The sequence below is a fragment of the Desulforadius tongensis genome (assembly GCF_016907915.1).
In the GTDB taxonomy this organism is placed as follows: domain Bacteria; phylum Bacillota; class Desulfotomaculia; order Desulfotomaculales; family Desulfohalotomaculaceae; genus Desulforadius; species Desulforadius tongensis.
Genome location: NZ_JAFBCW010000012.1, coordinates 1 through 57457 on the forward strand (window position 1 = coordinate 1; position 57457 = coordinate 57457).

66 protein-coding genes, 1 rRNA gene and 1 riboswitch (1 of these 68 cut by a window edge) are annotated in these 57457 nt (G+C 43.1%); of the genes, 4 read left to right on the plus strand and 63 right to left on the minus strand.

Annotated elements, in window-relative coordinates:
* The 3 genes from JOC37_RS06235 to JOC37_RS06245 form a co-directional block, all read right to left on the minus strand.
* Positions 1–75: ribosomal RNA gene (locus JOC37_RS06235) — 16S ribosomal RNA — on the minus strand; the annotation flags it as partial.
* A gap of 273 nt (positions 76–348) precedes the next feature.
* Positions 349–1716, minus strand: coding sequence for an amidohydrolase (locus JOC37_RS06240; protein WP_204617198.1), 1368 nt, complete (start codon positions 1714–1716; stop codon positions 349–351).
* A gap of 173 nt (positions 1717–1889) precedes the next feature.
* On the minus strand, positions 1890–2342 hold the full coding sequence (locus tag JOC37_RS06245) for a metal-dependent transcriptional regulator (protein ID WP_204617200.1): 453 nt from the start codon (positions 2340–2342) through the stop codon (positions 1890–1892).
* Positions 2343–2494: 152 nt separating this feature from the next.
* Between JOC37_RS06245 and tsaA the strand changes: the two genes are divergently transcribed.
* Complete coding sequence (tsaA, locus tag JOC37_RS06250; protein WP_338017347.1) at positions 2495–2980, plus strand: tRNA (N6-threonylcarbamoyladenosine(37)-N6)-methyltransferase TrmO; 486 nt, start codon at positions 2495–2497, stop codon at positions 2978–2980.
* Between the two features lie 57 nt (positions 2981–3037).
* On the opposite strand, the gene JOC37_RS06255 is transcribed toward tsaA, so the two are convergent.
* From JOC37_RS06255 to cobI, 4 genes are all read right to left on the minus strand, one after another.
* Positions 3038–3772 carry an ABC transporter permease gene (locus tag JOC37_RS06255; RefSeq protein WP_204617202.1) on the minus strand — a complete coding sequence of 245 codons (735 nt, stop codon included), beginning with the start codon at positions 3770–3772 and terminating at the stop codon, positions 3038–3040.
* Positions 3773–3775: 3 nt separating this feature from the next.
* Complete coding sequence (locus tag JOC37_RS06260) at positions 3776–4621, minus strand: ABC transporter ATP-binding protein (RefSeq protein WP_338017348.1); 846 nt, start codon at positions 4619–4621, stop codon at positions 3776–3778.
* Between the two features lie 98 nt (positions 4622–4719).
* Positions 4720–5631 (minus strand): sirohydrochlorin cobaltochelatase, encoded by a 912-nt coding sequence (locus JOC37_RS06265; RefSeq protein WP_238480793.1) that lies wholly within the window; start codon positions 5629–5631, stop codon positions 4720–4722.
* Positions 5632–5754: 123 nt separating this feature from the next.
* A complete protein-coding gene (cobI, locus tag JOC37_RS06270) occupies positions 5755–6468 on the minus strand; it encodes a precorrin-2 C(20)-methyltransferase (protein ID WP_204617206.1) in 714 nt (237 codons plus the stop codon).
* A 222-nt stretch (positions 6469–6690) separates the two neighbouring features.
* Positions 6691–6877, minus strand: a riboswitch (cobalamin riboswitch).
* A 129-nt stretch (positions 6878–7006) separates the two neighbouring features.
* Here cobI and JOC37_RS06275 point away from each other — a divergent pair.
* Positions 7007–8170: an iron-containing alcohol dehydrogenase gene (locus tag JOC37_RS06275; RefSeq protein ID WP_204617208.1), complete on the plus strand. Its 1164-nt coding sequence runs from the start codon at positions 7007–7009 to the stop codon at positions 8168–8170.
* Between the two features lie 45 nt (positions 8171–8215).
* Here the strand turns inward: JOC37_RS06275 and JOC37_RS13585 are convergent, their stop codons facing one another.
* From JOC37_RS13585 to JOC37_RS06320, 9 genes are all read right to left on the minus strand, one after another.
* The gene (locus JOC37_RS13585) at positions 8216–9427 is read right to left on the minus strand and encodes an HD domain-containing phosphohydrolase (RefSeq protein WP_204617210.1); all 1212 of its coding nucleotides are present in this window, start codon (positions 9425–9427) and stop codon (positions 8216–8218) included.
* Positions 9405–10556: a methyl-accepting chemotaxis protein gene (locus JOC37_RS06285; RefSeq protein ID WP_204617212.1), complete on the minus strand. Its 1152-nt coding sequence runs from the start codon at positions 10554–10556 to the stop codon at positions 9405–9407. Before JOC37_RS06285 ends, JOC37_RS13585 begins: the two co-directional genes overlap by 23 nt.
* Before the next feature lie 84 nt (positions 10557–10640).
* Positions 10641–10787, minus strand: coding sequence for a FeoB-associated Cys-rich membrane protein (locus JOC37_RS06290; protein ID WP_204617214.1), 147 nt, complete (start codon positions 10785–10787; stop codon positions 10641–10643).
* 16 nt (positions 10788–10803) lie between these two features.
* Positions 10804–12855: a ferrous iron transport protein B gene (gene feoB / locus JOC37_RS06295; protein ID WP_204617216.1), complete on the minus strand. Its 2052-nt coding sequence runs from the start codon at positions 12853–12855 to the stop codon at positions 10804–10806.
* Between the two features lie 27 nt (positions 12856–12882).
* Positions 12883–13110 carry a FeoA family protein gene (locus JOC37_RS06300; protein ID WP_204617218.1) on the minus strand — a complete coding sequence of 76 codons (228 nt, stop codon included), beginning with the start codon at positions 13108–13110 and terminating at the stop codon, positions 12883–12885.
* Between the two features lies 1 nt (position 13111).
* Entirely contained in the window at positions 13112–13354 is a 243-nt protein-coding gene (locus JOC37_RS06305) for a FeoA family protein (RefSeq protein WP_204617219.1), read from the minus strand.
* A gap of 249 nt (positions 13355–13603) precedes the next feature.
* The gene (locus JOC37_RS06310) at positions 13604–14998 is read right to left on the minus strand and encodes a nucleoside recognition domain-containing protein (RefSeq protein WP_204617221.1); all 1395 of its coding nucleotides are present in this window, start codon (positions 14996–14998) and stop codon (positions 13604–13606) included.
* Entirely contained in the window at positions 14995–15771 is a 777-nt protein-coding gene (locus JOC37_RS06315; protein ID WP_204617223.1) for a FeoB small GTPase domain-containing protein, read from the minus strand. The genes JOC37_RS06310 and JOC37_RS06315 overlap by 4 nt, the downstream gene beginning before the upstream one ends.
* Before the next feature lie 23 nt (positions 15772–15794).
* Positions 15795–16034, minus strand: coding sequence for a FeoA family protein (locus tag JOC37_RS06320; RefSeq protein WP_204617225.1), 240 nt, complete (start codon positions 16032–16034; stop codon positions 15795–15797).
* Between the two features lie 91 nt (positions 16035–16125).
* On the opposite strand from JOC37_RS06320, the gene JOC37_RS13590 reads away from it, so the two are divergent.
* Positions 16126–16452, plus strand: a complete 327-nt coding sequence (locus JOC37_RS13590; RefSeq protein ID WP_204617227.1) for a hypothetical protein — start codon at positions 16126–16128, stop codon at positions 16450–16452.
* Here the strand turns inward: JOC37_RS13590 and JOC37_RS06330 are convergent.
* The 23 genes from JOC37_RS06330 to JOC37_RS06440 all read right to left on the minus strand — a co-directional run bounded on the left by JOC37_RS06330 (position 16445) and on the right by JOC37_RS06440 (position 35702).
* Complete coding sequence (locus tag JOC37_RS06330; protein ID WP_204617228.1) at positions 16445–16828, minus strand: hypothetical protein; 384 nt, start codon at positions 16826–16828, stop codon at positions 16445–16447. The two genes, JOC37_RS13590 and JOC37_RS06330, sit on opposite strands and share 8 nt — an antisense overlap.
* Positions 16829–17083: 255 nt before the next feature.
* Positions 17084–18178 (minus strand): hypothetical protein, encoded by a 1095-nt coding sequence (locus tag JOC37_RS06335; RefSeq protein WP_204617230.1) that lies wholly within the window; start codon positions 18176–18178, stop codon positions 17084–17086.
* Positions 18179–18734: 556 nt separating this feature from the next.
* Entirely contained in the window at positions 18735–18917 is a 183-nt protein-coding gene (locus JOC37_RS06340) for a hypothetical protein (RefSeq protein ID WP_204617232.1), read from the minus strand.
* Between the two features lie 173 nt (positions 18918–19090).
* On the minus strand, positions 19091–20050 hold the full coding sequence (locus JOC37_RS06345) for a DUF3854 domain-containing protein (protein ID WP_338017349.1): 960 nt from the start codon (positions 20048–20050) through the stop codon (positions 19091–19093).
* A 213-nt stretch (positions 20051–20263) separates the two neighbouring features.
* Positions 20264–20953: a RadC family protein gene (gene radC, locus JOC37_RS06350; RefSeq protein WP_420797281.1), complete on the minus strand. Its 690-nt coding sequence runs from the start codon at positions 20951–20953 to the stop codon at positions 20264–20266.
* A 220-nt stretch (positions 20954–21173) separates the two neighbouring features.
* Positions 21174–21623: a hypothetical protein gene (locus JOC37_RS06355; RefSeq protein WP_204617234.1), complete on the minus strand. Its 450-nt coding sequence runs from the start codon at positions 21621–21623 to the stop codon at positions 21174–21176.
* 18 nt (positions 21624–21641) lie between these two features.
* On the minus strand, positions 21642–22031 hold the full coding sequence (locus JOC37_RS06360) for a single-stranded DNA-binding protein (protein ID WP_204617236.1): 390 nt from the start codon (positions 22029–22031) through the stop codon (positions 21642–21644).
* A 105-nt stretch (positions 22032–22136) separates the two neighbouring features.
* Positions 22137–22409 carry a hypothetical protein gene (locus tag JOC37_RS06365; RefSeq protein WP_204617238.1) on the minus strand — a complete coding sequence of 91 codons (273 nt, stop codon included), beginning with the start codon at positions 22407–22409 and terminating at the stop codon, positions 22137–22139.
* 135 nt (positions 22410–22544) lie between these two features.
* Positions 22545–22760, minus strand: a complete 216-nt coding sequence (locus JOC37_RS06370) for a hypothetical protein (protein WP_204617240.1) — start codon at positions 22758–22760, stop codon at positions 22545–22547.
* Positions 22761–23009: 249 nt separating this feature from the next.
* Complete coding sequence (locus tag JOC37_RS06375; RefSeq protein ID WP_204617242.1) at positions 23010–23393, minus strand: type II toxin-antitoxin system PemK/MazF family toxin; 384 nt, start codon at positions 23391–23393, stop codon at positions 23010–23012.
* Complete coding sequence (locus JOC37_RS06380; protein ID WP_204617244.1) at positions 23353–23571, minus strand: hypothetical protein; 219 nt, start codon at positions 23569–23571, stop codon at positions 23353–23355. Before JOC37_RS06380 ends, JOC37_RS06375 begins: the two co-directional genes overlap by 41 nt.
* Positions 23572–24348: 777 nt before the next feature.
* On the minus strand, positions 24349–25056 hold the full coding sequence (locus JOC37_RS06385; RefSeq protein ID WP_204617245.1) for a hypothetical protein: 708 nt from the start codon (positions 25054–25056) through the stop codon (positions 24349–24351).
* An 88-nt stretch (positions 25057–25144) separates the two neighbouring features.
* Complete coding sequence (locus JOC37_RS06390) at positions 25145–25714, minus strand: Uma2 family endonuclease (RefSeq protein WP_338017351.1); 570 nt, start codon at positions 25712–25714, stop codon at positions 25145–25147.
* A 45-nt stretch (positions 25715–25759) separates the two neighbouring features.
* Complete coding sequence (locus JOC37_RS06395) at positions 25760–26626, minus strand: hypothetical protein (RefSeq protein ID WP_204617249.1); 867 nt, start codon at positions 26624–26626, stop codon at positions 25760–25762.
* A 135-nt stretch (positions 26627–26761) separates the two neighbouring features.
* On the minus strand, positions 26762–28792 hold the full coding sequence (locus tag JOC37_RS06400; RefSeq protein WP_204617251.1) for a VirD4-like conjugal transfer protein, CD1115 family: 2031 nt from the start codon (positions 28790–28792) through the stop codon (positions 26762–26764).
* Positions 28779–29159 (minus strand): hypothetical protein, encoded by a 381-nt coding sequence (locus JOC37_RS06405; RefSeq protein WP_204617253.1) that lies wholly within the window; start codon positions 29157–29159, stop codon positions 28779–28781. Before JOC37_RS06405 ends, JOC37_RS06400 begins: the two co-directional genes overlap by 14 nt.
* Before the next feature lie 5 nt (positions 29160–29164).
* The gene (locus JOC37_RS06410; protein ID WP_338017352.1) at positions 29165–31540 is read right to left on the minus strand and encodes a DNA topoisomerase 3; all 2376 of its coding nucleotides are present in this window, start codon (positions 31538–31540) and stop codon (positions 29165–29167) included.
* A gap of 22 nt (positions 31541–31562) precedes the next feature.
* The gene (locus tag JOC37_RS06415) at positions 31563–32579 is read right to left on the minus strand and encodes a hypothetical protein (RefSeq protein WP_204617255.1); all 1017 of its coding nucleotides are present in this window, start codon (positions 32577–32579) and stop codon (positions 31563–31565) included.
* Positions 32569–33096: a 5' nucleotidase, NT5C type gene (locus JOC37_RS06420; protein ID WP_204617257.1), complete on the minus strand. Its 528-nt coding sequence runs from the start codon at positions 33094–33096 to the stop codon at positions 32569–32571. The genes JOC37_RS06415 and JOC37_RS06420 overlap by 11 nt, the downstream gene beginning before the upstream one ends.
* Before the next feature lie 25 nt (positions 33097–33121).
* On the minus strand, positions 33122–33391 hold the full coding sequence (locus JOC37_RS06425; protein ID WP_204617259.1) for a hypothetical protein: 270 nt from the start codon (positions 33389–33391) through the stop codon (positions 33122–33124).
* A 127-nt stretch (positions 33392–33518) separates the two neighbouring features.
* Complete coding sequence (locus JOC37_RS06430; RefSeq protein WP_204617260.1) at positions 33519–34496, minus strand: ParM/StbA family protein; 978 nt, start codon at positions 34494–34496, stop codon at positions 33519–33521.
* 201 nt (positions 34497–34697) lie between these two features.
* On the minus strand, positions 34698–34946 hold the full coding sequence (locus tag JOC37_RS06435) for a hypothetical protein (RefSeq protein WP_204617262.1): 249 nt from the start codon (positions 34944–34946) through the stop codon (positions 34698–34700).
* Positions 34947–35027: 81 nt separating this feature from the next.
* Positions 35028–35702: a hypothetical protein gene (locus JOC37_RS06440; RefSeq protein ID WP_204617264.1), complete on the minus strand. Its 675-nt coding sequence runs from the start codon at positions 35700–35702 to the stop codon at positions 35028–35030.
* A 28-nt stretch (positions 35703–35730) separates the two neighbouring features.
* Here JOC37_RS06440 and JOC37_RS06445 point away from each other — a divergent pair, with 28 nt between their 5' ends.
* Positions 35731–36573 carry a hypothetical protein gene (locus JOC37_RS06445; RefSeq protein ID WP_204617266.1) on the plus strand — a complete coding sequence of 281 codons (843 nt, stop codon included), beginning with the start codon at positions 35731–35733 and terminating at the stop codon, positions 36571–36573.
* Positions 36574–36650: 77 nt separating this feature from the next.
* On the opposite strand, the gene JOC37_RS06450 is transcribed toward JOC37_RS06445, so the two are convergent.
* The 24 genes from JOC37_RS06450 to JOC37_RS06565 form a co-directional block, all read right to left on the minus strand.
* The gene (locus tag JOC37_RS06450) at positions 36651–37280 is read right to left on the minus strand and encodes an HD-GYP domain-containing protein (protein ID WP_238480794.1); all 630 of its coding nucleotides are present in this window, start codon (positions 37278–37280) and stop codon (positions 36651–36653) included.
* A gap of 269 nt (positions 37281–37549) precedes the next feature.
* The gene (locus tag JOC37_RS13595; RefSeq protein ID WP_204617268.1) at positions 37550–40129 is read right to left on the minus strand and encodes an Ig-like domain-containing protein; all 2580 of its coding nucleotides are present in this window, start codon (positions 40127–40129) and stop codon (positions 37550–37552) included.
* 66 nt (positions 40130–40195) lie between these two features.
* A complete protein-coding gene (locus tag JOC37_RS06460; RefSeq protein ID WP_204617270.1) occupies positions 40196–40453 on the minus strand; it encodes a hypothetical protein in 258 nt (85 codons plus the stop codon).
* Positions 40454–40760: 307 nt separating this feature from the next.
* On the minus strand, positions 40761–41078 hold the full coding sequence (locus JOC37_RS06465; protein WP_204617272.1) for a hypothetical protein: 318 nt from the start codon (positions 41076–41078) through the stop codon (positions 40761–40763).
* A 16-nt stretch (positions 41079–41094) separates the two neighbouring features.
* Positions 41095–41667, minus strand: a complete 573-nt coding sequence (locus JOC37_RS06470; RefSeq protein WP_204617273.1) for a hypothetical protein — start codon at positions 41665–41667, stop codon at positions 41095–41097.
* Positions 41639–41962 carry a hypothetical protein gene (locus tag JOC37_RS06475; RefSeq protein WP_204617275.1) on the minus strand — a complete coding sequence of 108 codons (324 nt, stop codon included), beginning with the start codon at positions 41960–41962 and terminating at the stop codon, positions 41639–41641. The genes JOC37_RS06470 and JOC37_RS06475 overlap by 29 nt, the downstream gene beginning before the upstream one ends.
* A 95-nt stretch (positions 41963–42057) precedes the next feature.
* Positions 42058–42234 (minus strand): hypothetical protein, encoded by a 177-nt coding sequence (locus tag JOC37_RS06480; protein WP_204617277.1) that lies wholly within the window; start codon positions 42232–42234, stop codon positions 42058–42060.
* Positions 42231–42773: a prepilin peptidase gene (locus JOC37_RS06485; RefSeq protein ID WP_204617279.1), complete on the minus strand. Its 543-nt coding sequence runs from the start codon at positions 42771–42773 to the stop codon at positions 42231–42233. Before JOC37_RS06485 ends, JOC37_RS06480 begins: the two co-directional genes overlap by 4 nt.
* Positions 42774–42943: 170 nt before the next feature.
* Positions 42944–43738: a hypothetical protein gene (locus tag JOC37_RS06490; protein WP_204617281.1), complete on the minus strand. Its 795-nt coding sequence runs from the start codon at positions 43736–43738 to the stop codon at positions 42944–42946.
* A gap of 58 nt (positions 43739–43796) precedes the next feature.
* The gene (locus JOC37_RS06495) at positions 43797–44747 is read right to left on the minus strand and encodes a type II secretion system F family protein (RefSeq protein WP_204617283.1); all 951 of its coding nucleotides are present in this window, start codon (positions 44745–44747) and stop codon (positions 43797–43799) included.
* 17 nt (positions 44748–44764) lie between these two features.
* A complete protein-coding gene (locus JOC37_RS06500) occupies positions 44765–46183 on the minus strand; it encodes a TadA family conjugal transfer-associated ATPase (protein ID WP_204617285.1) in 1419 nt (472 codons plus the stop codon).
* Positions 46183–46953, minus strand: coding sequence for a Flp pilus assembly protein CpaB (cpaB, locus tag JOC37_RS06505; protein WP_204617287.1), 771 nt, complete (start codon positions 46951–46953; stop codon positions 46183–46185). Before cpaB ends, JOC37_RS06500 begins: the two co-directional genes overlap by 1 nt.
* Before the next feature lie 11 nt (positions 46954–46964).
* Positions 46965–48002, minus strand: coding sequence for a CpaE/TadZ family protein (locus JOC37_RS06510; RefSeq protein ID WP_204617289.1), 1038 nt, complete (start codon positions 48000–48002; stop codon positions 46965–46967).
* A 78-nt stretch (positions 48003–48080) separates the two neighbouring features.
* Positions 48081–49673: a CpaE/TadZ family protein gene (locus JOC37_RS06515; protein WP_204617291.1), complete on the minus strand. Its 1593-nt coding sequence runs from the start codon at positions 49671–49673 to the stop codon at positions 48081–48083.
* Between the two features lie 90 nt (positions 49674–49763).
* Entirely contained in the window at positions 49764–50357 is a 594-nt protein-coding gene (locus JOC37_RS06520) for a GGDEF domain-containing protein (protein WP_204617292.1), read from the minus strand.
* A 14-nt stretch (positions 50358–50371) separates the two neighbouring features.
* The gene (locus tag JOC37_RS06525) at positions 50372–51124 is read right to left on the minus strand and encodes an SAF domain-containing protein (RefSeq protein ID WP_204617294.1); all 753 of its coding nucleotides are present in this window, start codon (positions 51122–51124) and stop codon (positions 50372–50374) included.
* A complete protein-coding gene (locus JOC37_RS06530) occupies positions 51117–51701 on the minus strand; it encodes a hypothetical protein (RefSeq protein WP_204617296.1) in 585 nt (194 codons plus the stop codon). Before JOC37_RS06530 ends, JOC37_RS06525 begins: the two co-directional genes overlap by 8 nt.
* Before the next feature lie 21 nt (positions 51702–51722).
* Positions 51723–52145, minus strand: a complete 423-nt coding sequence (locus JOC37_RS06535) for a hypothetical protein (protein ID WP_204617298.1) — start codon at positions 52143–52145, stop codon at positions 51723–51725.
* Positions 52146–52167: 22 nt separating this feature from the next.
* On the minus strand, positions 52168–52374 hold the full coding sequence (locus JOC37_RS06540; protein WP_204617300.1) for a hypothetical protein: 207 nt from the start codon (positions 52372–52374) through the stop codon (positions 52168–52170).
* Between the two features lie 28 nt (positions 52375–52402).
* Positions 52403–53008 carry a hypothetical protein gene (locus JOC37_RS06545; RefSeq protein WP_204617302.1) on the minus strand — a complete coding sequence of 202 codons (606 nt, stop codon included), beginning with the start codon at positions 53006–53008 and terminating at the stop codon, positions 52403–52405.
* The gene (locus JOC37_RS06550) at positions 53005–53841 is read right to left on the minus strand and encodes a hypothetical protein (RefSeq protein WP_204617304.1); all 837 of its coding nucleotides are present in this window, start codon (positions 53839–53841) and stop codon (positions 53005–53007) included. Before JOC37_RS06550 ends, JOC37_RS06545 begins: the two co-directional genes overlap by 4 nt.
* 3 nt (positions 53842–53844) lie before the next feature.
* Positions 53845–54627, minus strand: a complete 783-nt coding sequence (locus JOC37_RS06555) for a type II secretion system F family protein (protein WP_204617306.1) — start codon at positions 54625–54627, stop codon at positions 53845–53847.
* Entirely contained in the window at positions 54620–55987 is a 1368-nt protein-coding gene (locus JOC37_RS06560; RefSeq protein WP_204617308.1) for an ATPase, T2SS/T4P/T4SS family, read from the minus strand. The genes JOC37_RS06555 and JOC37_RS06560 overlap by 8 nt, the downstream gene beginning before the upstream one ends.
* A 103-nt stretch (positions 55988–56090) precedes the next feature.
* Positions 56091–57457, minus strand: the 3' portion of a protein-coding gene (locus JOC37_RS06565; RefSeq protein WP_204617310.1) for an Athe_2463 domain-containing protein. Its footprint extends 199 nt past the window's final position; 1367 of the gene's 1566 nt are visible here — the last part of the coding sequence; the start codon falls outside the window, past its right edge; its stop codon occupies positions 56091–56093.

Below are 57457 nucleotides of genomic sequence, written 5' to 3' on the forward strand. Positions count from 1 at the left end.
ACACCTCCGTTCGACTTGCATGTGTTAGGCACGCCGCCAGCGTTCGTCCTGAGCCAGGATCAAACTCTCCATAAAATATCTATGGATAAGCTCTTCCAGCTCTCCTGTTCAATATAAAATATCCATTGGCTTTATCGCCCTTGACATCCATCTCTCACTGTTTAGTTTTCAAGGATCGCTGCCAGTTTTTGGGCCGCCTGGTTCAGCGGCAGGATTTAGTTTAACATCTTTGTCCCTTAATGTCAACTGGTATTTTTAATTTTTTTGCCCGCTGCTTTTTGGGATCAGCAGTTTTAAATTGTATTACACCGGGAAAATTACTTCAACAATCAATTTTTGGTAATTTGATTATCTTATCTTTATAACAGGAAAACGATTCGGCAGGCTGATACCAGCCTTTTTCAACAGCACCGCTGCTCTTTGCTGTGCCTGCTGCAGTATTTCTTCTTCATTAACGGTGAGAATTTTTTTATCCCGCATCAACCATTGACCGTCGCACATAGAAGATTCCACGTTACTAGAATGCATGGCATAAACCAGGTTGGCAACGGGGTCATGCAGCGGCAGGGTCCCGGCACTGGCAGGGTTGATGATAATCAAGTCCGCCTTTTTACCCGGTTCCAGCGATCCAATTTGATCTTCCCACAGTACACAGCGGGCACCGTTGACAGTGGCCATTTCCAGTACTTTTTCCGCCGGTAAAACCTCGGGGTTAAGGGTACGTCCCTTATGAATCAGTGTGGTCAGGTACATTTCGCTCATCATATCCATGCGGTTATTACAGGGAGCACCATCTGTACCAATGGAAACACTAATACCCCTGGCCAGCATTTCCGGCACCCGGGCAAAGCCCAGTACCTTCATGGCAGCAGCAGGATTGTGAGATACTTTCACATTATACAGTGCAAAAAGGTCTATTTCTCTATCTGTCAGCCAAACAGTATGTACCGCCAAAAAGTTTTCATCCAGTACACCTAATCTTGCCAAGTGCTCCACCGTGGTAAGACCGCGCTGTTCCCTGCTAAAACGTACTTCTTCATTAATTTCTGCCACATGCATATGAATGCCCACACGGTATTTATCTGCCAGCGTTTTTGTTCTTGTGATTAGTTCATCAGAGTTATTAAATATAGTGCGTAAACTAAACCACACCCTGATGCGGCCATTTGCCCGGCCGTGCCAGCGTTTGATAAGCTCCTCTTGTTTATGCAGGGCAGTGTCAGTGCTTTCCTGCCAGTTGGCCGGCAGTCCTTCACCGCAGTCCATGGTGGAACGGGATAAAATTCCCCGGATACCTATTTTTTCAACGGCTTTACCCATGCCGTCCACTTCCTGCCCCCCGGCTTCGGCAAAGGTGGTAACACCGGAATGTATCATCTCTAAACAGCAGGCCAGGGATGAAATATATGAATCTTCTAAGTCCATGCTGCTTTCATAGGGCCAAATGCGTTTACGCAGCCATGTTAAAAGGTCTACATCATCCCCGATACCGCGACCCAACTGCTGGGATAAATGAACATGGGTGTTAATTAAACCGGGCATAACTATTTTCCCGCTGGCATCAACTATTTCGGCACTGCTGTTGATTTGCTCCGCCTGTACCCGGCCCACCGCCGCTATTTTATCGTTTTCTACCAGGACATCACCGTTTTCAAACACTTGTCTTTCGGAATTCATAGATATGACATAGCCGTTTTTTATCAGTATCTGCCTCATAATCTATCTCCTTATAATTATTTTTTCGATTAAATTCTACATAAAGCAAATATTCCCTTTTTACCGGGATTTTTAAAGACGGAAAACAATGGGATGAAAAAAGACAGGTTTGAAATTGTTCACCTGCCATTGTAAACCCGCTGATATGTTTTATAGTACTGCGGTGAATTTTACTATTTTCCTGCATACCCGTTAATCAACCCCAGCCCCTTTTCCTTCCGATAACGACAATGTTCTAAAAATTTTTTCCGGCATTCCTTGTTATTTTCTAAAAAGTCCAACAAGCTTTCTATCGCCCTGATGGTGGGCAGTGATAAATAATGTTCCATGGCTTCCGCTTCCGCTTTAACATCACACTGGGAATTTATTGCTTTTAAAAAATTCTGCAGTATACCGTTTCTTTCTACCAAAAATTTTCCCACCCGGCGCCCTTTTTCCGTTAAAACCAGTTCTCTATACTTTTTATATATTAAGTAATCTTTCTCACTTAACTTGCGAATGGCATTATTAACCGAGGGCATTGTTACATCTAAACAGGAAGCAATATCGCTAACCCGAACCACATCGTTATGTAGTGAAAAGCGATAAATTTCTTCCAAGTAATCCTCCAGGCTGGGTGACAGCATTGAAACTCCCCCCTATTTTATTGCGGATACCCTTGTATAACATTTTACGTTGCAATCTCTATAAAATTACTTCCTCTATAAAAAACATTTGATTGGTATAAAGTTATAATTTAAAATAATTGTATAAAAATTTTTAACTTGGAGGGATATTAGTGGCAGAAATAAAATACAAACCCATTGGGATAATTCATTCACCTTATAAAGATACAAAGGGAATGCCTATACAACCCACCGGAGCTCAAGGTGTAAAAGGAACCATAGAAATAAGCCCGCAGTACGCCGAAGGATTAAAGGATATAGATGGATTCTCCCACGTTTTTTTAATCTATCACTTTCATCTCTCTAAAGGATACTCATTAACCGTTAAACCATTTCTAGACAATGATTTACACGGTGTATTTGCAACCAGAGCACCCAGGCGTCCCAATTCCATCGGGATATCGGTGGTTAAAATTTTAAAAGTTGAGGGAAATATCATACATATTGAAGACGTTGATATTTTAGACGGTACACCTTTACTGGATATTAAACCCTGTGTACCGGAGTTTGATTTCCGGAAAGTAGAAAAGACCGGATGGCTTTCTAAAACAGCCGGCAGAGTTTCTGAGGTTAAGGCAGATGAGCGGTTCTGTAAGTAAACAAAGCAGTGCCAGAGCAGCGAGCACCGCTTATACAGCATTTTCGGTTTATGCTTTTTATTCAACCCTGTTGCACACATATAATCCCCACCCGGTAAACAGCAGCAGGTAAGCAATCTGTACCGCCGGTGCCCAGAGAGGTATTTCACCGCCCAAAGCCACAGCTCTCAACCCTTGACTGGCCGGAGTTAACGGCAGCACATTTATCACATGGCGCATTATTTCCGGTACCCTGTCTAAAGAGAAAAATGTACCGCAAATAAATATCATTGGCGTAATAACAAAATTGTTAAACCTGGCCATGTCGGGGTGGGATTTTATTTTCAAGGCCACCAGAAAACCCAGGCTGGAAAATACCAGGCAGTTTAAAAACATCAGTGCCAAAAACAGGACATTTATTTCCAGCCTGGCACCAAAAATAAAAGAAATGGTGATAATTATCAGCGCTGCATATATTCCCCTCATAGCACCAGCTACAATTTTGCCGGCGGCAAAGGATAAAATAGTAATCGGGGCCACCATATACTCTTCCAGCGTCTTGTCATATAAGCGAGCAATGGAAAGCGGAGTGGCAATGGCATTAAAACTGGTGTTCATGGTACTTAAAGCAACAATACCGGGAACCAAAAAGTTGATATAATCAACACCACTTAAATTTACAGACCTGCCCAACCCCCAGCCAAAGGTTATCAAATATAACAGGGGGGCCACCATAGAACTGGTGGTAATGGTCCAAAAGCGGCGTTTAAAAAACAAGTACTCTCTCCACAACACTGCCAAAAATCCGGACATTGCTCATTCACTCTTTTCCTCAGTTAATTTAACAAAGATGTCTTCTAGTCTGCTTTGTCTTACAGTTATCCCTTCCCCCATTGAAGAAGCCGCTTTCAGTGCTTCTTTTTGATCTTTATAAAAATACAAAACCGTCTTATCGTTGTAAAACTGTTCTACTACAACAGGCCCCACCATATTCTTGAGTTCATCCAGGGAACCGCTCATTAACAGCCTTCCCTTTTTTAACAAACCTATTTTAGTGCATAAAGCCTCGGCTTCTTCTAAATAATGGGTGGTTAAAACAATGGTAATACCCCTTTTGTGCAGACCCTTAATTAAATCCCAAACCTTCCGCCGGGAAGAAACATCCAAACCCACCGTGGGCTCATCCAACAACAAAATTGCCGGTTTGTGCATCAGTGCCCTGGCAATGAGCAGTTTGCGCTTCATTCCACCGGATAGTTTGCCGACTTGGGTATCGGCTTTATCTGTAAGCCTAGTAAAATCCAGCAGTTCTTTTATCCTGCCTGCGGATTCCTTTTTAGGTATTCCGTACAACATACCATGCAGCTGCAAGTTTTCTACAACGGTTAATTCCGGTTCCAGATTATTGTGCTGGGGTACCAATCCTATTTGAGATTTAAATTTGGTATTATTGCGGTTTACAGGCTCACCGGCCACCAGCACCCGGCCGGAGGTAGGTACGGTAAGGGCACTGATAATACGTATCAGTGTTGTTTTACCCGCACCGTTGGGACCCAGCAAGCCGAAGAATTCCCCTTCTTTAATATGTAAGGACAGGCTGTCCAGCGAAACGGTATCGCCATATCTTTTGGTCACCTGATCTAACGCTATCAATTCAGTCACTTCCGTCTTTTTAAGGAAATACTTTTATTTATTATAATCATAGCATTTCCCGAAAATGAATTATATACGGGTTCGATAAAATCGAACCCGTATGCAAATTAGTTATCCAGCTGAGCAATGGCATCTTTAACATGTTGTACATAAATATCCTGAATGGCGGGATTCTCTCCTAAGCCGTGGAGGTAAGTTTCCACTGTATACTCATCTTTAAGCTGCATTTTCCAAGATTCTTTTTCATCTCCCGCCAGGTCGTTTTGGGCGTGATCACCGGCCACCAGCATAAAGGGCATCAGAATAACACTCTTTATATCCTTAGCCGCCAACTGTTCCTTGATATCTTCCAATGTAGGTTCAGCTTCAACTGTGCCCACAAATATATTCAGGTTGGCTTTATTTATTTCCTGCTGGAATTTATCATAGCAGGCATTTGCTTCATGGTGAGTACCGTGACCCATCAACAGCACGGCCTGGTTTTCTGCCAGTTCGGGAATTTGTTCTTTTAATGCCTCTAAAGCAATGGCATAGTCATTGGGATTGCTTTCGCTGCCAAGCAGCGGTCTGCCCAGTACAATTTGTTCAAAGGCTTTTTCTGCAGCAAATTTATCCACAATAATTTTTACTTCATCGTACTCTGCACCGGGTATTATATGCAGCGGTTGTACCACTACCTGCTTGTAACCTTCTTCTTTCAATTTTGTCAGCGCCTGTTCAGGATTGTCAATGGACAGTCCATCTCTTTGAGCCAGTTTTTTAATAATGAACTCGGAGGTAAATGCTCGACGTATTTCGTAATCTTTAAAGGTATTTTTTATTTTGTTTTCAACACTTTCAATGCAGGCTTTTCTGGCTTCCGGGTAACTGGTTCCAAAGCTAACTACTAAAATAGCTTTTTTATCTTTCACCTGTGAACTTGTTTCCTGTGCTTCCCTTTCTGCACCGCAGCCGGCAAGAAGCACTGCCATCATTACTGCAGCCAGTACTAATGCAGCAAATTTTTTAACAGCCTTCATTTTGTAAAACATCTCCCTTCAATTATCTTAAAAATAAAATTTTCAGCACCAGCCGGCGCCATTTGTACCGCTCTTAATGCAAAATTTTTATTACCCGGCAATGCCGCTTGGTTCATTACGGTTTTACTGATTTTTATTCAGGTATCTTCTAACTAAAATTGTAGATAAATAATTGACCTTTTGTTCTCCATCTTTTTCCAGGTCGGTTACAATTTTTTCCCCTTCTAAACCACATTTACTGACCATAACTGCGTTTTTAATCAATCCCAATTGTTTCAACTTATTAACCACTTGTTTATAATTCTTATAAACCTTGAGCAAAACCAAATTATTTGATGTGGACATCACCTCTTCCAGTTTTTTCTCATCTATAGTGGCCGGAACTACACACAGGATGTCATTCCCTTCTGCCAGCGGGTAGTTTAACCTGCCGCCAATGGCAGAAAAGGATGTCACTCCCGGTACTACTTTAATTGAATGACCGCAGCCTTCTAAAAGTCTTTGTATGTATATGAAGGTGCTGTAAAGCATGGGATCACCCAGGGTTAAAAATACAACCTTTTTCCCTTCATCCAGCAGCTGATTGATTATTTTTTTGTTGTTTTCCCAAGCGTCGAGTAATTTTTCCCGGTTATAAACCATGGGAAAAACTAATTCTAATATCTGGGTTGATTCATCGATATAGGGTTTGGCAATGGACAAAGCTGCACTTCCATCTTTTTTTTCTGTTTTAGGAGCCAGAATTACATCCGCTTGTTTTATTACATTTACTGCTTTGACGGTTAATAACTCCGGATCCCCGGGACCCACCCCCACACCGTATAACACTCCTGCCATAATATCCTCCGTTTCTTTTATTGCTGCCTAAAAAATGGTATCTTACTAAGAAAGACATCAACAAAATAAAAAACCCTTGACCTTTGGCCAGGGTAATAATCGCAATGCATAACAATGAAAGCCGCGCTTAAATTAGACATTAATTAGATAGGTGCTTTGGTAAGCAGCATATCTAAAAAACACACGCCAACTTAAGCATCAACCCTATTACCCGGAAGGTCGTGCTGAATACCTGTTTAGGCAGGTTTCCTGACTTACGGCTCATCGCTCACTCTCACCTTCCCAGCATTTAACCAGTGGTATTCAAGAGCTGCTCACCGAATACAGTGGCCGGTCCGCCCGGGATTCTCACCCGCGTTCCCTTTTAACCTTCACCGGTGGTGAAGGCACCTAAACATTTTATGTAATTTAACATTATATTTATACCAATATTTTCTTGGTTTGTCTATACAATTTTTTATAATTATTGTAAATTCCTTGCCTACAATAACAATTATTTCATATAATCAATTTGTACTGAATTAAAGGGGTGAAAGTAATGCAGAATTTTATTTTTAGAAATCCCACTAAACTGGTATTTGGAAAAGATACTGTAAAAAACATCGGTACAGAAATTAATAATTCCGGCATTAAAAAAGTACTGCTGGTATACGGCAAAGGGTCTATTTTTAAAAATAAGGTTTATGAAACAGTAATCAGATCTTTAAAAAATGCCGGCATAGAAGCGGTGGAACTGGGAGGCGTTAAGTCTAACCCCGTTCTGTCAAAAGTATACCAGGGTATTGAACTGGCCAAAAAAGAAAATGTGGAAGGGGTTTTAGCTGTGGGCGGCGGCAGTGTGATAGATACCGCCAAAACCATAGCGGCAGGTTTTTATATAACGGGTGATATATGGGACGTTTTCGAAAAAAAAACCCGGGTCAATAAAGCGCTGCCCATCTTTACTGTGTTAACCATTTCAGCCACTGGATCGGAAATGAACCCCGTCGGCGTAATAACTAAAGAAGAAGAAAATAAAAAATGGGGATTTGGCTCGCCTTACACCTACCCCAAAGTATCAATCATAGACCCCACGGTGCAGTTTTCCCTGCCCCCGCACCAGACCGTCTACGGTGCCATTGATGCCATGTCCCATGTTTTCGAGCTGTACTTTGGCAGCGAGGCGGATACCGGCGTACAGGATGAAATAGCGGAGGGAATAATCAGAACAATAATGAAGCACGTTCCGGTTCTTTTGAAAGAGCCTGATAACTATCAATCCCGGGCTCAATTGGCCTGGTGTGCAACCCTGGCTTTAAACGGAATTAACCAGGCCGGAAGGGTGCCGGGGGATTGGGCCTGCCATGATATTGAACACTCGCTCAGCGCTTACTACGACATAGCTCACGGAGCAGGTCTGGCCATTATCATACCCGCCTGGATGAAATACGTTTATAAGGAAAACATGAATAAATTTGAACAATTTGCTGAAAGGATTTTTAATATCACCGGCGGACAGCAGGAAGATAAAATTATTCAGGCCATCAACTCATTAAAAGCATTTTTCCAAAAGCTCAATGCCCCCACCACCTTAAAAGAAGTGGGAGTAAAATACAGCGACCTGGAAAAACTGGCTGAAAACACCGTTATCTCCGGTCCCAGGGGCAGGATAAAAAAACTATCTAAAAATGATATAGTAGAAATTTTAAAAGCAGCCTATTAACAAACACTCCCCCACCGGATTTGCTGATTGCCCGGTGGGGGGTAATTAGGCGGATTTATTAACCAACCGGATAAACTTTTTTACCATATAAGGATCAAATTGCGTACCAGCCCCCTTTTCCATTTCTAACACTGCTGCATTAAAAGATAAAGCCCGGCGGTAAGCTCTGTGGGATCGCATGGCATCCCAGGCATCAGCAATGCAGGCAATACGCGCCTCAAAGGGAATATCTTCGCCCTTTAATCCTTCAGGATATCCCCCGCCGTCATATCTCTCGTGATGATAGCGAACTACATTCAGTGCCCGGCCGAGAAAATCGATGGGTGACAGTATTTTGCTGCCAATAAGAGGATGAGTTTTTATTAATGCAAATTCTTCGTCGTTCAGCCGTCCTGTTTTGTTTAATATTTTTTCCGGTATGCCGATTTTCCCCACATCATGTAACAGCGCCCCATATCGTATATTAACTATCTCCGCGGGAGAAACTTTAAGTTCCTTGGCCAACGCCACAGACACCCGGGCTACGTTTTCGGAATGATTATGGGTATAGGCATCCTTGGCATCAATGGCAGAAACCAGGGCGCTGATAGTCTTCATGTACACGTCCTTACGCCCGTACTCGATATTTAAACGGGCATTGTTTAATATTAAAGAAGCGTCACGGGCAAACTTAATTACTGTTTTGCACTGGTTTGGCGAATATTCAATTCCATGCTCGTCCTCACCATGGTGGCGGTGCATAAGAACCACCACACCTATAATTTCATCTGCATAACTTAAAGGGACCACCAGCATGGAACGAATAAAGGGATCGACAGAGCGTAAGCTGCTCAATAAATAATCACTTTCTGAACTGAGGTTGAGACAATAATCCAGCGGCAGCACATCGATAATTTTAAAATTATCGCTGACAAAGGATATTACCCTGTCAACCAGTTTTCCCCGGGAAAGCATCAACTCCATATTGTTGTTTTTCCTGTCGTATAGAAAAATACAACCAACTTCACTACCGGTTATTTCCATGGCCATATCTAAAATCGATTTTATGGTTCCCTTAAAATCGCCACTTTTTATCAGCTGGGTAAATATCTCGTAAAGAAAGGTGACATCATTAAGCTTTCTTTTCAAAATTTCATTTTGCTCCAGCAGTTCAGCATTACTTTTTTTTAACTCGTTATATAACTGTTCCCATCCCTTTGTATAATTAATTATTTCATCAGCAATGTTTTTAGTATTACAGCGAAACGTTTTTATCACCTTCTTTCATTACATTTTTACAATTTGCACTTATCTGCCGCAGTTGAGACGTTAAGTCTCTAACCCGGTCAATGGGAAGAGATAACGAACTTTTATCCTTCCTCTCCTCTTCCACCGCTTCTATAATTTCCGTAATATTTTCCGCCACTTGTTCCGCCACCAGACCTATTTCTTGAATTTCAGCAGTTAGTTCCTGCACCACTTCATTGATTTGTACAAAAAATTTTCCTGTCTCTTTGGCCATTATGGTGCCGCTTTCTACATTCTTTGAACCTTCATTAATCACCAGTACAGTCTTTTCTGACTGCTGCTGCATTTCTTTAATTAGTATTTCAATTTCTTTAGCGGAATTGGCCGATTGCTCTGCCAGTTTTCTTACTTCTTCAGCTACCACAGAAAATCCCCGGCCGTGTTCGCCGGCTCTTGCCGCTTCAATGTTGGCATTTAAGGCCAATAAATTGGTAGAATCAGCAATATTAGTAATCATATCAATTATTTGCGTTATCTCTCTAGATTTTTTACTCAAAGCACCTATTACCGCCGCAGTATTATTGAAAGTGGCATTTATGGCTTCCATTTGACCGGTTACTTTCTCCACCTTAGTACTGCCCTTATCTGCATGCTCGGCTGCCTTTTGAGCAGTATCCGCCACATTCCAAACCATATTATTAACTTCATTTATTTTTTGAGAAATTTCCGCCAGCGAACGGGCAATATTTGATATCCTGCCGGCGTTATCAATATTAATTTCTCCCACAGAGCAAAAAATTTCTTGAGCAGTTTCATTAACCTGATCAATTAATTTTTTTACCTTGCCGGCCGCTTGACGGAAGCAGTTGACTAAATCAGAAGCATCCCCGGCAGCATTTTCATCCAGCTCAACAGGCATATGCTGCTGTACTGTTCTTTTAATATCTGCATTTAATTTGCGCAGCGGTTTAATATGTACACGGTTAACTAAAATGGTAATAGTAGTGCATAAAACCGATAAACTGATAATATAAGCTGTTATATATTTATACAAATCTTTCGATATACTCTTATTAATTAGGAAAGAAAGCAAAAAACTAAACGCCAGTGACAGTATAATTACTAACAAAAATTTTGCCCTGATACTTAAACCCTTCATTATTTAGCTTCCCCTTTCAGAACTCCCAAAAACCACACATACAGTTGTGCGGGCAATTTCATGCCCGCACAACCGATGTTGGTACTAACTGCTGCACTTTTCATTATCGATATTGCAAGAGCAGCCCTCACAACCGCCGCCGCAACCGCTGCCCCGGGCTGATTTTCTAATTTGATATATAATCAGTATACCGGCAGATACAGCTGTAACAAGCAATATTATAGTTTCCATATAAAGCAACTCCCCCTTAACTCAAGCCAAACAGGCGACCAACTTGATAAACAAGAACTGCCATCACCCAACCAAGAACCAGCGTATATACCATTGTAAAAACAGTCCATTTCCACGAACCAGTCTCTCTTTTAATAGTACCGATAACAGCAGCGCAGGGAGTATACAGCAGAGTCATTACCATAAATGCATATGCAGAAAGCGGTGTCCATAACTGATGAATGGCAGTAACCACTCCTTCTTCACCCACCCCGTAAATAACACCCAAGGTGCCCACAACAACTTCTTTAGCCAATATACCAAAAATAAGAGCAGTGCTGGCTTCCCATGAACCAAAACCGGCAGGAGCAAACAGCGGAGCAAAGAAACTGCCTATCTGCCCCAGCGCACTTTCTTTACTGCCCGGTTCCACACCCCAAGGCAGTACTGAAAGCGCCCAAATCAGTACAACAACGGAAAAAATAATTGTACCGGCTTTTTTAACAAAGATACCTGCCCTTTCCCACATGTGAATCATAGTAGCTTTTAAAGTAGGAATGCGGTAAGGCGGCAGCTCTAAAACAAAAGGAGAAACTTCTCCCGGAAAAAGAAGTCTTTTAAAAATTACACCCATTATTACCGCCATTACGATACCAAGCAAATACAATGAAAATATTATCAGACCTTCATACTGGCTGAAGAATGCACTGACAAACAGTACATACACCGGCAGCCTGGCAGCACAAGACATCAGCGGGGTGATAAGTATAGTTATTATTCTGTCCTTTTTGTTTTCCAGTGTGCGGGCAGCCATTATACCGGGTACGTTGCAGCCAAAGCCCACCAGCAGGGGAATAAATGATTTACCATGCAGTCCCAGGGTATTCATGAAACGATCCATAACATAAGCCGCCCGGGCCATGTAACCGCTGTTTTCCAGCAGTGCTATGGCAAAAAACAGCAGCACAATATTCGGTATAAATACCATTACCGAACCTACACCGCCGATAATCCCGTCCACTATAAAGGAGGTTATCAAATCGGAAGCACCTGCTGCTGCCAACCAGCCTCCAACTACCCCTCCCAAAATTTCAAAAAATCCTTCAACCCACCCGATCATCGGATCGCCAAGGGCAAAGGTAAACTGAAACACCAACCACATGGCTGCTAGAAAAATAGGTATACCCAACACCCGGTGGGTAACAACTTTGTCTATTTTATCTGAAAAACTCAATCTTTGTTCCGCTGAAATTCGCTTTCGAACTGCCTGCTTGGAAACTCCGCTTATAAATCCATAGCGCCGGTCGGCAATCAGCGACTCTGCATCTTCACCGGTCTCATCCAAAAGAAAAGCAGCACTTTCCTCGCTCTGTTCCAGCAGTTCAGCGGTGCCCGGTATTGCTTTAACCTGCTGGTAAACCTCTTGGTCTTCTTCCAGCAATTTTATAGCCAGGTATCTAGATGGGTATTCCTGGGATAATTGACTGTGAGAAGAAATGATATCTTCCAGCTTTTTAAGTTCTTTTTCCAAGTCGCTTCCGTAGTTAATTTTTAGAGCTTCTCTTTTGGGTTCATTGGCCGCCTGTATCGCCCTTACTACTAATTCTTTCATCCCCTGCTTTTTTGTTGCCACCGTCGGTACCACCGGTACACCCAGCAGCTTGGAAATCTTTGCTACATCAATATGTATAGCCTTTTCTTTGGCTTCGTCCATCATGTTCAGCGCCACTACAACATTGGCACCCATTTCCAGCAGTTGAACGGTTAAATAAAGGTTGCGTTCTATGTTGCTGGCATCAACTACATTGATAATGACATCGGGCTTTTCTTTTAAAATAAAATCCCGGGCCACTCTTTCATCTTCCGAGTATGCACCAAGACTGTATGTACCGGGCAAGTCAACTACCTTGTAAGCCTTTCCCTGGTGTATGAGTTTACCTTCTTTTTTTTCCACCGTTACTCCCGCATAGTTACCCACATGCTGGCGGGCCCCGGTAAGATTGTTAAAAATACTGCTTTTACCCGAGTTAGGATTGCCAGCCATGGCAATTACTGTTTCACCGGTTTGCAATACTCTGGCTGCCTCCATAAATCTCCCTCCTGTTAAACTAATTAATTAACCAACTTCCTCCACCATTATTTTGTTAGCCACACCCTGCCCGAGCACCAGGCGTCCTTCGCCTAGACTCACTATCAACGGGCCATAGTTGTCGTTTTTGATGATGCGCACAGTTACACCTTCGATAAACCCCATCCCGGTTAATCTCTTTCTTACTCCCCTTCCGCCGGCAATTTCTCTGACAACCCCCGTGCGGTTCATGCCCAGAAACCAAAGCGGTTTCATATCACATCACCTCAACATGTATTTCCGCAGCTTCCTGCTTACGCAAGCTTAAACTGTACCCTCTGACCAGTATTTCCATGGGGTCACCCAGCGGGGCCACACCTTTGACATTAATTTCCACCCCGGAAACCAATCCCATATCCAAAATACGCCGGCGTAACGGACCTTTAGCACTGATGCGTACTACTTTACCCCTGCTGCCGGGTTTCATATCACTTAATACCACACTGTCCTTTGCACTCATATTCCAGTCTGCACTCCCTTCATTTTTTTACCTGTAGAATACCGATCTTAATAATGAAAATTATTCTCATTGATAACAATTATCATTATAGATTGGCAGGTTTTTTCTGTCAAGGTATTTAATAAAAATATTCACTCCAAAAAAACAGCAAATTTAAAAACTGCTGCCCCAGTGACCTGCAGCAGCAGTTTTTAACTATAAACATATTTCTGAACGCAAAAATTTCAGTTTAAATTCCCAATCTTTACTTCAAATCAACCCCAGAGCTCTCACCAGATAGTTAACTGTAATGCACACCACTATACCAACAACGGTGGGAATTACGGCAGCCACTGCCATCCAATACCAACTGCGCTGCTCCCGCTGAATGGTAAAAAGTGTGGTACCGCAGGGCCAGTGACAAAGAACAAACAGCATGGTGCAAAGGGCTGTTAACCAGGTCCAACCATGCTGATCAACCAGCAAGCGGCGCAGGGCTTCTAAACTGTCCAGTTCCATCATCACTCCGCCGGAAACATAACTCATAATTAGAATTGGAAATACAATCTCGTTGGCTGGCAGTCCCAGGATAAAGGCCAATAAAATAAAGCCATCCAATCCCAGGTGCCGGGCAAAGGGATCCAACCATCCCGCTAAAGCAGCCAAAATACTGGTGTCACCGATCATAGTGTTGGCCAGAATCCAGACAATACCGCCGGCGGGAGCAGCAATAATCACAGCCCGGGTCAGCACAAATATGATGCGATCCAATACTGAGCGGACTATCACTTGGACGATCTGCGGTTTCCTGTAGGGAGGCAGTTCTAATGTAAAGGATGACGGTATCCCCTTTAACAGCGTTTTAGTCAGCAGCCAAGAAATTAACAGGGTAATTGCTATACCAAACACCACCAGGCCGGCCACTGACAAAGCGGCAGCGGCACTGCTCATGGACGCCGCCGAACTGCCAACAAAAACGGTGGCCAAAGCAATTAAAGTGGGAAAACGACCGTTGCAGGGCACAAAACTGTTGGTTAAAGTAGCAATCAATCTTTCCCTGGGTGAATCAATAATCCGGCAGGCTATTACACCGGCAGCATTACAGCCAAAACCCATGCTCATAGTCAGAGCCTGCTTGCCGTGAGCACCGGCACCTTTAAAAAAGCGGTCCAGGTTAAAGGCCACCCGGGGTAAATATCCCAAATCTTCCAATAATGTAAAGAGCGGGAAGAAAATAGCCATCGGCGGCAGCATAACCGAAACTACCCAGGCCGCTCCCCGGTAAACACCCAGTACCAAAAAGCCGTGCAGCCAGGCCGGTGCGCCGACAGCTATAAACAGTTCTGTCAACCGCTCTTCAATCCAAAACAACCCCTGGGCCAGTATAGCTGACGGTATATTGGCACCGGTAATGGTCATCCAAAGAATCACCGTCAGCATGCCAAACATGATGGGAAATCCCCATACCGGAGAAGTCAGCACCCTATCTATCCTGCGGTCCCAATCCATATTTTTACCGGCTTTGCTGCTCACTGTACCGGCGGCAATACTTTCGGCCGATTGATAAATACTGTTAACAATACTGTGCCGTACCTCATCCTGGCATATACCAATAATTTCCCGGGCTTCCTTCATCAAAACACCCAGGGATGCTCGGCAGCTCATGCCAGCACCTCCCGGGTCGCTTTAATCATTTCTTGACTGTAAAATTTCTCCAAAGATTCAATTAAAGTTTTATCTCCCTCAAGCAGTCGCAGCGCTACCCAGCGGGAATTTAATTCTGCTCCCAAAACTTCCTTTATCTTTGGTTCCAGTTTGGAAATGGCATTTTCTAATTCTGAAGAATAATGTACAAGTTTTGGTTTCGGCTTTAAATCACCGCATACCACTTGACTTATTAAATCCAACAATTGGGGTAAACCTTCACCGGTGCACGCTGCAGTTGCCACAGCCGGTATTCCCAAAAGCTCACTTAATTTCTGGATATCAACATTCAATTTTTTACGCCGGGCTTCGTCTATCAAGTTAACACAAACAATAACCTTTTCGGTGATTTCCATAACCTGCAGTACCAGATTTAAATTTCTTTCTAAACAGGTGGCATCCACCACCACAACGGTGGTATCCGGTTTGGCAAAGCAGATAAAATCCCTGGCCACCTGTTCTTCTACGGAATTGGCCAGTAAAGAATACGTTCCGGGCAGATCCACCACTGTATACTCGCGGCCTTTATAAATAAAGCTGCCTTTGCTTTGCAGTACCGTTTTCCCCGGCCAGTTACCGGTATGCTGTCGCAGCCCAGTCAAAGCATTGAACAAGGTACTTTTGCCGGTATTGGGATTGCCGGCTAAAGCTATCACAGACCGGTTATCTGTAACTTTTACATTAAACATCTCCCTGGTGGCAGGTATTCCCACTGATTGATAAGTTAAACCCATTTTTGGTCCTCCCCAGCTTTCACTCAGCTCTCCAATTCCACCAGCACTAGACTGGATTCTTCTTGACGCAGCGCAATTACTGCCCCGCGAATATTATAAGCAATGGGATCGCCCAGCGGGCTGCGCCCCACCGCTTCCACTCTGGTTCCCGGCACCAATCCCAAATCCAACAGCCGTCTCTGCATTATTCCCCCGGCATTAACCCTTCTCACCACTGCCGCAGATCCCACAGGCAGTTGATTCAATGTTTTGGAACCGGCCATTTTAAGTTCCCCCTTTCTTAGATCAACGATAATTAATGATGTTTAAGAATGTTAACTATATCTAACAACTCTTAACAATAAAGATAATATGTTGCTGCAGCGCCACCTGTTACACCTTAATATTGAAAAAATTTTCCTTAAAACCAGTGGGAGCAAAAAAGAAGATGGTAATGCAGCCATTGGCCGATCACCATCTTCTTCTATTTCCCATAACATAAAAAAAGGCGGCTCACTGGCCCCGCAAATCACCGGAATTGTGCAGTTTAAAGACATTCCCGGTGGAACATGGGTTTGTGTGGATGTCACCGGTATCCCACCGTATCAACCGGCCGCAGATGACAAGCCGCCACCGGTCCCCACGGTTTTCACATCCACCAGTTTAATAACTGCCGGGTGGGTAAGCCATCGTTTTAATTAGTAACATAGTAATAAATAAAATACAGCGTATAAGCACTTGATACGGGCATTAAAAGTTTATCTAATTTTGTAATAACAAATTTCTTATACTTTAATACCTTTATGCAGCGGTAGGTATTTACCGCAGTTGATATAAACAATACTACCGCCAGCATAAAAGGTACTATAACATCATGTTCATAGTAGATGCTGCCGGTGACAGTATAAAATAGCGAGTAAGAAAAAGAAATCAACGATAAAACAAAAGCAAACAGTTTATTAAGGGTTTCTTCACCTAATAACCTTTGGCTTTCATTGACAGCAGCAGTAAATTCCCCTAAAATTTCTTTTTCACCGGTTTTAAAGTATTCTAATGTGGTAAGTATATCTAAAATCAATATCAAAAAACTAAATATCAGTATCGAACTGCTTATTTACCTCACCCCTTTGCAGTGTGTGTAAGAAAATGACACAGTCACACATTACAGTACAATTATACAAAAAAAGAACCCTGAATACTCTTTCAGGGTTCTTTTTTCACAGCTTATTTTACTGGTCGGGATGACAGGATTTGAACCTGCGGCCTTTCGGTCCCGAACCGAACGCTCTAGCATATTAACCTAAAAGGTATCCCTGGCGGGAAAGTTAAAAAACTAACTAAGTGAACTACCTCTGGGAACATACCTATAAGTAACCTCTACCCGGTTATGTCCCAAATCCCTCGTCAATTTTAATCTTGCCACTTTATCTACCGTTTCTTTATAAGGCCTTTTACACATTGATTGGGCTTTTTGATTAGTTATAGAAAATTCCTTAGCTAAAGTTCGCCAATCTTTCTTTTTTATTAAGTTATTTACCCTCTCCGTATATTCCTCATACCGCTTCACTGCAAAAGTTTTCCGCATACCGTGCAGGCCCCGGCCTTCAAATCCTTCCTTTGAACAAATGGTTTTAATTCTTCTATACATAGTGGGCTGCTTCAACCCTGTGAAAATACGCCCACCTTTGCTTTCCCGAACTAATTTTTCCATTAAATCCTGGTACTTCCTATCGTACTTAACAGTACGCCATTTTCCACCTTTCTCGCAAAGCGTTACTGTACCATTTTTTAAGTCTATTCTATCTGCAGTAACTGCTTTAGTGTAATCTCTTGTAACACTAGCCTCTTTAATCACCCTACCGTTAATAACAACTTTTTGCCCTCTTTTGACCTGGCGGCCAAAAATAGATTCTGCCCGGCAGCCGGTAGCCCGAATAAATTTCAGTGCATCTGCAGCACGCGGATCTATTTCAGCCATTCTTTTAATTAACCTGTCAGCCTCTTCCGGAGTATAAGCCGGGCCACGCTGCACTGTTACATCTTCCCGGCTACGTCTAGGCTTTTTAAACTCTTTAATTTTCCAATTGACTTTCCCAAATCTGGCATTGACCATGTGCTCTAATTTTTGTAAAGCCGCAGTATATTGATGAACAGTCTCCGGGCGATGAGTCAAAGCCACCCGTTCGAGAAAGTTCCTAACTTCATCCGGTTTAACATCGCAAATACGAAATTTATTAGTTCCGCGCCTCTCGGCCAAATCTTCTGCCCAGCGCATGCACGCTGCCCGGTAATCATCATATGTCTTAGCACCAACCAAAGCCCCGGCCAACTTCCCCTGATTTTTTATTTTAACCTTCGATTCACCAAACCTCCGGCTCATGGAAAAAAGCTGGTCAACCTGACGGAAAATTGTTTTCCTTTTACCCAAAACCAAACCTCCCTCCGGTCGGTAAAAATGCACGGCTGCCGCCGTGACCTAACCGAATCCTCACCTTACTTTTCTATTACCTTTTTGCTGCCGCAAAAAGACAATAGAAAAGTAAGGGTATGCATGCCAAGCCTCCGGGTCGTTTATTTATACCTTCGGCCTAAATAAACGACCCTCCGGTCGTACCCCTCATCACCTGGCCTGCCGGCCAGGCGCTTCGCTATTTACCGCCGTCACGGCTGCCGCCGTGTCTCCGGCTATGTCCATACATTCGTCATTTCATTCCGAATGTATGACAGCCCCCCTACACGCCCATGCGCTTTTAGCGCTCACGACCGGGCCCTTAGCCGCACTCGCAGGCCGTCTCAGATCCTGGTCATCGCCGTTGAAGCTCCGCACTCACATGAGTGGGAAATATATACCTTCTCTGGGGAAAGAAGGTGAGACGTTTTTTACCGCAGGTAGCGTTCCCCTGCGGGGTAGGCCCGGCATCCCGCCAGGCCTTTATAATACTAATGTGGAGTTTGCTACCCCGGTTGAACCGGGGGAATTCTTTTTACCGTACCGCCATAACAACCAGATGTGCTGCCAGGTAAACTGGCACTGCAACACACATGAAGGGAAACAACCTGCGTTCCATAAACCGGTCTATCGCATCGTAGGTTTCCATAAGCAAGTCACGGTCGTTATGGCTGCTTTCCGTACTTTCCGTAATCACTAAACTTTTTGTTTGCTCCATTTATTTTTGCCGGGGTACCCCTTGCCGGGGAGTAATAATCCCCGGCGGGCACCTCCTTTATTTATCTTTCTATGTCGTAGTCTCCGTTCTCAATATCTTTTATAAGAGCATTAATACTGCCCAATAATGCACCTGCCTTGGCTGCATAAGAATTACCTGTATCTTTATATGTTTCAAATGCTTCTTCTCCGTTTTCTTTTATCCGTTTTAGACGGGTAATTATTAATTGCTTTTCGATACCTTTCACTTTTTTGATACCGGCGGTAGCCGGTATCCTTCCCCCTTTCATTTATTATCACTATCTTTTTTTGGGCTAACTTTTTTTTGGCTAAAAGCGCATCATCCACACCCTTGGCCCCAGCCCAAACAGCTTTCATAACTTTACAACCACGGCTTACCAGTTCGTTGATTAGTTCTCTTACCGCCCTTGCAATCCAAACATTCTGGGTCTGATCCATGTCAAAGGCGATAACTATTTCCGCTTTCCTGTATTTTTCAATCACCTCTAATACCGGCTTCCACGTTGTAGCCCCTATAAGCCCCAGCACCACAGCACCCAGGTACTGGCTTGCTATGGTCGCTTTTAGAGGGCCTTCTGTTATCCAAATTCTTCGGTCAGTTAGTTTATTGGGCTTTGCCACATGCACCGGTACTCCGGAACATGAGCCAGCTTTTTTCTTTGAGCTGCTGAACAGCCGGTATTTTCCACGGCTATCCGGAATATCCAGCCTGGTTTGTAGAGCTTGTATTCTGCCGTCCGTATCAAGTATGGGAATAATAAACCCCGGTTTCATGCTGAATGTCCAGTAGCAGCCACCTCTCCTGTTTTCAGCCCGGTAGAACCCGGGAATACCCTCAAGGCTGTGTCCCCTGTCAATAAGTCTTTTACATATCGACCAGGGGCGTTCAGCCCTGGGAACTGACCGAAAATACTTTATAACATTTTCCGGCAGCCCTCTATTAACCGATAATTCATTACGGTGTTCCGAAGACAGGCTGAGAAGACTTAAAAAGTCCCTATACACCCTGTCCCGAACTTCCATCGGTGCTGCTGGTACCGGTTTCTCACGGGTTACTCCCTGTATATATACTGGTGCGCTTTCCAGCTTATGCAGCCAACCACCGTTTCGCACAGGGTAGTTGCTCGGCACTCTCATGCAGATTGCAATTTTTGAGTTGAACCCGCACCAGTCAGGCTTGCCGCATATAGGACATGGATACCGGTAACTAACCCTCTGCAACGGCTCAAGATTTCTGGCTGTTTTCATTTTCATAATCTAAGCGGCAGCAGTGCCGCCCTTCACCTCCTTCGGGTTTTGGGCGGCATGAGCCGCCTACCTAACTAATTACATAAGCCCTTCTGATTTTAGACTTGTGAATCTTCCGTCACCGATAATTAGATGATCTAAAATGTTAATACCGATGATTTTTCCCACTTCTATTAGTCTTTTAGTGATATTTATATCTTCTTTACTTGGTGTTGGGTCACCACTTGGATGGTTGTGCACTAACACAATTCTTGCTGCACTGCGTTTAATTGCACTTTTAAACACTTCTCTTGGGTGTACCAATGATGAATCCAATATTCCAATAGTAATAGTTTCTATGGTTATTACCTGATTCTTGGTATCTAAGAGAACAGCTCTAAACTGTTCTCTGTCCAAGTAACGTATTTCATCCATAAGTGTTGCAATGTCGTTAGGAGTTTGGATAGTAACTTTATTCTCTTGTTTTTCTTTCTGTATCATTCTGTGGATCTCAAAAACAGCAATCAATCTTGATGCTAATTTGGGTGTAATTCCCTTTAACTGCAGTAACTCTTCTCTAGTCATCTCCATAATTTCCGACAGTTTTTTAGATAATAAGTACATCATTGTCTCATCGGGAATATTTCCCAATATAGACGTGAGTAAAACCGCCATGCCGGAAGTATCGTTCTTATTAATTTTATAAATTGCTTTTGATTCCATTAGCCTTTTGGCTAATGTTGTAGCCGGTTTTTTATTTCTATCTTCCCATAATGCTATTTGCATAATTACGGTACCGGCCCCTCCAGCCGGTACCTACCCTCCTTTCGTTGGATAGATTTCCGGCCGGAACGGCCTTTTAACTTTCTAAACTCCTCCTTCCCGGCGGGAAAGTTAAAAAAACAAAAAGAGAACGCCCAAAGTTCAACAGTAAAACTTTGGTAATCGTTCTCTTTCTTCTATCCTGCCGGTACAGGCTTATTCTTGCTATAGTTTCAAGTTATTTTACTTATTTTGCCAGGCTTTCTAACCGAGCTACCTTTGCCACAAGATAACTGGTGTTTGTTTCAATACTATCTAACTTACTTTCGATACGTTTAAACCGATCATTTTGGACTTCTCTGTCATCATATAAACCCCGGAGCTTTTCAATGACCTGATTTTCTATGCGAGATTCTAATTGGAGTTGATTGTTTTCTACTGCTTCCATGCGACCTTCCATCGATTCCATACGACCTTCCATCGATTCCATGCGGCCTTCCATCGATTCCATGCGGCCTTCCATCGATTCCATGCGGCCTTCCATCGATTCCATGCGGCCTTCCATCGATTCCATACGGCCTTCTAGTTTGTTTAGGTTATTTCGAATTTCTTCTTGGCCTTCGGCCAGAGCTTGCTGACCTTTGGTTAAAGCTTGCAGCTGCTGTAATACCAGTTCTTGAAACTTGGTATTATCCATATATATCCCCCTTCCTTTCTAAAACGGTACATCTTCATCATTGAAATCGGGTTCATTTTCGGCAATACTACCGTTTACATTCTCGTCATCTTTCGGGTAGTCTAAAAACTCAATACTTCTTGCTACTACTTCGGCGGTTTTCCTTCTAACTCCTTCTTTGTCGGTGTAGGAACGCACGGTGAGCATGCCTTCCACAGCTATTTTGCGGCCTTTCTGCAGATTGTTGGCAGTTACTTCTGCTAACCTGTTCCAGGTAACGATGTTGATAAAGTCTGCTTCTCTTTCTCCATGCTGGTTGGTAAACGGCCGGTTTACCGCTAATGGAAACCTTGTTACGGGTACTCCTTTAGGAGTATACCGGGGTTCAGGGTCTTGCGCCAGTCTTCCGATTAATATCACTTTGTTCACTAATTACCATCCTTTCTTTTTTTATTTGCTTTCTAAAAAACAAAAAGAGACCGCTAAGGTTTAATAACCCTTAAATTACGGTCTCTTTCCGTGTTTCTGATTGTCTTACCCCGTCACAAATACCGCAAATAAAGCACCATTACTCATACGGCGGTATTTGGCCTGTTCCTGTTTCTTTTCTTCAGATTTCTGCGAGGGTTGTTCTTTCTCCACTACTGTAGGAGTAGGTATGAATGTTATGCCCTGAGCCAAACCGCAGCAGCCGTTTTGCCAGGCCATACATTTTTCTTTTACACATTCCATAAAGTGTTCTTCCCATTCAATCTCGTCCGCATCAATTGTAACTTTCTTTTTTCTAAACGGACACAATCTTTCCATTCTTCCGGACACGGGCCTCGGCCCGTATCCTCCACCTCCTTTTAGTTAGTGTAGGATTACAGGCCGTTGGCCTAGGTTTTCTCGTGAACTACCCTTCCTTCCGCCCTTACGGACGGGGACTTCCCGGCGGGAGAGTTAATATTCCAGCTTTTTTAACTGTTCGTCGGAAGCTTTTATAATTCTCTTGTAAAATTCCGTGAACTCATCAAAACTAAAATACTTTACAGTAATACTCTCAAAGGGCAACGCATTTCGAATGACCAACCATTCGTCACCGCCGTCAACCTGGTTAATAAAAGCTATATTACCGAGGTAAAATGCTTTCCCCAGGCACCAATTGCCCTTTTGCATCTTAGAATACAGCTCTTTCAACGTTTCGCAGCAATAGAAGGATTTCTCTGAGAATGGCGGGTCATAGGCTTCCCTAATCCAAGGATTACGGTTACCTATTTCAAGCCATTTTTTAAGTAAATCCCGTCTAAATCCCGTCTATTTCCTTTTATTTCCATTCTTCCAGACACGGGCCTTGCGCCCGCATCCATTCACCTCCTTAAAGTGTTTGGATTACGGGCATTAGGCCCCTATTACGTACCTAGATTCTTAGAAACCAAGAAGCAAGCCAATTTTATTTTTAACTTCAGCCAAAGTTTCAGTGTCCATATGACCAATTAATTTTACTGAAGCCTTTGGCACCACCGTTAAATGATCTGTGACCACTTTCGATGGCTTTCTAAGACCTGCTTCCGGCCACTTCTTAATATTTACTTCCCAGCGATTTCTAGCCGTACTGCCTGATATTTTTGCCACAACCAAGTCCAGTCTAATGGTGTTGTGTTCAAGTGAACTCAACACTACTGCGGGTCTGGTTTTGCTTCCCGGTTTATCACTGTACAGCATATCTTTTACAGTTATCACATCTCCCGGTGCAAATACACCTTTTCTACTAACCTTTTGCTTCTTCCCATTTTCTTTTAAAATACTCATCGTCTTCTTCGGTGTAGCCGTCATCGTCTTCATAGAATCCAGTGGCCTCATGAAAGACCACCTTCTTTCCTGCCAGTTCCGGCCACAGCCGACACATAATCCGGTTGAACAGCCAGTTCTGGTCTTCCCATGTCATTTCTGCAATTTGACGATCTAATTCTTCCCTTGTCATTCTCACTTACTCCTCTCATTCCCGGCACGCTCCTTTCTAACATAAAATAAGCGTCCGGGGCTTTCTCCCACGGACGCTTGATTTAACGCCCGTGGGGCCAAAAAACACAAAAAGACACCTAGCAGAGCAAGCTGAAAATTTTTTGCTCGCCAAATCTGCCAAAGTGTCTTTCATCTTTCGAAAAGAATTCACAAATCTTTCTTAATTTCTTGTCCGGCCTTCTATCCAGTGCATGGGCATACCCGGACTTCAACCCTTGCACTTTCACCCTGCGTTGCCGCCGCCTCAGCACCGGGTGTGCGGGCTACACATTTACCGGTGGTTAGGTTTCTGCTTACCTCTCAGCCCCGTGGCGGTGAAAACCCCAAAAACCCTGCACGGGGGTTGGTGCCGTTTCTTCCTGCAACCTAGCATCCCCCCTCGACGGAGCACACCCGCCGGATGCCGCATTACTGCACGGTTACAGATTTTCTACTTGGATTTACCAGTGTTGGGTTCTGATTCCCCACTGAGCCAAGCTCCTCCTAGACTGTTATAATGGGGGTAGCTAACAGCTAGGGATTTTTTTGTGCCTTATTCCCGGCGCGGCCACTCACCGGTGTAGTGTGAATGCCTGCATTTGCCATGATAAACGCTGTTTATCATGCTGCCGGCATGGAAGACTGTAGTAACTCGATTACTACAATGGCCGGTCTTCCTGGTACAGCCAAAATTTCACTCTGTGATTGACTGCACCTTAGCTTTAAGTACACACTTTAAAATTATCAGATTTTTTTAAAAAAATCAACCCATAATATTTAAAAATTGTTTCTGGTTTACGTCAAAAAATTTATTCTCATTGCCATTCAGTTGTTTAGCTAGATTTTTTGCGTATTTGTTTATATTCAGTGCATCCAGTGTTTTTCGGTTTACCAAGAAAATTGTAGATCTGTAATTAGGTATTTTAGAAACTTTAACGTCTTCTAAAAGCTCAATGTTATATACCTGACCGTTCCGATCTTTTACTTTGTAGTGGCCTATCATGGTGAAATACCCTGATACAGTGAATACAAAATTTGCTTTAAGATATAGTTTGTATTTCTGTTCCAAAGATAAGGTAAACGGCAATGAATTATATTTTTCACCCATGTCATCCAGGGCATATACGCCTCCTGTATCGACCATATACCAAAAGTATTCTCTATCTTCAGTTTTTATATGGTTTTCAAATATTAGACCCGTTATAATACAAAATTCTTTTATTTTTTTAAACCTGTTAAATTTTAGGCCTGTACCTGAAATTATCATATCGGTATCAGCAATCTGAAACTGGTTTATAATTTTAAGTACTGACTTGTGTTCCTCTGCAAGAGCAAATATCCTAAAAAATCCAGCCACATCGTCTTTTGATATATTTCTATTAACTAAAGGTTTCTTAATATTTGAATACCTTCGTCCTTCAATTGACTCTATTGACTCTAAAAAATAATCGGAATCATAATTGCACAGCATTTTTTATGCCTCCATTTGACACTCCCCACGGCTAAAGCCGGGGAGTGTCAAGTGAATTACCGCAGGCACAAGACCGTGCGGTTTCCCATTATTCTCCGTTGATAAAAATATCTTTTAATTGTATGGATAAATCAGTGAATATGCTTGATTTTACTGTATCATCTTTTGAATACACTACCGGTTCTAAGTAAATCCCGTTTTCTAAGGTAAAAATTTCTACTGATTTGTTTTTTGGTGATACTATCCAGTATTCTTTTACTCCAAACCTCATGTATAAATCCATTTTAATAACATAATCTTTTGAAGTCGTAGAAGGAGATAATACTTCAACTGCAATTGTTGGTACTCCTGTATAGTTATTTTCGTTAAAACCGCTCTTATCACAAATAACAGTTATGTCTGGTTGAACTCTATGCTTTTCTGTTTCATTTTGAAAAACAACATCAAAAGGTGCAACAAAATGTTTGCATTCTTTATTTTTAAAATAGATGCCAAATTCCGTAGATAGATTAGTTACCACTCTTTGATGTTCAACAGATGGTGCTGATTGTAAATGCACCTCTCCGTTAATATACTCTAATCTATCTTCACTACTGTTATCCATTTCCAGAAATTCCTCATATGTTACTTTTGTGAGTTTCGGTAACAGCTTAATCACCTCCAATTTCCTAAATATTGGAATATAATTATAATACCACAATAATTATTCTTTAGCTATAGTCTTTGTTTTCTTTTGCTGCCAATAAGCACGGTTTTTCTTCCTTCCTCTAATGAGTTCTGGATCAAACAGTGCTAAACTTATCGTTTTTTCTTTTGGGTTAAAGTTATTTACTTTGCATACCAACCTATCTCCTAATTTAGGTCTTTTTTGGTTTACCGGGTAGGGAGCAATCCCCACAACCCCCGGACATAGGGCTAAAAATATATTGTTTATACCGAGGCGAACCACTGTACCGGTGACAACATCTCCCCTCATATAGCGGACGTGATCCCACGGGTCGACCAGCGAAACCGCTATTTCTCCAGTGGTTTTATCTACCTTATCTACAACTGCTTTTATATATTGACCTTCGCTGTACAGTTCGTCCAGCTGCATAGATTTTGAAACCCTGGCTTCTCTGGGGTTAAAACTGACGATAACTCCACCGCCAATGTCTACGCCCAGCCATGTATCGGTGACGAATACTACCTGAGCTTCAAATTCCAACCCTTCTTCTGCTATGTTAATTAAATATGTCTTGCTTTCTTCTATTATCTCCCGGCGGGTGCAGGCTACAAGGTTGCTTTTCTTATCTATAGCTTTGATTCTGATGTTAATTTCTTTTCCCACAAAGAAGTTCATCATTCTTTCGGTCGGCAGGCCGGTTTCACTAGCCGGTACTAGTCCTCGAATGTTCGGAATGTCATTAAACTCCAGTTCCCATACTAAGCCTTCCAATGTTTCATGTCTTCTAGTGGCAATTACCGCGGCCGTTAAAATGGTATTTCTATCTTTAGCATCGTAAAGCATATTCCAATAATCAATTAATTGATCGTTTAGATTTCTTTCAGGCGGTAAAAGTGTTTTCATGTGTCAATAATCCTCCTTATTTTTTATTTTCCCGCCGGCATCCCCTGCCTGAACCTTTCTTGCTTGTGTAGAAGGCAGGGGATGAAAGGCGGGCCATGTTTTGTTGATGAAGCAATCTCCTTCCTGAGCAGTGAACTACCACTCATTACTTTTTAGTTCCATTAGACCTTTTTTAGTTTTATAACTAATAACCGTACGACTTTTAGTTAGGGTGGTAGCAGAATCAATAATCTCCGGCAAATCCACTTCAAAACTTCTCGGCGGCACCAGTTCGCTGACTTCCAATTTCCCGGCTTTCTTTATTTTCTTTGCCTGGGGCAGTTTAACCCAACCAAGTTTTTTAAGGTATAGCGGATAACACCATTGAATCAGGGCTATACAGTCCAGTGGATCCATTCTTGTTATCTCATCAGGCTCCATCAATGATCTTTTTATTGCACTTTGAGTTTTTTCTGCAAACTTGAAATAATGAACCATTGGTATGGTTAAATCTTCTTTTTCAAATCTACCCTCCACTGCTGCCTTACCCAGTATCCGTGAAAACATACTTGCTGTTTCTTGATCACTGGGGGTAACCCCTAAAAGAAGTATTGTCGGGCAGTTGGCAAGTATATTCTTGGCCTCGTTCGGCCCGTACACGTCGTCCAGCTGGCTGCGGCCCTGTAGAATGAACTGGATGTGAATACCGAGGCTGCGGGCGGTGGAAATGATCTCCGAAAACCCGGGAATCTGCCCAATGTTGGCAAACTCATCCAAAAGAAAACGTACCGGCACCGGTAGTTTTCCATTGTGCTGATCAGCTAGGCGGTACAGGCGTTTGAACAGGAACATATAGAAGGTGGACAAAATCGGCCGCAGCACCTTTCCTTCCCCGCTGACCGGTATAACGCAGAACAGGGCTGTCTTTCTGCGGCCCACTGCACCCAGCTTAATCTCGTGTTCCGACAGCAGCGCGGCCAGCGGCTCCGTGGTCAGGATTTTCAGTTTCGCCGACAGGCCCGACACTGCGTGGTCAAAGTTTGCCGAAGCCACGCCGCGCCAGCGTTCGTAAATGGTGGCACTGATTTTTCCCGCTTGATACGCGGCTTTAAATTTCACGTCCAGATCTTCTTTTGTCCACGCAGTCAAGCTCATAGCCGCCCGCAGGTGCTGCTGTTCCGCCGGGAAATCGCCCTTTAAGAGTCCTGTCAAAGCCTCAAGCAGCTGAACTTCCTTTGCAAGAAAGTATGTGCTGTCATCCTTTCCGGCATTGTGAATCAGGCAGGCCGCCATTTCCGCTATCTCCGCGTCATTCCCACACTCGGAAATGGCGTTCCACCGGTGGCTGACGGCGGGATTGGTCAGGTTGAAAATCCGGACCTCATACCCCTTTTTCTTCAGCCACCTGGCGGTGGTAGCGGCCAGCTCTCCTTTCGGGTCGGTACAAATGAATGATTGCCCATCTGCAACAGCTGCCACGATATTAGAAAGAACAAAGGAAAACGATTTTCCGGAACCGGTGCCGCCGAATATGGCAGCATGTCCGGCCAGGCCCGGTTTGCCCTTCGGTGACTTCCCGGGTATCACCCGGACGATTTTCCCGTCCAGCTTCCCCAGGACTATTCCGCCGGAACCTTTATCCTTGCCCCTGATTTTAGGCGGGCCAAACTCGCACAGGTGCTTTACGTCCCGCAGCGCGGCCCACCGCGCTGTACCGAGGGCAGCATTGTCGGCAAGTTTCAACCCGTGCACCCGGTCCGGGCCGTTTCTTTGCCGGTTCCGCCACCACAGGTAACCGACGGCCGTGCCTGCGCCGAGCAGCACGTTCAGGTACTGCCACAGGCGTTTCACATCCGGGTGCGTCAGCATTTCCGCCGGCCTGCTCAACCAGGCCCAGCCGACACTAAATGGGTGGCGGAAAACATAGGGCAGCATTTTCCCGTGGGCAGCGGCTACCGCCTTCTCTTCCGGGGTTGAAAAGATTGAAACGGCTGACAGATGGTGCTGTAAATCGTGTACCGCGGCAGCCACACTCCCCACTGTCCAAACATCGGCAAAATAAAAAAGCGGCACGGCAACCGGCACGCTTCCCAGTATCAGTGCTGCTTTTTTATGTTCCTGAACCCACCCGCACCCGGGTAATTGTAGTTTAGGTAATTTATCCAGCAACTCTTTAGTTTTCAGCAACAGTTTCACCTCCCAATTCATCTGCCGGCGGTGCTATACGCACCGCTATCCTGTCACGGGCGCCGATGTAATCCAGTATGTTTTTGCTTATGTATATCACCCCCAGTTCACCCTTTTCCCCGATATCCTCGGTGAATCTGATTTTCTTTTCGGTTTCCTTGTCTTTCACGCACGTTGCTGTATAACCGCCCGGTGGAAAGATGTTTTTATCCGGTGCCAGTTGAAGAACCATTTCCTCGCCGATTTTCATCTGCCGGGTAAAAGATATCGGCAGGTATATTCTGCCGATACGATCCACGTTTTCTTTGTAGCACGCCTTGTACTTTGTATTTTTGTACAACCGTAAGACGAATTCTATTGCTCTCAACTTTTCTACCCCCTATCAAACTCAAAACCTACTTTACCGTTTTCCATAACCAGAGCAGCGTCAAACTTTTTCCCAGCCTTGGATTTAAAACCCTTGATTATTCCTGTTTTTCCTTTTTTCAGCAGATCCTTTGCCTGTTTGGCGGTGATTTTTTTTCCGGCTATCTCCTTCCAAATGACGAACTTGCAGCCTTCTTTGTAGCCGCTGCAGCCGTATCCTTTCTTACCCTCGACTACGTTCTTGCCGCATAAAGGACATTTACCAAGAGGTTCAATATTTCTTTGGGGAAAATCAAATTCCACCTTTCCTTCACCGGACAGCTTCAGTACCGCGTCAAACTTTTTCCCAGCCTTGGACTTAAAACCCTTGATTACTCCTGTTTTTCCTTTTTCCAGCAGATCCTTTGCCTGTTTGGCGGTGATCTTTTTCCCGGCTATCTCCTTCCAGATGACAAACTTGCAGCCTTCTCTGTATCCGCTACACCCGTATCCCTTCTTCCCCTCGATTACGTCTTTACCGCACAGCGGGCATTTACCTAATATCTCCCTGTCCTGGCCGACAGCATTGCTGGCTTCCTGTTCCTTTGCTATTTGCACCACCTCCCGTGCAAAGTTTTTTATATTTTCTAACCATGTACCGGCATCATTCTGTCCTTCTTCAATCTGCCGCAGGCCTTCTTCCCACTCTGCTGTCATTTCTACGGATTTCACCTGTTCCGGCACCAGGTCAATGAGTGCTTCCCCTTTCGGAGTAGGCACCAGCGTTTTCTTCTGCCGCTGTATATATCCCACCTTGATCAACCTTTCAATGATCGCCGCCCTGGTAGCCGGTGTGCCGATACCGCCTGCGGCTTTCAATGTATCGGCCATTTCTTTATCTTTAACCATTTTTCCGGCGTTTTCCATTGCCGCCAGCAGTGTGGCCTCGGTGTACCTCTTGGGCGGTTTGGTTTGTTTCTCTGGGGTTTCGACCTTTTGAACGGTCACCGTTTCGTTCTCGGCCAGGTGCGGGATGGCCTGTTCTTCTCGGCCGTCATCCTCTTTCTCCTGCTCCGATTCGTTCCGGTATACCGCCTTCCAACCCCGGTCAAGTTCCACCTTGCCTTTAGACGTAAAACTCTCACCGTTGACGGTAGTAATAACCTTTGTCACCGCGTACCTAGCATCCGGGTAGAATACGGCCAGAAACCGGCGCGCAACCAGGTCATATACAAGCTGTTCGTTTTTACCTAAAGCTGATATATCAGGTTTTTTGTCTGTCGGTATAATGGCATGGTGGTCGGTTACCTTCCCATCGTTTACGTACCTTTTCCCGAGCTGGCACTGCCCTTTGGGAATTAAGTCTTTATACTCCGGCACTTCGCTAAGGGCATTTAACCTGCCCTGAAGCGTACTTACCATTGCCTGCGTAATATACCGGCTGTCAGTACGCGGGTATGTTAACAGCTTGTACTTCTCATAGAGTTCCTGGGCTGCATTTAACGTCTGCTGAGCGGTCAGCCCGTACCGGCGGTTGGCTTCTTTTTGCAGGTCATTTAAGTTAAACAGCGTTGGCGGTTGCTCTACAGATTCCTTTTGATCAACCCCAGTTATCCTACCTGTACCGGTCCCTTTGATTTTTTCCAGTATTGCGTCCAGCTCTTTCCGGGAAAATAACCGGCCGTTATTATCTCCCACCCACTTTCCCGGGTACGTTTCGCCTGTTTCCTTCCTGAATACAGCCCATATTTCCCAGTATTTTGCCGGCTTAAAATCCCGTATCTCTCGCTCTCTTGTCACTACCAGGGCAAGCGTGGGCGTTTGTACCCGTCCCACAGATAGGACGGAGTTGTGTCGGACGGAAAAGGCTCTGGTGGCGTTGATACCTACAAGCCAGTCAGCCTCTGCCCTTGCTTCGGCAGCTGCAGCCAGGTTGTCCATCTCTTTTCCTGCCAGCAGCCGTTGAAAAGCACTTTTTATGGCCGACGGTGTTGCTTCAGAAAGCCACAGCCTTTTAATTGGTTTTTGGCAGCCGCAGTGCCGGTAAATACGCCGGAAAATCAGTTCCCCTTCTCTACCGGCATCGCAAGCGTTGATAACTTCTCCTACTTCTGAAGAATTGAGCAGGTTTCTTAGTACCTGCAGCTGTTTTCTGCCTTCCCTGACGGGTTTTAGCCGGAAGTCCGGTGGTATAATAGGCAGTTGTCCCAGGTTCCACTTTGTCAGACTCTCATCGTATTCATGGGGTTCGGCTAGCTCCAGTAAGTGTCCGAAAGCCCATGAAACAAGGTACTCCTGATTTTCCAGATGGCCTTCCATTTTTTTGAAACTGCCCAGGACTGCAGCAATATCCCTGGCAACTGATGGTTTTTCTGCAATTATTAAAGTTTTTATAGCAAACACAACCTTTCCGTTTTTGTTTAACTCAACTCATTAAAAGTGCGTCGTACAACCCACAACGCTTTTTCGTATCTACGCTGTCTTTTTTATAACTAATCTTGGGTGGGTATTTTTCCGGTTTTTTAAGTGCCTTCTCCATCCACCTAATCACATTGTTAATTTTTTTATCCTGTTCAGCTAGTCGGTCAACCACATACATGACACGTTCCTTCCCGTAAGTTTGCACCCATCGGTAAATATAAGGCAGTATATTTTCATCTTCACCGATTTTTTGAAAATAATGGACTGCTGTTTCTTCGTAGTCATCGTAAAGCTGTTCATCCGTTTTTGTTTTGGTTAGCCGATGTTTTGTCTTTTCGCTTTTCCCGGCCGCATCTTCCTCCTCCTCATCATTCATCTTAATTTCTGTATTGTAATCTCTGTATGTAATCTCTGGTATTGCTTTCACGATTCGTTCGGTTTGATTTTTTGAATTGTTAATTTGATTTTTCGTTTTATGAAATCCATTTTTTATTTCGTGATATGCGTTTTTCGTTTCGTGAATTCCATTTTTCGTTTCGTGAAATGCATTTTCTGTTTCAGAAAATGGAATTTCTGATTCGTTAAAAGGAACAGCAACTTTATAATCCTGTAAAATGTATCCCAATTTTAATAAATCCTGTTGAATTTTTAAAATGTTTACGCGGTACTGCTTTGTCCTGTCCCATTTATACTCCGGGTTGGTTCTTTCGCTTAACCACCCATTTTTAACTAATACGCTAAGATGTTTTCTGATGTTGGCAGGTGCTAAATTAAGCATAGTTTCCTCACTGAGTTCTTCAGCCGTTTTATATATCCATCCGTTGGTTGGCTCAAAATTTTTTTCGACACCGTTTTTTCGGGCTCTGCTAATTTCTTCAGCTATAAATTTATCAAAATCCCTCACCCGCTCACTCCAATATATAAACTGGTTTAAAAGTATTGCTTTTGTAATGTCGCCTGTTAATGCCACAAATTCTTCCTTAATCACAACCCGTTTTAATCGCTTTAAATTATCTTTCATCTCTTTCCGCCCTCCAGTCGCTAATCTTTATTTCCCGCCAGCTTTTAAACCTTTTGAGGTTTTTCCCCTTAACATGCCTGTTGTACGGCCAGTCTTTGAGAAGTACCTGTATGCCGGCATCAAGCATTGCCGTTGCTGTACAAGGCTCATCTTCAAAGAAAAGTACCACTTTTTTCTTTACAGCAAAATCTGCCTTTTCATCCTGGGGTACGAAAAATACCGGTCTTTTTGGAAACCGGTGAATCTCTAACCACCTTCTGGTAATAAATTCGGCCGCCCTGCTTCTACTTGTGACATAAACGATTTGACACCCCTTGCTAGACAGCTCATATAACACACGGGCAGCTCCCGGAAACGGTTCGGCTTTCCGGAGAATGCGTAATCCTTCCCCGGACATGAAAAAATCCCGGGGGACTTCCGGGAACGGGTATTTTTCAAAAGTTATTGTTTCAAAATGCCGTAGTAGTTCCAAGTTCACATTGGCTATGGTGTTGCATATGTCTACTCCTACCCGCATTAACTTCTCACCTCTTAGCTATATTTTATATTTCCAAAAAAGCATCTATATCGAACTGTATATCTTTATCCCGGTTTTCTTTTACGGGACGGGGATTTCCGTTCGCAATCATTTTCTCCAGCCTGTCCAGCCGTGTATTTATGTCCGAAATATAACCTTTTATTTCTGCAAGAATACCCGCCAACTGCATGGCTGCGTCTATGGCTTCCCTTGCTCGCCTGCTTCTTGCCCCTTTCGGGTACTGCCACAGTGGATGTGTGTCCGGCAGTCTAATAACCAGTCTCTTATCGGGCATGTCATACACTCCCTTGCCTTGATATTACTGGGTTTTTGGCTATTTTTTTGTTGTCATGTATGACAAGCGGTAGTTAAACGGTCGCCTGTCATACATAACTACTAAAAAAACACCTTAAAGCCTTATTTCATGCGGTTTCTAGCCGTCTGACAACACTTAAAAAACCCTTTGCGTTAGCCCACTGGGGATCAGGGAGTATTTGGGTGACGGGAAATATATTTTTTAATGCCGGCAGAGCATCAGCACCGCCTCCGGCCAGGTAGGCCCTGCGCACAAATGCTGCCCGGTCACCGAGGCGGGCCATTACCTGGTCAATGATGTTCACGGCTACAGCATCCTTGATTTTTTTAAGTGCGTCTGATAAATCTATTTCATTACCATAGAAAAAGATTTTGCCTTTGTTATTGATTAGTTGGTGAACATCAACCGCTGCCAATGGCGTTCCGGTTCGAGTTTGATATTCCGCTGAAATTGCCTCATGAACCGTGTGAACACCGGTTTCTATGCTGCCGCACAGGCTGGATACCGGCCTCGCTATTCCGCCGGCAATTTCAGCCACCACAAAATCTGTGGTTTTGTATCCCACATCCACCAGCAGCACCAACCCGTCTGAGGGCAAGTCCGGAGCGGTAAGCAGGGCCCCGGCTCCCTGCGGATATACAACTACTCTGCCGAAGCTCACCCGATTGAAAGAACCGTTGTCTACTTTCACCTCAGCGTGCAGGCTCATAAGATGTTTGGAAAGCTCTTCTCGCTGGCTCCGGTAGTATGCCACTGGAAGCCCAACTCCCAATATTGCCCCTGGTTGAATGTTTAATAGTCTGGCAGATGTAAGTATTAAAATGTCGTGATTAGGATGCCGGTGCTTGTGGCGGTCTAGCGTAAACGTTGCACCTCTACCTTCCCGCACAGCCAGTTCTCCTACGAAATGTTTTGTTTTCGTACCGTTCACCTGGCGTATTTCTACCGTATGACCTACGCCTTCTGACATATCCGCTAAAGTCAGTTCCCGATATGGGGCCACTACAGATGGAATTATTATGCGGTGATCAGGGGATACAGCCTTTACGTGGCTGTATCCCACATCGATGGCTATAGCTTGCATAAAACAATCACTCCTTAATTTTCTGTTCTATTTTCTGTTCTAAAATATAAAAAGCACTGGATATATCCTTTACCAGTGCTTTTAGTGACAAAAAAATAAAACCGTCACAGAAAACCTCTGACGGTCTTTTTCGTGCGGGTATATTAGTAGCAAGCATAAGCAAAGTAACTAGGACACTTCTCTGCCTTTTCTAGCCATTCTCTAACTTTTAACGTAGTTATTGTCTTTAACTAGAGTAAATTCTCGGTTTAAAGGTTCTTCTTGAACAAAATAATCAACAAACTCTTCAAAAGTTGCTCCTGGGTTGCACTCTAAAAATTCTTTATAATAATCATCGACTACGCCACCCCATAGGCTGTCTGCATATTCAAGTGCCTGCTTTTTGTTTTTTGCAATAATCCATTCTGCAACCCCATCCTCATTCAGTCTAAACATTTTTTTATTTTGCATAAAAAACAACTCCTTATATTTTTAACAAAAATCTTTTTTTATTTATAAGCTCGTTGTGATAAAATTAAAAAAATATTTTCACTAGTTACCACACTGATATTTTTTAGGATACTTTTCCTTGTATATTTTTTCATAAAGTCTTTTCATCTCGCTGCAAGGAAGATATATTTCAAATTTACTTTTCTCCCAAGTGTGGTAGTGTTCAAAGGTTACTTCTATGAAAGGAACATAATTGTCCAAATAGGCAAAATAAAATTCTATAAATTTCAACCCGTAAATATCAAAATATTTTAGCAGTTGGTCTTTGTAAAACACGTCATATTTTTTAGGATTAAGTTCATCTATATTACTATAAACGACCGGAATGATATATTGCTCCGAATTCAGTACAGCCTGGTAAATCTCCATTTCTATAGAACCTTTTTCCAAGGGAGTTGGATCAGGAAGTTCAATTAACCTGGATACAATTCTCACTGCTTGTCTGTACCAATTCTTCTTGCCAATCTCTTTTTCATACTTGCGATACCATCTTTTGTCTAAATCAATTAATGCAGGAAAGTCGGTCTCAAAGGGAACAACAACTGAATGCCTGAATTCCTTATCCGTCAAAAAGCGTAGTACATCTTCGTGAGTATATTGCGGTATACTCTTTTCCAAAAACATGATCATATTTCTGGTCGGCTGACAACAAGCATCGCCGAGGTAATAAGTAGGATAAAGACCATGATGCTCATAAACTATTTGATTTACTTTCATTTTCAACACCTTTCCTAGGAGGTTTTATATGCAAAACGCACGTCTTCCTAACGGACAGATTATTAATGCATATGAATATGATCGTCTAATACATGGAGATAAGATTTATTGTTGTTACTGTAAAGCAGAAGTAATTTATGTTGGTATTGGCAATAGAAATAATGTTCCTTTTTTTAGAACAACTGGACGTAATAAATCAGTTCATGAAGATTACTGTCCTGAGAAAAGACAAATAAAACAAATAAAAACACTTAAAGCCCTTAATAAGTATACAGTTGATATTAATAAAGCCAACTTAAATGATTTTCACGTTATTAAAGTAGATTTTAGTAATAATGATATCGCTCGAATACCTCATGGCGAGATCAGTGAAATTAGTAAAAATAATTCTAAGAAAAGACTTAATTATACTTTAAGTTATTCAAACAGAAAAAACTGTTTAGTTAGAAGAATCACCTCTCTTGCAACTATTGCTAAAATTTTGCAACAAAATACACCGGAACAGTTAAGGAAAATTGCTCTTGATATCGGTGGAAAGATGGTACCTATCAATCAATTAGTAATTGAGCAAAATAAAGCTTATGAAATTAGTAAAACAGGTAATTTTTACCTTCCTTGGTTTATTGTTTATGGAAAAGTCCGGTCTGTGGTAAAACTTAACAAAATTATGTTCATAAATTTTGATGAGCAAGATGGTTTAAAACCTTTTGCCGCCTATATCTTCTCAGGTTATTACAAATATTTCACATATACCAAAGAACAGTTAGAAGGAAAACATATTCTTGTTCAAGGAAACATTAAATTTAATGAAAAATATAATAAAGCAGAAATTCAAGTCATGTGTAATAATCAGTTATATATTATGAAATAGCATTCTTGAAGATTTCCCGAAAAACAATCAAAAACTACTTCTCCATGATCACCCAATGACCGGATAATGTCCGGTCATTATTCGTTCATAACCAAGCTGCAAATATGCCCTTGATCTTCTACCCTACGGATCTGCGCTGCTTTTGCCAGCGCATCCACTACCTGTTCCGGTGCAAATCTGGCCACTTCTGCCAATGCCACTTCCGGGGCAAAGGATTTCACAGTGCGATAATCCCTTTTGGCCACCATTGCCGTATACACATCGCAGGCTGCCAGAACTAAAACATCAATTGACGGTTCATATATACCGTACGGGTAGCCGCGGCCGCCAGGCCTTTCGTGGTGCTGGCGTACCAGGCGCAGCACATCATGGGGCACATCCGGCCATTTTTCTTTAATTATTTTTTCACTCTGTAAAGGGTGGGTCCGTATTATATCCCACTCATGCGGTAGAATTGGTGTTTTTACAAAAAGTTCTTTCGGCCAGGTAGTCTTGCCCAAATCATGTAGAAAAGCAGCTATACCTATGTTCACCACCTTTTTGCTGTCATAGGACATGCCCATGGCGATAGCCGTTTTGACGGCCAGTTTCATTGTTTCAAAGGCATGTTGGTGCAATACAGGTATTGGCTGCATCATCTTTTCAGCCCAGTCCCAGTATAAGTCTTTCAGTGTTAACACCGCCTTTTTTGAGTTTTGAGTTTTCAATACCTAAAAAACCCCACCAAAAGGTGGGGTGAGGAGGGAAAATGTAATATTGTAACTGCCAAGCGTAAGCATCTCTTTTCTGGCGTGGTATAAAAAAGGGCCAGTTTTTCTACCGAAAAACCAGCCCGGTTAATTTCATTATTCATTTAATAATTGTCAAATTAACCACTTACGGGAACTGTACTTATAATCGAGTAGGAGCTTCTTCCACTGTTTTAATCATCCATGCCCCTGAGCTTGGCATACTAGACAGGGTTGTTTTATTTAATCTATCTAGTTTTTGTGATGACTGTTATGTTGCTACCGGTATCATCCCCTCTGGGTTTTGTGATGACTGTTGTGTTGCTACCGGTATCATCCCCTCTGGGTTTTGTGATGACTGTTATGTTGCTACCGGTATCATCCCCTCTGGGTTTTGTAATGACTGTTATGTTGCTACCGGTATCATCCCCTCTGGGTTTTGTAATGACTGTTGTGTTGCTACCGGTATCATCCCCTCTGGGTTTTGTGATGACTGTTATGTCGCTACCGGTATCATCCCCTCTGGGTTTTGTGATGACTGTTGTGTCGCTACCGGTATCATCCCCTCTGGGTTTTGTGATGACTGTTGTGTCGCTACCGGTATCATCCCCTCTGGGTTCCGTTATCGTTATAGGTACTGTTGCAGTTTTACCTTCATATCTCACAGTTATGGTGGTACTGCCTATACTTACGCCTTGTACCGTACTGCCAACTACAGTAGCTATACTGGCATTTGCCACTTGATAGGATGCAGAACCGGTTACATCTTTGGTACTCCCATCGGAATAATACGCGGTTACTGCCAATGATTGAGTTTTGCCGGTAAGGATATTCACCACAGCCGGGCTTACGGTGATATTTTCCAGTACGGGAGGCGCGTATGCCTCGTTTACCGTTATGTTTATGTTTGAAGTTATGCTGTTATAGCTAACAGTAACGGTTGTTGTGCCAGGTGTAATGCCGGTAACTAATCCGCTGGTATTCACGGTGGCTATCGCAGAATTGTCGGAGGTATATTCCGCTTCGTCGGTTATATCTTTAGTGCTTCCGTCAGAGTAGTTTGCCAGCACGGACAGTGCCGCGGTATTCCCTTCATCAATAACAACCGGGTTAGGAGTTACCGTAATGCTTTGAAGGGTTATTGCTGCATTTACCGTTACAGGTACGGTTACTGATTTACCCTCATAGGTAATGGTTACTGCTGCACTGCCGGGAGTTATGCCGCTAACTAAACCGTTAACTGACACGGTTGTTATACCTGTATCACTGCTTGTATATTCTGCTTCACCGGTTATATCTTTAGTGCTTCCGTCAGAGTAATGCGCGGTTACCGTTAGCTGCTGGCTTTTATCTTCAGTAATGTTTACTGCTGTGGGCGTTACGGCGATGCTTTTCAGGGCCGGATTTACTGTTACAAAACAAGTGTCAGTATACCCACCATCCTTGGTTTTAACCGTAATTACCGCCGTACCCACTCCGACAGGCGTTACTACCCCGTCTGATACAGATACTACGCTTTCGTCACTACTTGTCCAGGTTACGTCTTTGTTAGTAGTATCTGAAGGTTCTATGGCGACTGTTAATGTTTCAGATGGGCCGTTTTCTGTGAGAATTAGTTCGTGCTTATTCAAAGTTACCCCAGTCACAGATACAGTTGAAGTGCCGCCAACTTCAGGCGGTCTTGGAAGTCCCCTAAGCCATGGGTAGCTTTCACCTTCTTCAATGTCCCAGGTGTTTATAAAATCCCACTGGGCTGCTGTGTACGTATCTTTCTTTTTCATTAATGATGCGGGTTTAGAAATACCTCCTCCTTCTGACTCAAGACAACCCGATGGTTCGAGAGCCCAGAAGCTATTCTCCACCACAGGATCAGTACCATAATATGTTCCTAGCAAACCACCAATACGACTATAATCTTTGCCCAAAACCTTTCCGGTACTGTAACACATGTTGATTTTTATATCTCTATAACCAGAAGGTGAAAACCCCATCAAGCCGCCGATATCTTTCCAGCCTGAAACCGGTACTATGGCAAAAGAGTTGGACAAATAAAATTCAGCATAATTTCCTATAAACCCTACTATGCCACCAACACTATTTTCTCCCTTTACGGAACCACCGGTAACATAGCACTCATTAATGGAGGTGTTCTCCACATATCCCACCAAACCTCCAGTTTTGCTGCCGATGTAACTGTAATGAATGCCTGAAACATCTACGCCTGTAACGTAACACCGAGAGATTTTTACAGGTTCCCCATAACTATAATTTTCTGAGATCTTTACTAAGCCTGTAGAGTATCCTACCATGCCACCGTTACCTACCACACCAATCACAGAACCGTTTTTCACATAGCAATTGATTATTTTAGTTCCCTGTTCCGCACGTCCTACCAGTGCCCCCACGAAATTACAGCCTTTAATGTCAACATTTTCAAGACCTAAGTTCTTAATCTCACAAAATCTTGTTTCACTGAACAGTCCAATATTTGAGGTTTCCTTATTAATTGGGTAATGGATATGCAGGTTTCGTATAACATGTCCGTTGCCGTCAAACACTCCCGCAAAAGGTCCCGCAAAAACTACATTTTCATCTCTTTTACCTATCGGTGTCCAATCCCAACCACTTAAATCAATATCTGCAGTAAGTTTAAAACTAGAAGAGAGATTGTAACGTACCTCATCAAGTTCTTCAGGTGTCGCAATGAGATACGGATCGTCAGGAGTGCCTGATCCTCCTGAAAAGGCATGGCATGTCCCAGGAACCGCCGCAAAAACCGCCACTGCCAACATGAAAGCGAAAATCACAAATATTTTATTTTTTGTCACTATATAAAATCCCCCCAAATTTTATAATCCGGAGGGGCCCTGCCAGAGGGGCAAAGCCCCTCCTTTTTACTCGATTACTATGCCGGTAATAGCACCGGTATAACCTGCCTTCAAATTGGTAATTTGTTCGGTTGCAGAAGGCAGACTGGACGGTGTTTGAATTGCCTTGATGTCATCCACAGCACCAGCGGACAGGTAACGACTCGCGGCATACAGGCCAAAGCATACGCCGGTTGCACCTAAACCCACCACGGTTGTCCATGCTAGGGATTCCGCAGTATATCCTTCCTCGCCCTTAATGAACGCTTTAATTTTTTTAATCATAATGTTAGCTTCAACCTCCTAATTAATTTTTATTTTTCAACAACACCAACCAACAAACTACTTACTTTTTAAAGACAATTCCACCTCCCCGTTCACTTTAAAAAACAAAGGGCCACCGGAGTTTACCTTTCCGCGTGGCCCTTATTCTTAACTACAAAACAAAGGCAGGACAACCGCAGAAAGGTACAACTCAGCACAAAGCGTAAAATTCTTACGCTTTACCTTTCAGTGCGGTTCCCCCGCCCCTGAAGTTTCTTTGTTTAATTAAAGTGTAATTCACTTTCTAATAAATGTCAACACATATCTTCTAGTCATTGGCAGTTCTGGGCAAAACATGCAGATTAGCTTTTAGTTGTGTTCTCTTTTTAAATTCCGTTATCTTTAATTTAAACTCCTTCATTTCAGAAGGTCTGACCAAATATTCTGCCAGGGTAGTTCCGTCTTTATCTACCGAGATAGTGCTGAAGGGCCATAAATTTTCAAGTTGATTAACCATATAGTTATCGCTATGATTGAATCTGAATGATATTTTATAGTTTTTTACCTTTCCCTGGGATTTAACCAGGTCTACGCTGTCAGCTTTCAACTGTTTGACTATATCTACACATGACAACTCTTTGCACATATAAAAAACCTCCCTTCTATTTTTTAGGAAGCTTGCAAAACCAAATCTTCTTATACAAAACTGTATCTCCAAACATTTTTTTGGCAGGTATCTCAACTGCCGAAATAACTCCCGGTGAATTAAGGATGATTTTTTTCGAGTTGATGTAAAAGGTTGCAGGAAATTCACCGTCGAAAATTGCGCTCTCTGTTAGCCTATTATCGTATTCGTATATCATGCCGCCGGCATTTCTGTTCCCGTCGTTTCCGTTATAGACTATTAATTTGAACTTTGGTTTACCAGAAAATGCCGAGTATTTTTTAGGTTCCAGATTGTTGTTCAGTTCAAGGTTTTTAGCAAGTAGATCCGTAAACACATTGTAAGCCCGTTCCGGGATAATTATTTTTTCTTTATCGATTACATCGTATTGCAATGCAGCTCCTTCGGTTGCCATTTTAACGGAATTAGCTAAAATTACATCCGCGCTTGTCACGGTCTGCGAAATTAAAACTATGCTTACCAATACCGCAAAAAACAAGACAATTGTGGGTAATGCCATTACTATATGCCCGTTTTCTTCTCTAATCTTCCGTCTTACTGCTAATAGCACTGCCCTCAACTCCTATTCTCACTGTTTCACTGCCCTGGCTTGGGCTGCCGTTTATGACCGTCTTGGCCGTAAAACTATTGAAGTCTTTAGGCATAAACTCTATCCGTAATGTTACTTCTCCCGGGTGATACACCGTAGGACTGCTGCCGGTAATTTTAATTGTTTCCGGATCTGCACCCAGGTTAATTAGTTTTTTAATCAATTCCTGCCTGTCAGAAGCAGTCAACCCTCCTTTTACGGCCATTTTGGACAGCGTTTCGTATTTGTATGCTTCCGCGTGCTGGTAGATTGTCATTACTCCCCAGTATTGGACTGCGGCGAATATCAGAAAAACCAACACGGGAATAACCAGAAGGCCGGTAATTATACCCCAGCCGTCTTCTTCCTTTATTAGTCTGCCCAAATAGCTTTTAATATTCTTTCTTCTCCTTGTTCTGTCACATAAAGCACTGCATGTACTATTCCGATTATAATAGGTATTGTGCCAATACCGATAATCGCAGCTCCGATAATCCATTCGAGAATACTCCCCTCCTCAGAAGTTAAAAAGTGTATTAATTTGTTCAAACCAACCCCTCCTTTCTGGCTAAGCAAAAAACTAGAGCAAAAAATATAATCGGTGCCCCCGTATGACTTACAGGCTTTTTATACAGACCTTTAGACGGGTCTTTTACGCCGCTAAAGCCGAGTACAATCTCTGCCTTCATTGCAGATATAGCATTTCCAAATTTAAAATCACATGCCTTAAATCTTATAAAAAGTGCAGCGGCCAGCAGGCAAACAAAGAAAAATGCCTGGAAATACAAACTTAAAGGCGGCTGTAAACATGCTGCTATCCCGACAATCAGCTTAATATCGCCTGCCCCTATATACCCTGTTAGCGTAACTGTAGCCCCAATAAATACCGATACTAACACATTAATTAAAAATGCTTTTGGGCCGCCTACGTATAAAGACCACGACCAGCCTAAAATAATAAGCGGCAGGGTTACAAAATTTTTAATTTTACGCCACCGCAAATCGGTATACACGGATACTAACGCACCCAGTATGGATATTATCACTGGCACTGGTAAACTAAAACTGAACGTCGTAAATGTTTCCAATTATGTTCCCTCCTTGATAGCGTAATGCTGCCAATATGCCAAACAATATACTTGCACCACCAAGTCCGATTATAACTGCGTACGCTAAATACTGAAACATTACGCCCTCCTCATTTAGCAAAAGCTCTTTTATTTTTTGCTGTAATCCCTTCATATGCAACTTCCTCTCCTTAATTTAATTTGATAGACATAATAGTTTTTGCGATATGATAACCTATAGGCCCCAGAGTCACCCCTATAAGTGCCAGCCCGGGCAATATCAGATATATTGCCTGAATTACCGGTCTTACCCCTAAGCGACGTTCAACTCGGTATTGTCTGATTCTTTCCATAGTCTCACTTTCGTGACTTAAGAAACTCGCTACGTTCGCCGCGCCTATCACCACTGCTCTCTGCATTATACCAACCAGCACATCCGCTTCAGGTACGTCCAATTCCTTTCTAAATTTCTCCAAAGCCCTGCTGGGACCATAACTCCAGTTGGTTAGGCATCTCTGTAATGGCTTTTTAATCACATCAAGCAAATACAAGCTTACCGTTAATGCCTCGTATAAGGAGTAGCCTGCCGACGAATATATACTTATCATTTCGTATAACAGCAGGACTTCACTGGCTTTCTTCTCCTCGTTAAGTTTTTGAGAAAACCATACATAGGCTTTTTTACCTATATATACAAAAAACCCCCCGGCCAGCGAACAAACAACTGCCCATATCGGGTACTGAAACATTACTATATAGCCGACAAACATGCCCATTATCACACTGTAATTTTCTTTTATTACGCTGGTTGTTTTGCTTTTTTTTATATTTTCTTTCTGTGGTATATACGGCTTTATATAATATCCAATTAACTTGAATAAAAAAGTGATGGATATTGCCATACAAACAGCCATAAAAGCAGTAATTAAAACATCTGCCCTCAAATACGATATATCTTGAAATCTGTCCAGCCAGGTAATTTCCACCTTTACCACCCCCTAAAAACAAAAGTTCATCCACTTTGAAGAAAAAATGGATGAACTTTTAGAAGTTTACCTTTTTAAGAACGTTGTCTAAAATCAGGCCGACTGTGAATGACAGGAATGCCAGTAAAATAATTATTCTTCCAAAAGGCCTGTTATAAAATTCCAGCGTAGTATCCGGAAATATGTTAAGAACTATAAAAAAGCCGGGGATAATAAGCATGTTTAAAATAATTCCGATACGCCGCTCCCCGCTCAGCTGGGTAATATTTTTTTCGATTAATAACCTGTGCATGTTCAGTTTTCTTACGATTCGCGGCAGTACCTTGATTATGTTTGCATCTTTTGTTGCTGCGTATAGTAACTGCGCCCACAACTTCCCGTATTCATTGTTGATGTTGGCTGCAAATCGTTCAAAGGCCCTTTTAGGTGCTTTGCTCGCGTTCAAATCGTTCACGCACTTTATGATGTGTTTCCTCAAGGGGTTGCTAACACCTTCGGCGGCTCTAGCCAGGGATTCCCTTAAGTTTCTTGTCAGTTCAAACTCCACGCCAAATAGTTGTAGCGCAGCGGGTAATTGTTCATTTATTTTCCTTTTATGCTTTCTGGTTGCCCGGTTTAAATACATAAGCGGCAGGATTATAAAAAGCACCAGTGCCGTTACAGACATTAGAATATCCTGGAATATGAAATATACAAGAAACGTTCCAACCAGAGGCATTATAACCGTTATCAACATGTACTTGTACGTGCTGATATTGAAGCCTGTATTACTTAAGCCCTTGTCTATACGGTTACTGTAAGCATTCAGCAGCCGGATGCTGTTTTTTGGTACATATAGATTTCTTGCTACTTCCGGCATGGCCAGTATTCTATCTCGTTCTTTTTTCCATAAAAGAACTTTATTAACTGTCGCACCTGCCATAGATAAAAAAAGGTTCAATGTAAGAATAAGCAATACTGTAAAAGAAATAAATATCACGCCGTTCAAGAGCAACTCATTCCCATGCACTAAATTTCATCCCTCCCTTAGTTAGTTAACTGTCTTCTTAACATTTCCAATCCGTCCAGCTCTTTTTTGCTAACACCATACTTGAAAAGTTTCCTCTTTAAGTTTTTTGATAATCCTTGCGGGTATACCCACCTGCCAATTTCATATTTTTCGTCAGACGGTTCCCACATGATAAGATCACTGTACTCCGGGCCGTTTTCTCCATCCCACACCTCTGCAATATGTTCAATCTTCCTAATACCTGTATCGCTGTTCCCGTAAAGCTGGATAATAACATTAAAAGATTGCGCTATTTGCTGTTCCAGTATTTTAACCGGAAGCCTGCTTCCTTCTTCCAATGCCATCTGCGCAAGTATACTCACTGCCTTCCTTGCAGAATCGCAGTGTATTGTCCCCATGCTGCCGTTATGCCCTCTCTGGCAGGCTTTTATCAACTGCCCGGATTCACCAAGTCCACGGGCTTCGCCAACGATAATCAAATCGGGAGATAACCTTAACGTGACATAAAAACAACGGCCCATATCCCATCCCAGCTCCGAGTGTACTTCCAGCGATATAATGTCCCTTTCCGGATACCACTCGTCTAATTCCAGTTCCCTGTCCGTTTCTATCGTTACTATACGCAGTGCCGGGTTAATAAACTTAGCTAGCCAGCGCAGCAGGGTGGTTTTCCCTGTATTGGCATCGCCGCAGATTAAAATGTTTGCCCGGCCTTTAACCAGCAGCGAAAGCAGTTTTAGAGTGTATTCGTCCATTGTTCCGCTGCTGATATAGTTCTCGTCAGTAGTCATAAAAGTACCGTGCCTTCTGAGTGCCAGGCACGGCCCCTTTGTAAGCGGCGGGCCTAACGCAGTTATCCTTGTTCCGTCATACCTCCTGGACTCGCATCCAGGGTTCCCTTCATCAAGGGATGTACGGTCATGCTCAATCAGCCGGGATATTATTTTGCGAATGTGTTCCTCATCCTTGAATGTTATGGTTGATGTCTTGTTGCGGCCTTTTTCCTGGTAATATACTTTTTTAGGCGAATTGATTCTTATTTCATCTATACCCTCCATGCGGTATAAGTCCTCTATTCTATCTAGTCCCCACAGATATTTATATATTTCTTTTGCAGCTTTTTCAGTACTTATTCCATCAACAGATATACCGTATTTGTTTAATAGTGATTCAACCACTTTCCGTGCTTTAAGATCGTATCCCGGTTGACCGGCTTTTGCCAGGTACAGTATTTTGTGTATATCTTCCCCATCTATCTCTATATCGGTTTGAATATCACTTACCAGTTCCTGGACAAATTGCGTTGCTTCAAATAAGGTCTTTTTTCCTAACCTGACAAGTGTACTATCGTTTACAGTTTCTTCAGCATCTTTTTCTTCTATTCTCTTTTCTGTCCCAAAAGACATGGCTTCTTTTTTGTTTTTCTTAAAAAACATTAACTGCCACCTGCCCTTTTACAAAAGTAACTCGTTCCATTACCAATTGCAGTTATAACGTTTTCCACATCCTTATTTTTTATCTTTATAACTGCAACGGCAGTCATAGAAAGAGTTGATTTCTTTTCTCTTATTGCTTCTTCCATTGCTTCTTCCGGCGCATTAAGCAGTGCCTGTTTGTATATACTCACATTTCTTTTGTCCAACACATCAATAATAACTGCCTGCTCTGCCACCAACTGCGCCCGCTCTACTTCATCACTGGCATCGGTACTTTTCCTGGTGGGTAGGTCTGAAGACTGCCTGTCATTTATCCAGTATATATCTACCACGTCGCCAGGGCGTATTTTAAATCCTACAGCTCTTATAGCGTCTACGGGAATACCCACCAGGCCTTCATCTTCCTCTACAATCAGGGAACTGTCGGATAGCTTTTTAAGTAATATCTGTTCGTTTTTATACAGTACGGTATTTGCTCTTTTACCGATTACTTCTTTGGGGTTTTTGGCAGTACCCGACAGGCTGCTGCCCAGAGGTATCTCGATGTACTTAATATCTTCGGAAGTGATCACAGAATAGGGCATTATGTCTCTTCCTGCCACCAATACCTGTTCTGTCGGCCTGTTGTCTATAAGGTAATCCCGGAGTTTATAGGTTCCCAAACCGGCAAGGGTTAAAGAAAACACTATTACCATAAAACCTGCCAGCCTCTTATTTAAAAAAGAGGTTTTGTTAAACTTCCCTTTATTGGCATTTATTGATATTTTCATAAATTACCCCCTTAACCAAACAAAGTTTTCAGCATTCCCTTAAAGTTAAAGACAGAGGTTTCTTCTTTTTTAGTGGTTATTACCCAGTCTGGGCATACAATCCTGACCAGATGACTGATTTCTTTGACAAAATCTGTATCAGGCATTGATATAACAGGATGCCTATTGCTAATCATCATGTGTTCGTGAATATCTTTAAGCTCCGGTATAAGTGCTTCAAAGCCTATTTCCATGTCAAAAACGTTCAACATTTTTTTGGTGTCTTCTATATTCCCGTTATACCGGTTTAAAACTGGAATTAATTTTTCCGTGACTTTGTGATGTTCCAGGTATGGGTGCATTTGGGCAACACCTTCTATCGAAGGGTAGTCGTCTTTTATCACCATGAGCACTGCGTCAGCAATACTTAATACTGCTTCAAACATTTTCCTATCAGAAGGCATGTCAATTATTACTAATGCAAATACTCTTTGGCAGTCTTCAATAATTTTAAGAAGCTGGTCTGCAGTAATCTGCAACCATTCGGACGTAAATACTACGCCGGGCAGTATATGTAAATTGTCAATGTCGGGATGGCGAAGAGTAAGTTCTTCATAAATCTGTCCGTCTGTTGTCTTTAGTTTTACAGGCCAGCGGGTGATTGTAGGTATGAAGTCTTCACACTCTGCCAATGCACTAATTCCCATAATTCCCATATAAGTACATACTTTCGGTATGTCGGCAAAATCTAAAATAACAATGGGGTTTTGGCTTGGTATGGTAAGTGCACTCTGCATGGCTAGGGCGGTCAAAATTGTAGTTTTTCCCTGTCCACCTCCCGGTGATATTGCAGCAACTGTTTTGTTTCTAACAAATCTAGTCCTTTCTACAACCTGAATTTTGTTAATGCCCTGGCTTTCGCTGTCATCTTCTTCCGGCTCGTATTTTCCCAGCAAAATGTCTCTTACTGCGTCAACGCTGATGTTGAATGAGTTGGCAATTGATTCTTCGTCTAAAACTTGCGCCATTTGTTTGATGCGTTCAACTGTATCCTTACTTATTCTTGACATTATCACTTCCATCTCCTTTCCTTAAAAACTATCCAACATAAAAACAGACCGCCCCTTTTGCCTAGAGGGCGGCCCTGCTTACTTTCTTTTTAGAAAGCTAAATAATCTGCCTTTCTTTTTCTCTTTTTTCAGATCATACTTCTGCCCGGCAATGACAGCTAACTCTTCCGCCACACGATGCCACTGGCTTTTTTCATCATCAATTCCCACAACCGTACCTTTATACACAGCTTTAACGTGTTTTTCCCAGTCTTCCGGAATAGTAGCTATTATCCTTGGTAGTTTGTTTTTGGGTACGGTATCTTTAAAACCTGCATTGTAGCAGTTTTCTATAAGCCGCGGGTTATGCAGTTTCGGGCTAAATCTGTTTAGTATGATTTTTATTTTCTCCGGTTGTACACCCATCATTAATAGTTTTGGTGCGTAATCTTTGGTTTCTTCCTCGCTGAACTTGGACTGGTCAACAATAGAAAGGATTAGGTCAGCTAAGGGGAATATTTCATACAGCCACACTTTTTCGTGGAATTCGGGAGAAGAATCTCCTATCACAACCGGGAATTCTCTTACAAGTATGTCTGCAATTTGCACCAATTGCCCTTTCTGGAAATTGGGAATTTGCTTGTTCATCGGCCCGGGCAGTACGTACAAGTTATCGCTTACCTTTACGATTATATTTCTTACATTTTGAGGAGTGATGTATCTTTCAGCAAGGTACTCTATACCCGGCACATTTTTTATGTCAAAAAAATTTTTAAGGTTCGGGCCGCCAAAGGCAATATCCCAAAGCAGTGTTTTTATACCTGCTTTTGATAGTGCCAAGCCTAGTGTAATACAAGCAGTCGTCTTGCCTACTCCGCCTTTGTTTGCACTGGTAATTGCAAACACACCATTGTACTTGGCAGGGGTATTTGCAATTACATTGCTCTGCGTAGGTGATGGTTGATAACGCGCGGTGTTTAACGGTTCAGCCGGTTGCCGATAAGGTTGTCCCTGCTGGTACGGTTGAGTTAACTGTTCCCGTTGTATAGGAACTGTTTGCTGGTTTTCTTGTGCTGGCTGTTGGTACGGCTGTTCAATTCGTGCCGCTGGCCGGTCAGCCTGCACCGGCTGCATCAAGGGGTGCGGTGGTTCTACGTACTGTTGTACGGATATTCCCGGCGGCTGTATTTGCGACTCTATATACTGTTGTACCCGCGTTTCCGGCTGCTGTACGGGTGATTGATATGGCTGCTGTACCGATTCCTGATGCGTATCCTCTTCCTCAATAATCGGCCCTTCTTTAATTTCTTTGGGGTATGTCAGCGCAACCGGCAATGTATACGGCCTGTCGCCTGGCAAAACGCCCGTGACAATGTTGTATAACCCGTATTTTTTGCACATGCGTATATAGCCTTTAGTGGCTTCATTAACTACCCCGGCCAGTATGACTATATGACTTACCGGGAATTGCACCTGCAAGTTGGCAAATAATTTCTGATGATCTTTTCCGGGTAAAAACCTGCTTATAACTACCACGTCCGGCCTCACGTCTGGCCTGTAAGAACTATATGATAAAAGGGCATCCGAGTGGTTTACCGTTATAAATTGCCAGTTCTTGAATTTCGGCATCTTTTGTAGGTTTTCTTTGATTATATCAGCACTAGGATCTTCGGCTGCTATTACGCAGAGCATTAAACGAAACCTCCCTTTATTTTTTTGTTCTATGCCGCTTCCATTCCAAGGCTTTTCTCGGCAGGAAAGTTAAAAATATAACCCGGGTGTCTATCCCGGGTTATACTGTTTACCTCTGTTACGCCCGCTTTCTTTGGCTTCATACAGTGCGTCATCGGCCTTTTTGAATACTTCTTGTACGGCAGCACCGTCAATAGGGTACACCGCGCAACCAAAACTCAAAGTTACGGGTATTTCCATCTCTTGAATTTTAAAAGGTTGAGAACTTACCAATGTGCGCACTCTTTCTCCTATATCAAAAACTTTCCTATAGCAGGGAGTTATCAATACGAATTCTTCCCCGCCGTACCTTGCTAAATAATCGTCCGGCTTTGTGGCGTTTTTTGCCCTGACCGCAAATATTTTCAACACTTCGTCCCCCACTGGGTGTCCGTAAGTGTCGTTTATTGACTTGAATTTATCCAGATCAAGGACAAGAATACCAAAGGCGGCGTTCTGCCTATCTGCTTCTTGAACTGCATACGAAAGTGTCGCTTCGTATACCTGCCGGTTGGGCAATCCGGTTAAAAAGTCCAAATTTTCCTGCTTACATTCAGGCCAAACAATCCTTAAGTCCCTAAGGTTATTTAACCCAAAGATTTGGTAGGGCGATATTGTTTCCCAAAAAAACTTAATTCTTTTCATCTTTTGCTTCTTCCTTATCCTGCTGGTTTTGTTTTTTCAACTTCTTCAGCTTTATCCTTTTCTTTGGGCTTCACTTTCTCCCCGCTTTTCACCACATATATTCTTTCATCTTCAGCGTAGGTTATTAGTTCACTTATTCTTTTCTGGGAAACTTCCACCGCTATTGCAGCAGGAATACTTTTCTTGCCGGTAGGATTTGAAATTTCCTCTAAAGCCGAACTATTCTTGACAGGTTCTATATCGTTGCCGTCAGAATCCAGCACCCTTAGTACCTTTGCGCCGGAATATATAGGCTCATGCAGTAACTTTTTTATCGTCTTGGTTGTTTCTTTAAACCCTAATTCGTATTCTTCCCTTTCATCCATACCTACCACCAGGTACAGGTCAACTTCTTCTCCTGGTGTGACAAAACAAGATTTAATTAAGTCAGTAGGAATAACCAACTGGCAGTAGCCCGGTCTTATTGGTTTTGACAATATTACACTGTTTTTAAATATATACTGGTTTTTGCCGATTGACTGGGCAGTTACCTTCCCTTTTACATCTTCCAAATTCTTTACAAGATTATCTGCAATTTTTTCCGGTACTTTAACAGTTTTGACATCACCCGCTGTTATTTCCGTGCCTACCGGTATAAACCGGGTTGTCTGCAATACTTCAACCGTCTTTGTTTCCTTTTTCAGGTTTATATTGGAAGTTACTACTATTGCCCCGGTAAAGATTATGGCTAGAACCAAGGATACCATTATACCGATTTTTCTACTCAATATAGTATGCCCCCCTGTAAATCCTCTTCTTATTCGCTTTCAGGTGTAAGCTGACAAAGGGAGGATATGGAATTCCGTATCCCCCCTTCTTGAGGTACGCTTTTTGGATTTTTTCCCGTTCTCTTATTGCTTTTCTGAATACTGAAGGCGGAGGTAGGTGGCTTTCCCATATTACCAGGTTCCCCGACATGTTGTCCCTGCCGGCAATACTGATCAAATCCCGGCGGTAGTTTTTAATGTATGCTGCCAAACCACCTTCACCACCTTCGATGTCATTCAGGTGAATTTCAAAGGTTTTTTTTACCCGCCCGTTTATTCTGCTGCCAGTGAGAATTTTGCCCCACCAATTCCATATCGGCAGTAATACCACCGTTTTCAGCTTCAATTCTTCCCTGCTGTACTTCTTTGCTTTGGGCAAATATACGGCGTAAAAATACAGAAGCGCAAAACCGTTCAGCAGGGCCAAAATAAATAAAACCCTGCCAAACAGGATTTTGCCGCTGATAAGCGCCATCGCCGCCATAAGCATAAGCAGACCGTACAGCCATATGACAATGTCCCTTCCTTTTGTACCCATAACTGTACTCCGTGAAACTCCCTAATAGGAAGGATAGCAGTAGCTTATACCGCTGTATGCCCCGTCAAGGTATGTGCTGACAGAACGGCCCTTGCCAACCAGCGGAATGGGAGTTTTAATGTCAATAAACTCCCCTACTTTAAAGTGAAATTTTCTTGTTATTTTTGCAGTTACTGTAGTGCCCCAGTCCACCGGAGCACTAACAGGTTCAATTTCTACATCTATGTCGTCGGGAGCTATATTCAATTCTTTTGTAAATTTGCGCAGGTCTTCATCTGCTTCTGTCGTGTAGCCGCCGTATTTGCCCATACTTCGCGCTATGTACTGCGCTTCGTTTTGTACGGCATTCCACTGCGTGACCATCCCGATGAACATCCCCCCGGCCACTACAAAGCATAGAAAAAGAAATATAGAACCGAAAGACATCACCATGTCTTTTAGCATGTGTATCGCCTTCCTTGTTAGATTAGAAGCCTAGTTCACTTTTAATATAGTCAATCATATCACTAAATAAGTCTGTTGCAGCACCTGGTGCTATACCCAGCAAACCTAAGATAATGGCAACTGCAATTACTGTTGTACCAAGCGTCCATGCCGCTGCTTTAAGGTCGCCGCGTTCATTGGCAAGGATCTGCTTTGCTTGTTTTATTCTTAACTGTAATACTTTTTTCATACAAAGTTCCTCCTTTAATCTTAATTATCTAATTAATGTTTTTTGTGCTCTTTACAATCGCATAATATCTCATGGGTACATCTATTGTTTGCGTTCCCACCCACGGAACGTACCCGCTGAATACCGTTACATCCATCTCCGCTACATAACCGGGCGCGCGGGCAATTCCCATACCCGGCACGTCATCACCTCCTTTTACAGCGTAAAAACTTGTAACTTTATACGGATACGGCCATTCATCAAAAAATTCTTCAATCCGGTTAAAAAAATACGCCCTGGCGCAATCTTCACGCAGTTCGACCATGCTGGTATCGCCGTCCATATTGGCGGCTTGGGCTGCGTATTCCATCGCTTCGCCAAACCACATATACGCCACTACTGCCTTCTGGCGGCAGGCAAAGCCTGTGGCTATTACGGACACGAATACCATCAAAATGAGAATTGCTGCAAAACTCAGTATCGGCAATTCTGCCAATCCTTCTTCTCCTAAGATATCCAGCCTTTTATATTTGTTATCAGGTAATTTATCATGTTGAGGCAGACCAGCCCTATCAGTATTACAGTGAATATCCATACTATCACACCCAGTACTTTTGAGAGTTTCGATTTTCTTGACATTAACAACCTCCATCAAAAACCTAAACCTCTAGACATTTGCTCAACTACACATTTGATGAATATCGGATAGATGAATATAGGTATTGCCCCAAGGAGCGCCACCACTGCGATGAGGGCGAAAAAACCGGATTTTGCTGCTGTTGCCCTGGCTACCGCTTTTTCGTTTTCGTTGTCTATGGTTTCGGCTAAATCGTCAAACATACCCGGCTCCACTTTTGAGTCCCATGCCATGCCAATTCTAAAGCACACGGCGTCTATTACCGGGTGTTTTGCTCTTTTGGCAAGGATATTTAAAGCTTCCCTGGCCTGCCCCGTCCGGCTGATCCGGCTGATAACAGCTTCCATTTCACCTTTTAGCGGCTCCGGCAGGAATGAAAGGGTGAACATCATTGACTCCCGCACAGTGAGCGCCCCTACATCCAGAAAAACAGGCATAAAGTTAACCAAAGACGGCACGCCCATAAACAACCTGTCCTGCCATTTTTTAAATTCGTTCTCCATTATTACCTTTGTTACCACGATTCCTACAATCGCAGCCAGTACCCCGAGTAAAAGGGTAAATATGCCCAAAAATTTAAGACCAATCATTGTTACCAAAAAACCGAAACCCACGCCGAAAAATACCGCGTATTTTACTATTTCGTCCGGCGACCGTTTGATAATGCTTAATTTTTCTTTGTATTCTTCATCTCCAAAAAAGCTTTCAATTTTTTCCCTGATATGGCCCACCGTTATTGCCGCCGGTGATACGTCGTATTCACTGGCCGGCACCAGGAAAAGATACAGCAGGGCAAATACTGATACAAACAGACATATCCATATCGCTAAAATAAGGCTGATAAGTACCACCTCCTATTCCAAATCAGCGTTGCTGGACAGCTTTTTCATGGCAAACAACATGCCTATAACTATAAAAAGTCCCATCGCCATCATAATGGGAGCTTCTTTGTACATATCTCTCAACACTGTAGCGTCAAGAATTAGCCCGGCACCTAAAATAAATATGGCTATCTTGCAGGCAAGCACGGGTTCTATGTTTGCTTTCATTCTTTCAGCCAGTTGTTTGTCTTTTTTCTGTATGGCGTAATTCAATTTTTTCAACCCCCGGGCCGCCGCGGGCGGGCCACCCACCCTGTCGCTGGCTTCGATAATAGCGGCCACCGCGTACAGTTCTTTTAATTTGTACTTATCCCCCATTTGCCTAAGCATGAGCGGGAATGTCGCCGTTCTGTCGAGATTGTGCCGCCCCAGCATCTCCTGAAAATCAGAGGCAAATGGTTCGGGCATTCTTTCTGCCGAGTGTCGGATAACTTCCGACGTCAACTGCCCCGCGCCGTATAAACCAGCGGCACCGGTGATAAAGTCTTTGACCAGCTTGCGCGGCTTTTCTCTTTCCTTTTTTTCCCGCCATTCCGTTATCCAGCCGGGAATAAACCAGCCGGGTAAGGCCAGCACTAATCCGGATAGTGCACTTATGAATATTACCTTTCCAATTATAAAGAACACTACAGCACTTATCAGCGGCAGAATGTACTTTCTTAAAAAGTTCTTTGCCCTACCTATATCGGGATACTCACCAACGAATATTGAGTACAAAAAAGCAAACAGGCTTAAAAATAAAAGGAGTTTAAGCATTTGTCGGCTCCACTCCTAGGCCTGGGTAAAGGTATTTACCCTTTACTTCCTCATAAACAGGCTTTATTGTTGCACCCCTAAAAGCCAGGCGAGCAAGTCTTTTTGCAGTAATGGGGTTTTCATATATCCACCTTCTTGATTTGCCTTTTGTCCGGGCAAACTCTTCTTCATCAAATCTAATTATGGTGTTGTAGCCTTCATCTGTTACTTCAACCAGGCTCATAAATGTTCGCTTGCCTGTAAAATCTTTGTCAACGAATATCAGGAAGTGGAACATGGAGCGAATTTGGTCGTCCACCATGTCCCTGGGCAGCGTCATGCCTCCCCGGGCAAACATTTTGGGGAATCTTGACCGCAGTTCATTTACCCCACCAGCGTGGAAGGTTGTCCAGAAACCGCCGCTGGTACTTTCTGCGATTTCGCTGGACGCCACGATTTCACCGGCCCGTGTCTCACTCACTATTCCCCTGTCCGGGTTGTTACGGTTCATGCTGTCGCATATATCCGGCATTCTAACGATTTCTTTTTCACCGATTTTAACCGTTACCATGTTGATGCAGTTCTTCAGGTTGGGCATGTACAGCTCAAATGACGTTTCACCGATTATTACCCTGTCCATTTCAGGTATAAAAAGTCCCATAGCACGTAAGATAGTGGTTTTCCCACTGTCTGTCCTGCCGCATACCGCAAGGTTTGCCTGCCCCAGCACGAGAAGATCTTTTGCTATATCGTAAAACAACTGCGGAAATGTGGCGTTTTCCACCATTTTTTCAAGGGGTAACGGTGGCCTGATTGTCGGTGATTTACGAATAGTAAACGCTGTACCCAGCGGGCTTGCTTTATAGCCTATTGCCGCCAGACGTGAACCGTCTGGAAGCCACGCGTCAACTATCGGTGATTCAGCGGTGAACGGCCTGCCGGAATAGTCACAGTGTTTTTGCACGAATCTCCTGACTTCTTCATTGTTCTTGAAATAATGGTTTCCAGCAAAGTGTGTTCTACCGTGTTTGCCATAAAACACCTGCGGCCCTTTTTTAGATGGGTTAACCATCACTTCTGTAATCTCTTTAGCTTCTTCACCCAAAAAAAATGGTGATAAAGGGCCGTACCCCGTTGCTTGACCTAAAATATCTTCTGTGATTTCATCAACTTCGTACGGCAGGATGTCTTCTCTTGTCAGTACCGCGTTTTTAATTAAGTGTTTGATGGCATCTGTGTCCATTGCCTCACCTAAAGACGACCTGCTGAATAATTCCGGGTTTTTTTTGTGTATTTGGGATGCCAGTTCTTCGACTATTTTGGCTTTTTCCATCTGTCGGTGCTGCTCCCAATCTTCATCTATGAACTGCAAACCTTTCATTTTAAAGCAAAACCCCTCCTTTTTCTCCTTTTTGAAATCAGTTTTATCCTTCCGTGAAAAGCAAAAACCTTCTGACCTTGTTGCAGGCCAGAAGGTTTTTCTGTTACTGCGCCCTGCTGTTTACACCAGAGCCGTTTACAAGCAGCACACCGCTTACAGAATCGCTTACCGTTCCGGATTTGGTTACTGTTTCATACCATGTATGGCAATGGCGATGCCCATTACTGGTGTGGCAGCTTCTATGTCTAACTTTATATTGGTAAACATAGTGTATAGTGTAATTCGCAGTTAAAGTGTATTTCTTCGGGTATTTTGCCATTAGCTTATCTTTTATGGGATTGTATATTCTGGCCCCGTCCATCGCCCAGTCTTCCTGGAAGGTAGCTGTCGCTTTGTGCCCGTTGGGGTTCATGTTTATTGTCGTTGTTCCTTTGGGCGGCAGCGGGTTACCGAATGTAAATCTCGGGTTTTTCTTCGGGTATGTTATACTTGCCGAAGTTATCTCCCATGATACCAGCTTTCCTTTAGGCGGCGTTGGTGCACTGGGTTTTAATGTCGCAGTCACCCAGTCAGTCCATTTGGCCGTATTTGCCGGCCTGGTGATAGTTTTATCTTGGCTTACCGCCTGGAATGTTAACTTACTGTTTGTTACTACCGGAGCTAAAGGTTTCAGTATATTAATTATCGCTTCATCACGGTTGTTCTCCCAGTTTATATCTTCACTTGTTACCGGGTTAACCCTGACTATTAGTGTTGTTCCTTCACTTTGGGCCGTAACTTTAAACTTATACGCCTTTTCTTCTCCCGGCTTAAATTCAATTACGCCGTTTGACGGCAGGCTGTCAGCAGGGTTTATGGCTGTCAACCTTACAGGCCATTCATTGCCGCCAACTTCATGTACCAGCGTCAGTTTTGCAGTTTCAGGCTTTGTATGCCCCTCTGCCAGCTTAAATCTGACTGTTCCTTCTACCGGTGCCCCCGGCTGTATGTCGTTATATTCCACCTGGTCAAAAACTACTGAAAAATCAGGGGCGGACTGGGCTACCGGTGCCAGCGGTATGGTTAAGTACCAAACACTACCGCCTGATTGGTGCCACATACGCCCCATACCCCAGGTGTATTGAGTTGGCGGCACTAATACATGTACATATTCATGCCAGGGCTTGTCGTCATTAGGGTTAAAGGGTATGGGCACTCTATCAGCGCTTTCAGATTTCGCGTATGCTTTCAAACCTTCGATTATACTGTCGCGAAGTTCTGGTTTGCCGTCAAAATCATTTTCATGAATTAGAGGCTCTCCTCTGGCTTTTAAAGAGGCTTCAACATCTGGATTTTTCCACGGCCATTTAATCCAATTCCTGCTGTTGATGCATCCCCCAGCCCAGTTATCATGGCGGAAGAAAATATTTGTAAATGCTTCGTTGTTTATTGTGTAACCCAAATAACGGTGGTTTCCTGTATCGGAGTCAA

What these genes read in the sequence shown, in the direction of transcription:
- JOC37_RS06460 (WP_204617270.1), bottom strand. Translation starts at nt 40,453, where the DNA reads ATGATTAAAAAAATTAAAGCGTTCATTAAGGGCGAGGAAGGATATACT.
- JOC37_RS06265 (WP_238480793.1), bottom strand. Translation starts at nt 5,631, where the DNA reads ATGAAGGCTGTTAAAAAATTTGCTGCATTAGTACTGGCTGCAGTAATG.
- JOC37_RS06500 (WP_204617285.1), bottom strand. Translation starts at nt 46,183, where the DNA reads ATGTTTTTTAAGAAAAACAAAAAAGAAGCCATGTCTTTTGGGACAGAA.
- JOC37_RS06275 (WP_204617208.1), top strand. Translation starts at nt 7,007, where the DNA reads ATGCAGAATTTTATTTTTAGAAATCCCACTAAACTGGTATTTGGAAAA.
- JOC37_RS06300 (WP_204617218.1), bottom strand. Translation starts at nt 13,110, where the DNA reads ATGAAACCGCTTTGGTTTCTGGGCATGAACCGCACGGGGGTTGTCAGA.
- JOC37_RS06535 (WP_204617298.1), bottom strand. Translation starts at nt 52,145, where the DNA reads ATGCTAAAAGACATGGTGATGTCTTTCGGTTCTATATTTCTTTTTCTA.
- JOC37_RS06445 (WP_204617266.1), top strand. Translation starts at nt 35,731, where the DNA reads ATGCAAAACGCACGTCTTCCTAACGGACAGATTATTAATGCATATGAA.
- JOC37_RS06355 (WP_204617234.1), bottom strand. Translation starts at nt 21,623, where the DNA reads ATGGATAATACCAAGTTTCAAGAACTGGTATTACAGCAGCTGCAAGCT.
- JOC37_RS06420 (WP_204617257.1), bottom strand. Translation starts at nt 33,096, where the DNA reads ATGCGGGTAGGAGTAGACATATGCAACACCATAGCCAATGTGAACTTG.
- JOC37_RS06315 (WP_204617223.1), bottom strand. Translation starts at nt 15,771, where the DNA reads ATGGGTTTAACTTATCAATCAGTGGGAATACCTGCCACCAGGGAGATG.
- JOC37_RS06375 (WP_204617242.1), bottom strand. Translation starts at nt 23,393, where the DNA reads ATGAGTATTTTAAAAGAAAATGGGAAGAAGCAAAAGGTTAGTAGAAAA.
- JOC37_RS06285 (WP_204617212.1), bottom strand. Translation starts at nt 10,556, where the DNA reads ATGAAGGGTTTAAGTATCAGGGCAAAATTTTTGTTAGTAATTATACTG.
- JOC37_RS06245 (WP_204617200.1), bottom strand. Translation starts at nt 2,342, where the DNA reads ATGCTGTCACCCAGCCTGGAGGATTACTTGGAAGAAATTTATCGCTTT.
- JOC37_RS06475 (WP_204617275.1), bottom strand. Translation starts at nt 41,962, where the DNA reads ATGACAATCTACCAGCACGCGGAAGCATACAAATACGAAACGCTGTCC.
- JOC37_RS06520 (WP_204617292.1), bottom strand. Translation starts at nt 50,357, where the DNA reads ATGAAAAGAATTAAGTTTTTTTGGGAAACAATATCGCCCTACCAAATC.
- cpaB (WP_204617287.1), bottom strand. Translation starts at nt 46,953, where the DNA reads ATGAAAATATCAATAAATGCCAATAAAGGGAAGTTTAACAAAACCTCT.
- feoB (WP_204617216.1), bottom strand. Translation starts at nt 12,855, where the DNA reads ATGGAGGCAGCCAGAGTATTGCAAACCGGTGAAACAGTAATTGCCATG.
- cobI (WP_204617206.1), bottom strand. Translation starts at nt 6,468, where the DNA reads ATGGCAGGAGTGTTATACGGTGTGGGGGTGGGTCCCGGGGATCCGGAG.
- JOC37_RS06255 (WP_204617202.1), bottom strand. Translation starts at nt 3,772, where the DNA reads ATGTCCGGATTTTTGGCAGTGTTGTGGAGAGAGTACTTGTTTTTTAAA.
- JOC37_RS06305 (WP_204617219.1), bottom strand. Translation starts at nt 13,354, where the DNA reads ATGAGTGCAAAGGACAGTGTGGTATTAAGTGATATGAAACCCGGCAGC.
- JOC37_RS06430 (WP_204617260.1), bottom strand. Translation starts at nt 34,496, where the DNA reads ATGCAAGCTATAGCCATCGATGTGGGATACAGCCACGTAAAGGCTGTA.
- JOC37_RS06440 (WP_204617264.1), bottom strand. Translation starts at nt 35,702, where the DNA reads ATGAAAGTAAATCAAATAGTTTATGAGCATCATGGTCTTTATCCTACT.
- JOC37_RS06385 (WP_204617245.1), bottom strand. Translation starts at nt 25,056, where the DNA reads ATGCTGTGCAATTATGATTCCGATTATTTTTTAGAGTCAATAGAGTCA.
- JOC37_RS06515 (WP_204617291.1), bottom strand. Translation starts at nt 49,673, where the DNA reads ATGCTCTGCGTAATAGCAGCCGAAGATCCTAGTGCTGATATAATCAAA.
- JOC37_RS06435 (WP_204617262.1), bottom strand. Translation starts at nt 34,946, where the DNA reads ATGCAAAATAAAAAAATGTTTAGACTGAATGAGGATGGGGTTGCAGAA.
- JOC37_RS06365 (WP_204617238.1), bottom strand. Translation starts at nt 22,409, where the DNA reads ATGGAAAGATTGTGTCCGTTTAGAAAAAAGAAAGTTACAATTGATGCG.
- JOC37_RS06340 (WP_204617232.1), bottom strand. Translation starts at nt 18,917, where the DNA reads ATGGAGCAAACAAAAAGTTTAGTGATTACGGAAAGTACGGAAAGCAGC.
- JOC37_RS06370 (WP_204617240.1), bottom strand. Translation starts at nt 22,760, where the DNA reads ATGCAAAAGGGCAATTGGTGCCTGGGGAAAGCATTTTACCTCGGTAAT.
- JOC37_RS06425 (WP_204617259.1), bottom strand. Translation starts at nt 33,391, where the DNA reads ATGCCCGATAAGAGACTGGTTATTAGACTGCCGGACACACATCCACTG.
- JOC37_RS06555 (WP_204617306.1), bottom strand. Translation starts at nt 54,627, where the DNA reads ATGCTTAAACTCCTTTTATTTTTAAGCCTGTTTGCTTTTTTGTACTCA.
- JOC37_RS06240 (WP_204617198.1), bottom strand. Translation starts at nt 1,716, where the DNA reads ATGAGGCAGATACTGATAAAAAACGGCTATGTCATATCTATGAATTCC.
- JOC37_RS06395 (WP_204617249.1), bottom strand. Translation starts at nt 26,626, where the DNA reads ATGAAAACACTTTTACCGCCTGAAAGAAATCTAAACGATCAATTAATT.
- JOC37_RS06510 (WP_204617289.1), bottom strand. Translation starts at nt 48,002, where the DNA reads ATGTCAAGAATAAGTAAGGATACAGTTGAACGCATCAAACAAATGGCG.
- JOC37_RS06560 (WP_204617308.1), bottom strand. Translation starts at nt 55,987, where the DNA reads ATGAAAGGTTTGCAGTTCATAGATGAAGATTGGGAGCAGCACCGACAG.
- JOC37_RS06320 (WP_204617225.1), bottom strand. Translation starts at nt 16,034, where the DNA reads ATGGCCGGTTCCAAAACATTGAATCAACTGCCTGTGGGATCTGCGGCA.
- JOC37_RS06310 (WP_204617221.1), bottom strand. Translation starts at nt 14,998, where the DNA reads ATGAGCTGCCGAGCATCCCTGGGTGTTTTGATGAAGGAAGCCCGGGAA.
- JOC37_RS06540 (WP_204617300.1), bottom strand. Translation starts at nt 52,374, where the DNA reads ATGAAAAAAGTATTACAGTTAAGAATAAAACAAGCAAAGCAGATCCTT.
- JOC37_RS06530 (WP_204617296.1), bottom strand. Translation starts at nt 51,701, where the DNA reads ATGGGTACAAAAGGAAGGGACATTGTCATATGGCTGTACGGTCTGCTT.
- JOC37_RS06465 (WP_204617272.1), bottom strand. Translation starts at nt 41,078, where the DNA reads ATGTGCAAAGAGTTGTCATGTGTAGATATAGTCAAACAGTTGAAAGCT.
- JOC37_RS06415 (WP_204617255.1), bottom strand. Translation starts at nt 32,579, where the DNA reads ATGAAAGATAATTTAAAGCGATTAAAACGGGTTGTGATTAAGGAAGAA.
- JOC37_RS06290 (WP_204617214.1), bottom strand. Translation starts at nt 10,787, where the DNA reads ATGGAAACTATAATATTGCTTGTTACAGCTGTATCTGCCGGTATACTG.